Genomic DNA, 41,709 nt, shown 5'->3' with positions numbered 1-41,709 from the left:
CTCGCCCCACCCTCAACCCACCCGCCTGTGCCAACCCCTCTCCAACGCCCCCACCCGCGCCACACCCGGCAACCGAACGCAACCGCGCCGAGCTCTACCCACCCCAGCCCAACCGGGCTGGCCGGGCCTCAGCCGCGCGGTACCCGCCCCGACCGAGCCGAGTCCCGGCTCACCTAGGCGGGTCCTCAGCCCAGCGCACCCAGCCCAGCCGGGCTCACCCCAGCTGGGCTCAGCGCCAGCCGGGCTCAGCCCCAACCGAGCGGTACCCAGTCCAGCGGTACCCAGCCCAGCGGTACCCAGCCCTGCGCAGCCGAGCAGTACCCACCCAGCCGTGCCGAGTCCGACCCAGCGAGCCGTATCCAGCCCAGCCCAACCCAGCCGGACTCAGTCCGGCCGTACCCAGCCGTGCTGTACCTAGCCGAGCCCTGCCCAACCGAGCAGTGCCCAGCCGAGCCAGCCGTGCCGTGCGCGCCGAGCCCGGCCCAGCGAGCGGTACCCAGCCCAACCCAGCCGGGCTTAGCCGTGCCAGCGTGTCGTGCCCGGGTGGGTCGAGTCGGGCCCGACACGACCCACCCGGGCAGCCAGCCCGGCCGTGGTGGCGGTGGCTTGGCGCGATCGGCTCGCTGGGCGGAAGGCGTGGCGGAGGCTGGCCGGGCTCAGAGCCCAACCGTGCCCAGCCGCGCCGAGCCGGCTCAGGCTTGCCGCACCGAGCCGCACCGCACCGAGCCGCACCGCACCGAGCCGCACCGCACCGAGCCGCACCGCACCGAGCCCAGCCGAGCCCAGCCGAGCCCAGCCGAGCCCAGCCCAGCTCAGCCGAGCCCAGCCCAGCCGAGGCTTGCCGAGCCCAGGCTTGCCGAGTCGAGCCCGGCCGGACCGGGTAGGCACCGGGCCGAGTGGTGCGGGGGCGAGTGGTGCGGGGCGACCCCGCCCCCGCTCAGCCCTGCTCAGCCCGCCCAACCCCGCCCCCGCCCGGCCAGCCCACGCCCCGCCCCGCCAGACCCGGCCACGCCCCGCCCGGCCACGCCCCGCCCGGCCCGGCCCGGCCACGCCAGGTGTGCCCGGCGTGCCGTGCTCGGGTGGGGCGGGTCGGGCCCGGCACGGTCCACCCGCCGAGCCGGGGCCTGCCGTGGTGGCGGTGGCTTGGTGCGATTGGTCGGCGGGGTGGGAGGGTGGAGGCGGGCCGGCCGGGGTTGGACCGGGTGGCCTGGCTGGGTTGGTCGGGGTCTGTGCCCGTGGCTGGGGTGGGGTGGTGTCAGTGGTTACTGGGTTGGCGGGACCTCCTGCGGGCCAGGGTGGCTACTCCGGCGCCGGCCAGGCCGACCTGGAGGGCCAGTTCGATCCAGTCGATGCCCGAGGTGTTCGACACGCCGAGGATCGAGGCCGCGAACGTGCCCGCCAGGGCCGCCGCGATGCCAACCAGCAGCGTCATCACCATCGAGATCTGCTGCCTGCCCGGCACGACCAGCCGCCCCAGGCCGCCGATGAGCACGCCGATGATCAGCGCCGAGATGAGCCCGGTGATCTCCACGAGAGGTCCTTTCCTCGCCCTACGCGTCCACCACGAGCATCACGGCCCGCCCTCCCCTCCCGAATCGGGTTTGCCCCTGACCCGCCCCTGATCCCGACCCTGAACGCGCAACACCCGCGCCCCCTCCTCCGACAACGCCCGACCGGGCACGTCGGGATCGCAGCCCACCTTCGCCAGCCGTGACCTGATCGAGGTGGGGGAGCGCTCCAACCGCTTCGCGATCGAACGGATCAGGTCGGCGGTCGGGATGTCCTGGGTCGCGGCCAGCCAGTCGGCGCGCAGGCCGTCGTCCAGGTCCTGGCTCCACGGCTGGTTGGCGTTGGCCGGACGGTCCCTCGCCGAGGCGGTCGACGGCGTGCTGAGCCTGCCCAACGCCTCCAGCACCTGCGCGAGCAGCTTGCCGATCTTCGCGCCGGCGTCCGCGGGCAGGCGGATGGCGCCCTCGGCCACCAACGCCCCCGACGAGTCGACGCCGGCCAGGTCCACCACCAGTCCGGGGTCGGCCGTGGCCACCAGTTGGTAGGTCGTGGAGCCGATGCGGACCGAGTTCTCATACGTGGTTGTCGTCATGGTGATGACGGTAGTGGAGGGGTCTGACAATTCCGGGCCGACGACGGGTCAGTGGCAGAGCGGGCAACTCGGCGCGGTCGGCTCGGTGCCCGTCAGGTAGGGCTTGAGATGCTCGGCGATGGCCCTGGCCAGCGACGGCGGCACGGCGTTGCCGATCTGCCTGGCCACCTCGATCTTCGACCCGCACCACTCGAACGTGTCCGGGAACGACTGCAGCCGCGCCGCCTCCAGGTGCGTGATCGGTCGGTCGACCCGGTGCCCGCCCTCACCCGGCTCCCACTGCGGGTGCAGGTAGCGGCCCTTCTCCGGCTTGTAGAACTCGGTGCGGATGGTCAACGACGGCTCGTCCCACCGCATCCGGCCCATCACGTCGGTCGTGCCGGTCTTCTTCTCCCGCCAGCACCGCGGCAGCAGCTCGGTCGGCAGGTCGAACCGGCCGCCACCCGGCGGGATGTGGCGGTACCGCTCCAACGACATCGGCGTGGGGTTGCGGCCGATGTGCAGTTGCGGGCTCTTGAACGGCCCGGGCAGCTCGCGCCCGAAGAACTCCACCACCGAGTCCGGCAAGGCGGTCGTCGCCGGCCGCTCCGGCAGGCCCCGCAGCACGTCGCCCACCGTGTGCCAGCGCCCACGCGGGTGCGTCGGCGCGGGCAACGGGATCCGCCCGATCCGCGAGCCGATCACGATCGTCCGCCGACGCCGTTGCGGCACACCGAAATCCGCCGCCAGCAGGATGCCGTGGCTGAGCTCGTACCCCTCGGTCTCGGCTTGGAGCAGCGCGAACTCCGTCGACGCCAGGAACCGGTCGACGTTCTCGATCACGAACACCGCCGGCCGGGCCCGCCGCACGAACCGCAGGTACTCCCGCCACAACGAGTTGCGCGGGTCGTCGACGTCCCTCGACCCCAGGTTGGAGAACCCCTGGCACGGCGGGCCGCCCACGATCACGTCGACCTCGGGGATCGCGTCGTCCGGCACGGCCGCGATGTCGGACCAGCGGATGTGGTCCTCGCCGAAGTTCGCCGCGTACGTCGCCGCCGCGTGCAGGTCCCACTCGACCGCCATGACCGGCCGGTAGCCGCCCGCCGCGGCGAAGCCGGCGGTCATGCCGCCGCAGCCGGCGAACAGGTCGATCATGGACAGCACGAGCTCAGGCTAGCCGACCGCGCCGGCCCAACACCGTGGTCCGCACCCGACTCGCCGCGACGACCGGGTCCTCGTGCTCCCACACCCGCACCGCGATCCACCCCGCCTCCGCCAGCACCTGGTCGGTGTTCGCGTCACGCGCCTGGTTCGTCTCGATCTTGGTCCGCCAGAACTCGCCGTTGCGCTTGGGCCACGTGCCGTGCTCCGGGCAGCCGTGCCAGAAGCAGCCGTCCACGAACACCGCCACCTTGGCGGGCCCGAACACCACGTCCGCCTCACGCCGCACCGCGCGCACCGGACGTTGGTGCACCCGGTAGCGCAGCCCGAGCCGGTGCAGTTCGCGCCGCAACGCCACCTCGATGCCCGTGTCACGGGACCGCTGCTTGCTCATCCGGGCGCGGACGTCGTCCGTCGTCTCCAGGTTCGGCACCCGGCCATGATGGCTCATGCCCACGCCTCGCCGGCGCGCGCCGTGGCACGAGTCCGAAGCACTGCGTCGGACAACTCGCTCGCAACCTCCCTCATGTCGGGTGCAGCACGTCCCGCAGCCTCCGCGCCGCCCGGTCGAGCTGCGTGCGCGACGGCAGCAGAGCCGCGCCGACCTGCCTGAACTCGGTGATCCCCAAATCGGAGAAGAAGAACGGCGGCATCGCGTGCACCAACAGGTCGTGCGACCGCTGCGGACCGCCGCGCGGGTTGAGGATCAGCCGCTCCACCCACGCGTCGACCTCGAACACGGTGTCCGCCAACGGGTGCACCCGCACGTCCAGCCCGTGCCCGCGCAGCACGGCGACCACGTACACGTCCCGCAGGAACCCGAGGAAGTCGGACACGACGCGGTTGCGCAGGGCCGAACGACCCTCCGGCCCCACCTCGGCGATCACCTCGCGCGCCGGCGTCCACAACATCGCCCGCGCCCGCTCGTCGGCCTCGCAGAACTCGCGGAACTCCGGCCAGCCGGGTAATCGACCCAGCACCTCGACCACGTGGTGCGCCACGTGGGTGAAGGCGAAGTCGGGCCGCCAGTCCCGGATCTCCGGCACGTCGGTCGGACCGGGCCGCGGCGCGCTCCGGCACGCGGCCTCGACCTCGTCGGCGGTGATCCGGTGGACCGCCGCGGACTCGTGCGCCATCACGTGCGCAACGACGTGCTTCCGCTTGCTGTACCAGTGGTTGAAGCGGAACCGGGTCTCCTGGGTGACGTTGAACAGCCTGCGCACTTCCATCGCGGTGGTCATGACGCAGAGGGTACGGACGGGCACCGACAGTCCCGGGAAACCGCAGGTCAGGTGATCGACAGGTTGGCCCGGTCGGCCGCCGAACGGCCCGCGTCCCAGCCCGCCGCGCTGCGCACCGGCGTCGTCTTGGCGACGGTCCTGGAGAACATCGCGCCGAAGTACTCCTCCACCGCCTTCTTGCGTTCCGCCAGCACGGGCAGCAGCCGGTCGTCGTCGGGCACCTCGTTGGCTGCACGCAGCCGTTCCCCGATCCGGTGCGCATAAGACAGCAGGAACGACTTGCGGAACGCAGCAGAGCGCGCCTCGTCACCCTTGCGCGCCCTCTCACCCGCCGCGACCATCGCCCGCGTCGCCTGGACCAGCAGCGATGCCGACAGCAGCTCCACGATCTCCAGGTCGAGCTCCTCGCCGACCAACGCCACGAACCCCAGGTCGTACACCACGGCCCGGCAGCGGTTCGCCTCCGCGACCACGTGCACCACCTGCGCCTTGCCGTCGAAGTACCGCTTGTCCAGCCACAACCGGCGTGACGTGGTGGTCGGCGCCTCGCGGGGCATCCGCTCCAACGCGTGCCGCGTCACCAACTCCTGCGCCTTGGCCGACAACGCCTCCGCCTCGTCCGGGAACGCCGTCGACTCGGCCTTTGCCAACAGCCCGCGCACCCGGTTGAGGATCTTCGGGTCGACGTGGTGGTGGGCGATCGCGGCCAGCGGGGTGCCCGGCTTCGGCACGATCACCGCCAGGGCGGGCAACGTGATCAGCACCGCCAGCACCGCCACCGCGGCGGCCACGGCGTCGTCGCGCAACTCGATGTGCCTGCGCGCCCACTGGTCGACGTGCGGCTGTGAGGTGTCCCACCAGACCGTCGCTTCGATCTCGGCCAGCTGCTCCTGCCAACGCGGGTGCAACGCCGAGTACCGGGACGCCTCCAGCGCCAACGAGTCGACCAGGAACGACAGCGCGCGCTCGTCCTCACTGCGCCGCACGATCTCGTACACGTCGTAAGGGAGCCAGCCGTGCTCCCACAGGTGCTCGAAGGCGCGCCTCAACACCGCCCGCACCGCATCGTCCACTTCGGCCGGCGGGAGGGAGGAGGTGCGCGGCAGTCCGGCCCGGCGGTTCGCCGCGGCCCGCCACAACACCTCGCGCAGGGAGTCCACAACCGCCGATTGTCCCCTTTCGGGTGTGGTGTCGCCGCAGCCGGTGCGCGTTGCGGCCCGACGGGTGCCCCGACGTGCCAGCCTCTCGCGGTGAGCCGGAAGACGCAGGCCCCGAAGCGGCGGCCGATCGTGGTGGTACACCGTCCACAAGGGATGCCACTGACCGCGGCACAACGACGGGTCATCCGCCGCTGCCGCGCCCTGCCCGAGCTCCTCGACCCGCTGGAGGCGGAGCTGACGGTCAGCAGCGCGGTCGCCGACGTCCGGCCGGACGAGGAGTTCTGGGCCGGGCTGATCGACCACGCCGTGTCGCTGCCCAGCCGCCGCAACCACGCCCTGCTGCGCGTGCTGGCCGCCGTGCTCACCGGCCGCCCGCGCGAGTGGGCGGCCAGCGCCGTGACCCCGGCGGGCCCACCGCTGACCGTGGGCGGAGCCTGGATCTGCGACCGCTCGATCGACGCCGGCTACCTGGCCCTGATCTGCGCGTACACGTTCGCCACCGCCGAGCACGCCATGGTGTTCCTGATCGACGAGCTGTCCGGCGGCGTCGTCCGCACCGCCTTCGTCACCAGGGACGTCACCACGGCCCGCGCCCGCCTGTCCGACCAGGGCCCGCTCACCCCGATAGGAGCCGAGGCCGCCCACTGGCTGCTGGCCAAGTCCTACGACCGCCTGGACCGCAACGGCGACTCCGCCGTTGACCCGGACGTCCAGCGCACCCGACTGCTGGCGAGTCGGCGCATCGCGCTCGCATTCGGATAGGACATTGGATACCGCAGAATTCGTATTCGAGTGATCGGTGTCACCGTCCGCGCTGGTCCGATCGCAGCGGAATTCCCCCAGGCGCGCAAGCTCTTGAGCGCCTTCAGGCACATACGCTTGGTCCGTGGGTCCGAGTGACACGCCATGGGGGCAGTCGATGCCCAATCCGGGCGAAGCGCGAAACAGTGGGAACGGTGTGCACAACACGCTGTCCGGTGCGATGCCGGGCGGTGCCTTGCAGGCAGGGGTGGTGCACGGTGGCGTGACGTTCCACGCGGCACCACCAGGCTCTCCGCTCATACCTCGTCAGTTGCCGGCCGCTCCGGCGCATTTCACCGGCCGCACAGCCGAATTGGCGGAACTGGACGAGGTGCTGACCGCGAGTACGCGAAACGGAACTCGCATGTTCGCGACGTTGAGCGGTCCGGGCGGCGTCGGCAAGACGGCACTCGCGCTGCACTGGGCGCACGGTGCGCGTGACCGGTTCACCGATGGTCAGCTTTACGTGGACCTCGCCGGCTTCAGCGGATCGAGCCCGATATCACCCGAGGACGCGCTCGGGCTGTTCCTGCGCAGCCTGGGCGTGCCTGCTCGGGAGGTCCCGGTCGAGGTCGCCGAACAGGCCGCCCTCTACCGCTCCCTGACCGCGGACAAGAAGCTGCTGGTGCTGCTCGACAACGCGTACTCGGCGGCACAGGTGCGCCCGCTCACGCCGAACTCGCCGTTCAGCTCGGTCCTGGTGACCAGCCGCAACAAGCTGACCGGCCTGCTCTTGGAGAGCGCGTCGTTGGTCGACCTCGGTCCGCTCGGCTCGCGGTCGGCACTGCGGCTGCTGGCGAAGCTGGTGGGCAAGCGCAGGGTCGACGCCGATCCCGAGCGCGCCGAGTCGTTGGTCGGGATGTGCGCCGGCCTGCCGATCGCCGTTCAAGTGGCCGCCGCGCGGTTGGCGAGCCGACCCATGTGGTCGGTGCGCAAGGTGGTCGCCGAACTGAGCGACGAACGAAGCCGTCTGTCGATGCTGTCGGTGTCGCCGGAGTTGTCCGTGAAAGCGACGTTCGACCTGTCCTACCGGGCGCTCCGACCGACCGCTGCCGCGCTCTACCGCCGACTCGCACTGCACCCGGGTCAGGAGTTCGGCGCGATGGTGGCGATGTCGGTGGTCGAGGGAAGCGTCTCGCCGGACGTGTTGGACGAGCTGGTGGACGGCAACCTGGTCGAGTCCGTCGGGGAGAACAGGTACCGCTTCCACGACCTGCTGCGGCTGCACGCCCGCACCAAAGCCGACTCCGAGGACGACGCCGAGCAACGGGCGCGGGCCGAACGGCGGATGGTGGAGTGGTACCTCCGCGGCGCGATGGCCGCCGACCTCGTCGTCACGCCCCACCGGCGCCGGCTGGGCCACGAGTTCCCGGCTCCGGCCGACGAGATCCCGCGGTTCGACGACCACGAGTCGGCGTTGGCCTGGCTGGACGAGGAACGGATGAACCTGATCGCCTGCGGCCGGGTCGCCGAGGAACGAGGGTGGTGGTCACTGGCCTGGCACCTGTCCGATGTGCTGTGGCCGCTGTTCCTCCACCACAAGCACTACCGCGACCGCCTGGAGGTCGACCGGCGTGGCGTGGACGCGGCGCGTCGGTGGGGGGACAGGTTCGCCGAGGCCGACATGCTCAAGCGGCTCGGCATGGCGTACACCACCCTCGGCAGGTTCGCCGAGGCCGAGGAACACCTGCTGGCCTCGTCCGCGGTCGCCGAGAGGATCGGCGACCGGCGTGGCTTCGCCGACGCGGAGGAGGCGGTGGTGCTGCTGGAGGTGGCCTGCGGCAGGCTCGCCGAAGCGGCCGGGTTGTTCGAGCAGCTGACCGCCATCAACCGCGAGCTGAGCGCCTGGCGGAGCCTCGGTCTCACGCTGATCAACCTCGGCCGGGTGCTCACCGGGCTCGGCCGGACCGACGAGGCGCTGCGGGCGCTGGAGGAGGCGACGACGCGGTTCCGCGACCTGGATCCGCCCGATCCGTACAACGAGGCGCGGGTCGTGGTGGCCCGAGCCATGGCGTACCTGCGTGCCGACGACCTGCCGTCGACCGACCGCACCGCGGACCGCGCTCTCAGCGCTCTCCGCGCGCTCGGCTCGAAGGAGGGCATGGCGGAGTGCCATCAGTTGCTCGCCGAATCGGCGGAGCGCCAGGGAGCGGGCGAACGGGCAATCGAGCACTGGAGGCAGGCTCTGCGGCTCTACACGGACATCGGGTCCCGGGCTGTCGACGTCGCCCAGCGGTTCCGCGGGCCGGACGACGACGCCGCACGACGCCGCGACTGACCGGCGTGCCCGGCGGGCGGCTGGTCAGCGCGGCTTCCCCTGAGGTCGCGGAACAGGCGGCACGGCGCGGTAGTGCGCCGGCTCCGGGGTGTCGAGAAGTCCGTACATGATCCGGCGCAGGTCCGCAGCAGCCGAACCCGGCCTCGACGTCAGCCGTTCCCGGACGACCTCGCTCACCCGCCGAGCGCTTTCCGCCGCTCGGTCGAGTTGCGGTCGGATCGGCGATCCCACGTCCAGTCGCGGCGTGGAGCGGCGCAGCAACTCCTGCGCTGATCCGGCGGAGACGACGGCGGGCTCCGGGGCGTCGACCAGCACCACGGGTCGTCCGATGGCCGCCGCGTACACGCCGACCGAACCGTGGTCGGCCACCACGTGGTCAGCCGCGATGACGGCGGCCCGCCAGTCCTCCTGCGGTGGGACCAGGACGAGGCCCGCGTCCCGGCACGCCGCGAGCCACGCCTCGACCTGCCGCCGACCGTGGCCGGACCACACCGCCGGGTGCACGAGCCCGACGACCAGGAAGCCCTGCGGTGTCAGTTCGTGGAGCAACCGCGGCAGCACGTCCTCGAACCGGGAGAACAGCGAACCGGGTCCCCACGTCGAGCTGACCACCACGACGGGTCGGCCGGGGTCGTCGTCCAGCGCGGCCCGGTACGCGTCGCGGTGCGGCAGGCTCGCCACCAACCTGTCGTAGCACGGGTCACCCGCCACGACCGCCACGTCGAGGGCCTCCGGGCACTGCCGGTGCAACACCTTCCGCTCTTCGTCGTGGGAAAGCACGAGAGCGCTCGCCAACACACGGCCGTTGTGCAGGAGTCGTTGCGCGTCCAATCCGTAGACCACCGGCCCGCCGGTCGCGGCGAAGGCTTTGCCGTGACCGGCGCCGTGCGGCATCACCATCAGCGGCGCGTGCAGTTCGTCCAATCCGCCGTGAGCCGCCGCGATCGCCAGGTCGAACTCCTCGCGCGTCGCCATCTCCCACGGCAACACGATTCCACCGGTCGACCGCAGGAAGTCGGCGACACCGTTGCCGAAGACGTCCGGCGCCTGGGTGAGGACGACTTGCAACCGCGTGTCGTCCTCGATGAGCTCGACCGCTTCCAGCAACCGCTGACCACTGGTGACGGTGTGCACGACGGCGAGCACGGATCGACACCGGTGCGGCTGACCCAGCGCGGGGCGTCGAGCCCGATCGGTACCCGCGGCCACTCTGGACGTGCCATGCGATTCCCCCACTCCGGGGTCCGAAGAAAGGGGACGGCCGGTGTGCAGAGGTGTTTAGTGGTACTCGCACCATAAACAGCGAAAGGGCCACCGGAATGGTGGCCCTCTTGCTGTGTTGTGCGCCGCCAGGGACTCGAACCCCGAACCCGCTGATTAAGAGTCAGCTGCTCTGCCAGTTGAGCTAGCGGCGCTCGGACTCTCTTGCGCTGTCCGACGCGGAGAACATTAGCACAGCGTCCGACCGGGCTCCCAATCGCCTGGTCAGGGCAGGTGTGCCGCCCTGGTGCAGGGGGAACTTCGCCTTGGTAACGATCCAGCATCTCGGGCAACATCGTCAACCCTTCAGGCGTCCCCTTGTCAGGGGACGCCAGCGGACTCCTGTTGCAGGCAGTCATGGCGTTCTGGGGATGAACCGGAGGATGGGGATGGACCGCAAGCGGGGGGCGCGTGGAGCGCTGGGGATCGTCGCGATCGGGCTCGTCGCGACGTTGATCACAAGTTGTTCGTCCGGCTCGGCCTCGACCGAGAACGGCGCCGCCGGTGAGACGTCCACCTCGACGTCGTCCACGCCGCCGCCCAAGCCGGTGTCGTTGAGCACGGGCCCCGCGGACGCGGCGGTCGACGTCGCGCCCGGCGTGCCGGTCGTGGCCACGGCCACCGACGGCAAGATCACCTCGGTCTCGCTGACCAACCCCGAGGGCAAGGCGGTCGCCGGCCAGCTGAGCCCCGACGGTCTCCAGTGGACCAACACCGAACCGCTGGGCTACCAGAAGGCCTACACGCTGACCGTGACGGGCGAAGGCGCGGACGGCAAGGCGGTCACCAAGACCTCCACCTTCACCACGGTCAAGCCGCGCACGCTGACCTACCTCTCGGTCAACCCGCAGGACGGCACGACCGTCGGCGTCGGCCAGCCGCTCGCGTTCTACTTCGACGAGCCGATCGCGGACAAGGCCGCCGCCGAGGCGATGATCTCGATCACCACGCAACCGCGCGTCGAGGGCGCCTTCTACTGGTTCGACGAGAAGACCGTGCACTGGCGCCCGCAGGCCTACTGGACGCCGGGCACCAAGATCACGATCAACGCGAAGGTCTACGGCAAGCACGTGGGCAACGGCGTCTACGGCGAAGAGGACCGCGTGATCAACACCACGATCGGCGACGCCGTCGTGCACGAGGCGGACGGCCAGACGCACCAGGTCGTCACCAAGGTCAACGGCCAGGTCGTGCGCACCATGCCGACCTCGATGGGCGACGCGCAGAACCCGACCCCCACGGGCACCTACGTGCTCATGGAGAAGCACGCCCACATGGTGATGGACTCCCGCACCTACGGCCTCTCGCTGGAGGCGGGCGGCTACGTCACGCCGGTCGACTGGGCCTACCGCATGTCCAACTCGGGCATCTTCTTCCACAGCGCGCCGTGGTCGATCGGCGACCAGGGCAGGCGCAACGTCAGCCACGGCTGCCTGAACCTGTCGCCGGAGAACGCCAAGTGGGTGTTCGACAACTCCAAGCAGGGCGACATCGTGGTCGTCACCAACTCCGGCGGCCCGGTGCTGCAGTCCTGGGACGGCTACGGCGACTGGCAGATCCCGTGGGACCAGTGGACCAAGGGCAACCGCTGACGTCCGCGCGCCGAGGCGTTAGAGGCCAGAGGCGCTAGAGCTCCGAGACACGGCCGGCCGCCACCGCCAGGCGGCGGGTCGTGCTCACGGCGTCCAGCATTCGCCGGTCGTGCGTGACCAGCAGCAACGTGCCGGTGTACGAGTCGAGTGCGGACTCCAGCTGTTCGATCGCGGGCAGGTCCAGGTGGTTCGTGGGCTCGTCCAGCACCAGCAGGTTCACCCCGCGCGCCTGGAGCAGGGCCAGCGCGGCACGGGTGCGTTCGCCGGGGGAGAGCGAGGCGGCCGGCCGCAGCACGTGGGCCGCCTTCAGCCCGAACTTCGCCAGCAGCGTGCGCAGGTCGGCGGGCACCCACTCGGGAACGGCCGCGCCGAACGCGTCCAGCAACGGCTCGTCGCCCAGGAACAGACCGCGCGCCTGGTCGATCTCACCGACGACCACGCCGGAACCCAGCGACGACGACCCGGAGGTCAACGCGACCCGACCGAGCAGCGCCGCCAGCAACGTCGACTTGCCCGAGCCGTTGGCCCCGGTGATGGCGATCCGGTCCGCCCAGTCCACCTGCACGTCGACCGGGCCCAGCGTGAACGCGCCCCGCGTCACCACCGCCGCCCGCAGCACCGCCACCACCGCGCCGGACCTGGGCGCGGCGGCGATCTCCATCCGCAGCTCCCACTCCTTGCGCGGCTCCTCGACCGCGTCCAGCCGTTCGATCAGCCGTTCGGTCTGCCGTGCCTTGGCCGCCTGCTTCTCGGTCGCCTCGGTGCGGAACTTGCGCCCCACCTTGTCGTTGTCCGGTGCCTTGCGCCGGGCGTTCTTCACGCCCTTCTCCATCCACGCGCGCTGCGCCCGGGCCCGCTCCTCCAGGGACGACCGCGTCGACGCGTACTCGTCGTACTCCTCACGCGCGTGCCTGCGGGCGATCTCCCGCTCCTCCAAGTACGACTCGTAGCCGCCGCCGTAGGTCCGCACCTGCTGTTGCGCCAGGTCGAGCTCCACCACCCGCGTCACCGTGCGGGCCAGGAACTCGCGGTCGTGCGAGACCACCACGACGCCGGCGCGCAGCCCGGTCACGAACCGCTCCAGCCGGGCCAGGCCGTCCAGGTCGAGGTCGTTGGTCGGTTCGTCGAGCAGGAACACGTCGTACCTGCTCAGCAGCAACGACGCCATGCCCACCCGGGCCGCCTGGCCACCCGACAGGGCGGTCATCGGCAGGTCGAGCGACACGTCCAGGCCCAGGTCGGCCGCCACCTCCAGCGACCGTTCCGGAAGGTCCGCGCCGCCCAGTGCGAGCCAGCGCTCCAACGCGTCGGAGTAGCCGTCGTCGCCCGTGCCCGCGGTCAACGCCTCGGTCGCCCGGTCCAGCTCGGCCTGCGCCGCCGCCACGCCCGTGCGGCGGGCCAGGAACGCCCGCACGGTCTCACCCGGCCGCCGGTCCGGCTCCTGCGGCAGGTGGCCGACGGTCGCGGTCACCGGGGAGAGGCGGACCACGCCCTGCTCGGCGGGCAGCAGCCCCGCCAACGTCCGCAGCAGCGTCGACTTGCCCGCGCCGTTGGCGCCGACCAGGCCGATCACGTCACCGGGCGCGACGACCAGGTCCAGCCCTTCGAACAGCACGCGGTCACCGTGGCCCGCGGCCAGGTCCTTCGCGACGAGTGTGGCGCTCATGACAACTCCACGGCAAAAGAAGACGCCCCTCGACGAGGCGTCGAGGGGCGTTCCGCTTGGGGTGAGTGACGGGACTTGAACCCGCGACACCTGGGATCACAACCCAGTGCTCTGCCAGCTGAGCTACACCCACCAAGACCGGCTGACCCGGCGCGTGAAGCATACAGTGCCCTACCGCCGGGTCTGAAATCGACCCTATTCGAGGCCGTCGGCGGCCAGGAGCTCGGCCGCCACCGCCTGCGCCTGCTCCGAGGTCGGCCCGGGCTGGGGCACGAACGCCGTGCGCCGGTAGTAGGCCAGCTCGCGGATGGACTCCTTGATGTCGGCCAGCGCGCGGTGGGCCAGGCCCTTGCCCGGCTGCGCGTAGTAGATGCGCGGGTACCAGCGCCGGCACAGCTCCTTGATCGAGGACACGTCGACCATGCGGTAGTGCAGGTGCGCGTCGAGCTCAGGCATGTCGCGGGCGATGAAACCGCGGTCGGTGGCGATCGAGTTGCCCGCCAGCGGCGCGGTGCGCGGGTCCGGCACCCACTCCTTGATGTAGGCCAGCACCTGCGCCTCGGCGTCCGCGATCGTCACAGCGGACCGCCGCACCTCTTCGGTGAGCCCGGACTTGGCGTGCATCTGCATGACGACGTCGGGCATCGAGTCGAGCGCGGTGTCGTCGGCGTGGATCACCACGTCGACACCCTCGCCGAGCACGTTCAGCTCCGCGTCGGTCACCAGCGCGGCGATCTCGATCAAGGCGTCCTTGCCGAGGTCGAGGCCGGTCATCTCGCAGTCGATCCACACCAAGCGATCCATCACCCGGGCGAGCCTAGTCGCCCGGCCACGCGCGCCCGTCGGCGCTTCGGGTGGCGGCCCCTTCCAATCTCATTACGCTCAGCACGATGACGGCCCAGAGCGACATCGCTGCCGGCTACGCCACCGAGGGCGCGGCCATCGAGCTCGGCGCGGTGGTGGTGGACGGCACGGTGGAGCCGACCGCGCACGTGCGGCTGCCGTTGGCCACGCTGAACCGGCACGGGCTGGTCGCGGGGGCCACCGGCACCGGCAAGACGAAGACGTTGCAGCTGATCGCCGAGCAGCTGTCGGCGGCGGGCGTGCCGGTGGTGATGGCGGACGTGAAGGGCGACCTGTCCGGTCTGTCCCGGCCGGGTGAGGGCGGTGAGCGGATCACCGCGCGGGCCGCCGAGACCGGTGACGACTGGCGGCCGGCGGCGTGCCCGGTGCAGTTGCTGTCCCTGGGCACGGGTGGCGTGGCGGTGCCGGTGCGGGCGACCGTGACCAGCTTCGGACCGATCCTGCTGTCGAAGGTGCTCGGGCTCAACGACACCCAGGAGTCCACGCTCGGCCTGATCTTCCACTGGGCCGACTCGCGCGGCCTGCCGCTGCTGGACATCAAGGACCTCCGGTCGGTGATCAACCACCTCACGTCCGAGGAGGGCAAGCAGGACCTGAAAGGGCTGGGCGGTGTGTCGTCGGCGACGGCGGGGGTGATCCTGCGGTCGTTGGTGAACCTGGAGGCGCAGGGCGGCGACACGTTCTTCGGCGAGCCGGAGCTGGACCCGCGCGACCTGATGCGCGTGACCGACGGCCGCGGCGTGGTGTCGCTGCTGGAGCTGGCGGAGTTGCAGGCCAAGCCCGCGCTGTTCTCCACGTTCCTGATGTGGCTGCTGGCGGAGCTGTTCGAGGTGCTGCCCGAGGAGGGTGACCTGGACCGGCCGAAGCTGGTGTTCTTCTTCGACGAGGCGCACCTGCTGTTCGCCGACGCGTCGAAGGCGTTCCTGGAGCGGATCACCCAGACGGTGAAGCTGATCCGGTCCAAGGGCGTCGGTGTGTTCTTCTGCACGCAGCTGCCGACCGACGTGCCGAACGCGGTGCTGTCGCAGTTGGGGGCACGGGTGCAGCACGCGTTGCGGGCGTTCACGCCGGAGGACCAGGCGGCGTTGGCGAAGGCGGTGAAGACGTACCCGACGACGCCGCACTACGAGCTGGCCGAGGCGTTGACGTCGTTGGGCATCGGCGAGGCGGTCGTGACGGTGCTGAGCGAGAAGGGCGCGCCGACTCCGGTCGCCTGGACCAGGCTGCGCGCGCCGCGGTCCTTGATGGACACCATCGGGCCGGACGCGATCAGGCAGGCCGCGGCGTCGTCGGAGCTGCACGGCAAGTACGCCGAAACCGTGGACCGCGAGTCGGCTTACGAGAAGCTGGCCGCGAAGGTGGCGCCCCCGGAGCAACGTCCCGACGAGGCGCCACCGGCCGAGCGCGAGCGCGACGAGCCGGGCGTGGTGTCGCAGGTGCTGGGCAACCCGGCCGTGAAGTCGTTCCTCCGCTCAGCCGCGAGCGCTCTCGGGCGTGAGATCACCCGTGGGCTCTTCGGGACCTCCCGCAAGCGCCGGTGATCACGGGGACCACGTGGAAGTCACGTGGTCCACGTGATAAACTGTGGTTGTGTCGAAGCGGAACGTCACACTTCAACTGGATGACGAGGTCATCAAGCGTGCGAAGGTGTTGGCGGCGCGTCAGGGCACCTCGCTCAGTGCCCTGTTGACGCGCCAGATCACCGTGCTCACCGCGGCCGACGAACGCTACGAGGCAGCCAAGCGGCGAGCCTTGGCGGCGCTCGACAGCGCGACCGATCACGGTGGGCTGACCTGGAGCCGTGAGGAACTGTACGACCGGTGAGTGATCAGGTTCGACGTGTCTTCGTGGACACCAATGTCCTTGTCTACGCCCACGATTCCGCCGCAGGCGACCGGCACACCACGGCCCGCGACCTCCTCCGGCGGCTGTGGGCGGACGGCACCGGTGCGTTGAGCACCCAGGTGTTGCAGGAGTTCTACGCGGTCGCCACCCGGAAGTTGAAGCCGCCCATGACCAGGGCCGAGGCCCGCCGGATCGTCGCGGACTACAGCGAGTGGTGCGTCGTCGACACCGACCCGCTGCTGATCGTGTCCGCGAGCGACCTGGAGGAGCGGCACACGCTGTCCTTCTGGGACGCGCTGATCGTCGAGGCGGCCCTGCGTGCCGGCGCCGGGACCCTGGTCTCCGAAGACCTGCAAGAGGGTCGCGTGTTCGTGAACCTGACGGTGCGCAACCCGTTCGCCGGCGCCGGCTGATCAGCCGCGAGCGCTCTCGGGCGTGAGATCACCCGTGGGCTCTTCGGGACCTCCCGCAAGCGCCGGTGAGCGCTTGATCTTCATGGACAGGACCGCGGCGCCGATGCTGAGCAGGCCGGCGACGTACCAGGCCGGGGCGTAGTTGCCGAAGTGGTCCCGGGTGAGGCCGGCGGCGGTGGCGGCGATCGCGGCGCCGATCTGGTGCGAGGCGAAGACCCAGCCGAACACGACCGGCGCGGAGAGGCCGAACACCTGGCGGCACAGGGCGACCGTCGGCGGCACGGTGGCGACCCAGTCCAGGCCGTAGAAGATGATGAACACGAGCATCGACGGGTGCACCGAGGCGTGGAACAACTGCGGCAGGACCAGCAGTGACGCGCCGCGCAGCACGTAGTACACGGCGAGCAGGATCCGTGAGTCGACACGGTCGGTGAGCCAGCCCGACAGCACCGTGCCGACGATGTCGAAGATGCCGACCAGCGCGAGCAGCCCGGCGGCCGTGGTGGTGGGCATGCCGTGGTCGTGCGCGGCGGGGATGAAGTGGGTGCCGACCAGGCCGTTGGTGGTCGCGCCGCAGATCGCGAAGCCGGCCGCGAGGAACCAGAACGGGCCGGTGCGCGCCGCGCTGGTCAGCGCGCCGATGGCCCGGCGGGCCGCACCGCCGGTGCTGGGCGGCACGGGCACGACCTCGTCACCGCCGTAGGGCGCAATGCCCAGGTCGGCGGGGTGGTCGCGGAGGAACAGCAGCACCAGCGGCACCACCGCCAGGGCCGCGATGGACACCGCGATCGACGCGCTGCGCCACCCGGACGACTCCGACAGCATCGCCACCACCGGGAGGAACACCAGCTGACCGGTCGCGCCGCCCGCGGTGAGGATGCCGGTGACCAGGCCCCGGTGCTTGACGAACCAGCGACCGGTGATGGTCGCCACGAACGCCAGCGCCATCGAACCGGTGCCCAGGCCCACCAGCACGCCCCAGAACAGCACCAGCTGCCAAGCGGTGGTCATGAACACGGTCAACCCGCTGCCCACCGCGACCAGCGTCAACGCCGAGGCCACGACCTTGCGCACGCCGAGCCGTTCCATCAGGGCGGCGGCGAACGGCGCGGTGAGCCCGAACAACATCAGGTTCACCGACACGGCGAAGCCGATGGTGGCGGTGGACCAGCCGAACTCGCGTTGCAGCGGTTCGATCAACGCGCCCGGGGTGGCCCGGAACGCCGCGGCGCCGACCAGCGCGATGAAGCCGACGCCGGCGACCACCCATGCCCAGTTCTGCTTGCTGCGGATCACGCGACCAGCCTCGGTGCTTCCCCCGGTTCCGGAAAGTGGCTCGATGGCCATCATGTGCAAAGATCCGGCCATGGACACCCGCCACCTGGTCGCCGTGCTCGCGTTGGACGAGGTGGTGACGTTCGACCTCGGCACGCCGACCCAGGTCTTCAACGCCGCCCGCGACGAGCAGGAGCGGCGGTTCTACCGGGTGCGGGTCTGCACGCCCGACGAACGGCCGGTGCGCAGCGCGGCCGGGTTCGACATCACCTCCGAGCACGGCCTGGAGCTGCTGGCCGAGGCGGGGACGGTCGTCGTGGCCGGCGTGAGCCACGGCGCGCGGGTGCTGGCGGACGGCACGCTCGACCAGCCGGTGCGGGACGCGCTGCGTGCCGCCGCGGCCCGGGGCGCGCGGGTCATGTCGATCTGCACCGGCGCGTTCGTGCTGGCCGCGGCCGGTCTGCTGGACGGCCGCCGGGCCACCACGCACTGGGCGCACGCGGACAACTTCCGCCGGCTGTTCCCGACCGTCGACCTCGACCCGGACGTGCTGTTCGTGGACGAGGGCGACGTGCTCACCTCGGCGGGCGTCGCGGCCGGCGTCGACCTCTGCCTGCACGTCGTGCGGCACGACCACGGCAGCGAGGTGGCGAACATGGCCGCACGCCGGTGCGTCGTGCCGCCGTGGCGGTCGGGCGGCCAGTCGCAGTTCATCGTCCGCCCGGTCCCGGTGATGACCGACACGTCCACCGCCCCGGCCCGCGCGTGGGCCCTGGAGCACCTGCACGAGCCGCTGGACCTGCGCGCGCTGGCCGCGCTCGCCCGGATGAGCGTGCGCACGTTCACCCGCCGGTTCCGCGAGGAGACCGGGATCAGCCCCGGGAAGTGGATCACGCAGCAACGCGTCGAACGGGCCAGGCACCTGCTGGAGACGACCGACCTGGCCGTCGACCAGGTGGCCCGGCACGCGGGCTTCGGCACGGGCGCGGCGCTGCGGCAGCAGATGAGCGCGACGCTCGGCGTGGCGCCCAGCGTCTACCGGACCACGTTCCGGTCAACGGGCTGACCCGAGCGCGCTCACCGCTCCAGGAACGGCCGCAGCAGGTCGGGCACGGCCTGGTCGGCCAACGCCAGGCCGTCCGCCTCGGCCACGTCGACCACGTGGTACGCGCCGTTGCCCGCCGCGGTGGTCGCGCTGATCGTCACCAGGCCCGCGCGGCGCTGGAAGAACGACCGGGAGACGCGCCAGCCGATGATGCCGGTGCGTTGCAGCGCAACGGTTTCCCGGATCGCCGAACCCGCTCGCGCGAGCAGGTAGCGGTCGGTCAACGCGTGGCCGAGCGAGCGGTAGCGGTCCCAGCCCAGGGCGGCGGAGAACGGCACCAGCGCCAGCACGACCTGCCACGTCCAGCTCGGCGCGAGCCACGCCAGGACCGCGGCCGGCACCAGCAACGGCACGGTGGCGCGCACCAACCGGCGGCGCAGCGCGGCGATCGGGTGCCGGCGCAACGGCGTCCGCGTCGGCGACCGCTCCGCCCGATCGTCGACGGCCGCCTGATCGTCGACGGTCGCCCGATCACCGGCGGTCGTCTGAATCCCGGCTCCGCCGGCGGTCGCGGGATTCCCGGCCCCACCGGAGGTCTGCCGCAGCACCTCGGCGGACACGCGGTGCGCCTCGGCGACCGGCGCGGGTGGCAGCAGCAGGTTGCTCTCGCCCTTGCGCCCCAAGCCCGTCGTCACCGTCTTGGCGTGCGCGCCGCGCCCGGCCCGCAGCAGCAGCGGTTCGACCAGTTCGACGCCGCGAAGCCGTTGCTCGGCAACGGAAACCGAACGCGTGGTCAGCAGACCCCGGCGCACCCGGACCGTGTCGTCCGGCTCACGCGTGAGCCGGTAACCCCAGAACTGCACCACGTACACCAGCACCGAGCCGAGCGTGGCCACCAGCAGCACGACACCGCCGAACACCGCGACGGTCAACCCGAGCGGCTGCTCCGCGACCCAGCGGGCGGCCTCGCTCATCGGCTCGAACACCTCGATGTCCAGCTCTCGCGCGAAGTTCATCACGAACCCGAACAACGCGCCGGCGGCCACCAGACCCGACAGCGTCAACGGCGCGTACCGCAGCCACCGGTTGTCCCACTTGGACAGCACGACGCCGGGCCGTTCCTCGGCAACGACGGGGGTCTGCGCCTTGGCGGTGGTGAGCAGCAGCACGCGCAGCCGTTCGGCCTCGACCGACGACACCGCGTCCAACGTCAGGCCGTCCTCGCCGGGCTGGTCGTGCTGCCCGGTGCCGACCCGGATCGCGGACAGCCCGAACAGCCGGTGCCCGAGCTTCGCGGTCAGGTCGACGGTCCGGATCCGGTCGCGCGGCACGGCCAAGCGCTTGCGCACGAACAGGCCGGTGTGCATCTCGACCTGCTCGGTGGTGATCCGGTACCGGGTGGTGAGCCAGCGCAGCAGGCCGAACAGCACGATCGCCGCGATCACGCCCGCGCTGACCAGGATCCGCCACGTCTCGCCCTTGCCCAGCACGAGCAGGCCGATGAACAGCGGCACCAGGCCGATCAGCTCGTTGAGCGGGCGGACGATGAGCATCCGCACGTCCAACCGGTGCCAGTCGACCACCGGCTCGGCGTACTCCGGCGCCGCGGGCAGCTCGGTGGTCACGTGGCATCACCCGGCGTGGCCTGGGTGGTGGTGGTCAGCTCGTCGGCCAACCGCACCGCGTCGTCGTGGTCGAGGCCCTCGATGAGCACGGGGCCGGCGGCGGAGGCGGTCGTCACCGTGACGGTGGACAGGCCGAGCAGCTGTTGCAGCGGGCCGCGCTTGGTGTCCACGGTCTGGATGCGCGAGACGGGCGCGATGCGCCACTCCTGGTTCAGCCAGCCGGCCAGCGTGTACACCGCGTCCGGGGTCGCCTCCCAGCGGTGCACCCGGTACCGCCAGCGCGGCATCACCAACGTGTGCGCGGCGCCGAGCACGAGCGTCGCGATCGCGGCCGTGACCTGCCACGGCGACGCGGTGAAGATCAGCACGACCAGCTGCGGCACCAGCAGCACCGCCCACCCGATCAACGCGTGCAAGGTCCAGAGGGTGATCGACTTGCGGCTCACCTGGTGCCGCGGCGCACGCAGGCGCAACACTTCGCTGCTCACGCCGTCCACTGTGCCTCAAGGCCGAGCCCGCGTGCGCGCGGGCACGGCCTCGAAACCGGTTACGGCTGCGGTGCGTAGGGCGCCTGGAAGACCTTCGCCGAGGCGCTCTCGCCCAGGACGGCCACCGCGGCGGGCACGCCGACGACGACGGCGAGACCGGCGCAGATGGCGAGCGCAGCCATGATTTTGTGCAAGGAGTGCACAACCATCGTCGAACTCCGTTCGATCGTAGCGGCTTTGTCGGCAGGGGGGAGCCGGACCAGATCCGCAGGTGACGCGTGGAAGCGTCCAAGCGGAGCATGGCACAGAGGGGTCATCACGGTCATCACCCACTTCTGACTCTGCCCACTAGGCAATACCCCCGGAGTGGTCGCCCCGATCGTCGGGGACATCCCACCACTGGAGCTAACGAGCCGGAAACACGGAAGTGACTTCAGTCGAGCACGGTCCGTGCCCGCGACTCCTCGTCCTGGTCGACCCACCAGACGGCCGCACCCGCCCGGTCGCGCACCCCGATCGTCCGGTAGATGCGCTGGAGGTGGTTCTGCACGGTCTTCGGCGACAACGCGAGTTCCGCCGCGACGGCCGCGGTGCTCTCGCCGGCCGCGACCCGTCGCAGCACCTCGATGCCGCGCTTGGTCAGCCCGGCCCGCAACGCCCGCGCGATGCGCCGGTTGTCCTGCTCGGCGGTGGCCGAGCTGCGCAGCGGGTCCGGTCGGGGCACCGGGCCCGACCCGGGCTCCCGGCGCGGCCCGAAGGTGCGCTCGGCCAACTGGTCCACCAGCCGCGCGGACAGGTCGTGCTCCCGCATCCGCAGCAGGTCGCGGCCTTCCTGCAACTCCCACAACCGGTACTGCTCCAGTTGGTACCGGGCGTGGTGCAACGCCGAGTCCAACTTCCCGGCACGCTCGTAGGCCACGCTCAACGCGCCGTGCGCCCGCACCGCGACCTCCCGCGCCAGCACGCCCATCGCCAGCTCGGCGGCACGGGTGAGCAGCCGCACCTGGTCGTCGTAGCGCTCACGCGCGCCGCTGATCCGCGCCCGGGCCATCAGCAGCTCGGCCCGCAGCACCGGCCGGTCCCGCCCGGCCAGCAGGCGGTCGGCGCGCTGGCACGAGCGCAGCGCCCGCTCCACCTCGCCCAGGTCCAGCCGTACGTGCGTGAGCAGCAGGTTCAGCCTGGCCATCCGCAGCGGCTGGTCGAGGTGCTTCCACCGGTCACGGACCTGCGCGCACAGCGCCTCCGCGCGCCTCAGCTTGCGCGTGCAGGGCTCGCCGTCCGGGCTGCACCGGCTCGCCGGCGAACGCACCATGCAGTGCTCGTGGTACTGCGTGCGCAGCACCTTGGCCTGCTCGAACAGGATGGAGCCGATCAGCTCGACGTCCTTGGTCAGCTCGGCCAGGCCCAGGGCGCGCGCCAACGAGTGCAGCGACCGTTCCCGCGAGTCCAGCCGCAGCTCCACCACCGCCTGCGAGAAGCTGCACCACGCCTGCAACCCGACGTGCCGGTTGGCCGCCGCGATCGCCTGCACCCGGTCGATGGTGTCCAGTGCGCCGGGCAGCAGCCCCCGCTTGCCCAGCGCCACCGACTGGGCCAGCACGCTGTGCGCCACGCCCTCGGCGTCGTCCAACCACGAGAACGCGGCCACCGCCTTCTCGGCGGCCTCCAGCGCGTCGCCGGGGCGCCCCTCGTCCAGCGCCATCCGCGCCTCGCGCAGGTTGGACACCGCGGCCTCGCGCGGATCGGCCGCTCGCTGGACGGGAATGGTCATCGTCCGCCCCGCCCTCCCGTCGTCGGTCCGGCCACCGTCGTCCGGTTGTCGGCTCCGCCGACGGTACTCACCGCAGCTCCCGCTTCAGCACCTTCCCGGTCTCATTACGCGGCAGGGCGTCGAGGAAGACGACCTCCTTCGGCACGGAGAACTTGGCCAGCGAGCCGCGCACGTGGTCGCGCACGGCCTCCTCGTCCAGCACACCCGGCTCCTGGCACACGACGTACGCGGCGAGCCGTTGGCCGAACTGCTCGTCCGGCACGCCGACCACGGCCACCTCGCGCACCCCGGCCAGACCCGCCAGCAGGTCCTCGACCTCGCGCGGGTACACGTTCTCACCGCCCGAGATGATCATCTCGTCGTCGCGCCCCGAGACGAACAGCAGGCCGGCGTCGTTGCGGTAGCCGACGTCGCCGGTGGACATCAGGCCGTCGCGGACCTCCTTGTTCGCGCCGTTGGTGTAGCCGTCGAACAGCATCTCGTTGGCCACGAAGATGCGGCCGGTGGCGCCGACGGGCACCGGGGCGCCCTCCTCGTCCAGGATCGCCAGCCGGGTGCCGTGCGGCGGCAGGCCCGCGGTGTCCGGGTGCCGGGCCAGCTCGTCCGGCCGGGCGATGCTCACCCACGACACCTCGGTCGAGCCGTAGAGGTTGTAGAGCACCGGGCCGAACTCCTCCAGGCACCGCCGCGCGACCGGCGGCGGCAGCGCCGAGCCGCTGGACGCGATCACGCGCAGCTTCGGCAGGTGCGGGCGCCCGGTCAGTTCGAGGACGCGTTGCAGCATCACGGGCACGACGAACAGCGCGTCGCTGCCGTGCCGGCGGGCGTCGGCGAGCACGAGCGCGGGGTCGAACCGGCGGCGCAGCACGAACGTCGCGCCGAGCACGAGCCCGAGCTGGAACGCGGCCAGGCCCCAGGTGTGGAACAGCGGCGCGGGCACGGAGAACCGGTCGCCTGCCTTGAGCGGGATGCGGGACAGCACCGCGGCGGCGGGGGCGAGGCTCGCGGGCTCGGGCCGCCTGGCGCCCTTCGGCGCACCGGTGGTGCCGGAGGTCAGCACGATCATCCGGCCGCGCGGCGGGCGCTTGGGCAGCGGCGTGGCGGGGGAGCCGGCGATCAACTGCTCCACCGTCTTGCTCTTGGTGGCGCCCTCGACCCACGCCATCACGCGGCGCACCTTGCGCGGCGCGTTGGCCAGCAGCTCGCGGAACTCGGTGTCGGCGACCACGACGGACACGTCCTGCTCGCGCAGCACGACGGCGATCTGGGCCGCGCTCAACCCCGTGTTGAGCAGCACGGTGTGCGCGCCGAGCTTCACGCAGGCGGCCACCGTCTCCACGAAACCGCGGTGGTTGCGGCACAGCACCGCGACCTTCGAGCCCGCGCGCACGCCCAGGTCGTGCAGGCCGTGCGCGAGGCGGGTGGTGCGTTCGTCGACCTCGGCGTAGGTGAGCGTGCCCGCGTCGTCGATGATCGCGGGCCGGTCGGGGTGGCGCGCCGCGCCGGTGGCGAACCCGAACGCCACCGTGATGTCCCACCTCAGGTAGGCGTCCACCACGCCGAGCAACCGGCCGGGGGCCATCGGCCGCACGACACCGGCGAGCACCAGCGCCGCCAACGCGCGCAGCGCTCCCAGGACCCGGTTCACCGGGTCGCCCGCAGGACCAGGCGGGTGGCCCCCGCGGCGACGCCGGCCAGCGGCGACGTGCGCGGCGAGCCCTGCTCCGGCATCGCCCGGTAGACCAGGTGCAGCAGCGATCGCACGTGCTTCGGCGCGGCCTTGCGGGCGAGTTCGGCCAGCACCCCGAACGGGAGGTTGACCTCCTCGGGACGGCGTTCCAGCGCCCGGACAACCCACCGCGCCGCCCGTTCGGGGGTCGCCGCCGGGAACGCGTCGTAGACCTTCGTCGGCCCGATCATGGGCGTTCGCACCAGCGGCATCCGCACGGAGGTGAACGTGACACCGTCGGCCACCGTCTCGCTAGCCGCCACCCGGCTGAACGCGTCCAGCGCGCTCTTCGAGGCCAGGTAGGCGGAGAACCGGGGCGTGTTGATCTGCACTCCCATGCTGGAGATGTTCACGATGTGCCCGGACCGCCGTTCCCGCATGTGCGGCAGCAGGCCCAGGACCAGCCGCAGCGGTGCGAAGTAGTTCAACGCCATGGTGCGCTCGTAGTCGTGCAGCCGGTCCACCGACAGGTGCGCGCTGCGCCGGATCGACCGGCCCGCGTTGTTGACCAGCGCGTCGATGCCGTCGTGCTCGGCCAGCACCTGCTTGAGCAGGGCGCCCACCGCCTCGCCGTCGGTCAGGTCGCACGGGTAGGTGTGCGCGGTGCCGCCCTCGGCGCGGATCAGCCCGGCCACCTTCTCCAACTCGTCGGCGCGGCGTGCGACCAGCAGCGGCACCGCCTTGCGGCGGGCCACGGCGAGCGCGGTCGCCGCGCCGATGCCGGACGACGCACCGGTGATCAGCACCGTGCGCCCGGCCAGGCCGTGCCGGCGGGCGGCGCGCAGCGGGTCGAGGTGGTCGGCCCAGTACCGCCACAGCGTGCCCGCATACGTGGTGATGTCGGGCGGTTCGAGCCCGGTGACCGTGCGGGTGGCGGTCGAGTCGAACTCGGCGCGCACGACCAGGTGGGGCAGCACCTGCGGCGGGATGCCCAACTCGGTCAGCACGCCGGTGAGGATCGCGCCGGTCGGCGCGGCGGGCGGCGGCACCGGCACGCTGAACCGGACCTTCGGCGCGCCGCAGGCGGCGGCCAGCGCGTTGTAGACCTCGCCGAGCGGCAGTGAGCGGCGCGCGGTGAGGTGGAACGTGCTGCCGGGGGGCACGTCGGCGTGGATCAGCCGGTCCAGCGCCTGCACCACGTAGTCGACCGGGACCAGGTTCGCGGCCCCGAAGTGCGGTGCGACCAGCGGCAGCCCGCGCGGCAGCCGGGCGAGCGCGGCCAGCGCGGTGAAGAAGTGATACGGGCCGTCGACCTTGTCGATCTCGCCGGTGCGGGAGTCGCCGACCACCGCGCCCGGCCGGTACACCCGCCACGGCGTGCCCTGCCCGCGGACGAGCGCCTCGGCGGCGTGCTTGGTCGCGTGGTAGGGCGAGGGCAGGTGCTGGCCGAGGTCGAAGTCGTCCTCGGTGAACGTGCCGCGGTGGTCGCCCGCGACCGCGATGGACGACACGTGGTGCAGCAGCCCGCAGCCGGTGCGCTCGGCGTACTCGACCACCCGCCTGGTGCCCTCGACGTTGACGGCGTGGTGCTCGGCCTCGGCCGAGGTGAAGTCGTAGATCGCGGCCAGGTGCACGACGTGGTCGACCCGTCCGGCGTCGACGACGGGGTCGGACGGGTCGGCGAGGTCGCCCAGCACCGGGGTCAGCTTGTCGTGCCGGTCCAGCTTGTCCACCGATCGCGGCCTGACCAGCGCGAACACCCGTTCGCAGTCCGGTCGCCGCAGGAGCCTGGCGACCAGGCGCCTGCCGAGGAAACCCGTCGCGCCGGTGACGAAGTAGGTACTCACGGCCCCGATACTGACACTACCTACCCGCCAGTAGGAAGAGTGCGGGGTGAAATCGGAACGGTGGTGATCAGTTTTCGGGGGTGCCGGACGCGTTCACCACCGCGTCGCGCAGGGCCGCGCGCAGCCGGCCCACCTCGAGCGGCGTCAGCACGGCCGCCTCGCCCGGCGGCACGGTCACCACGACGTGCCCCTGGCTCACGAAGACGGTCATGTCACGGCGGCGTGACGCGATGTCGCGGCAGGAGATCTGCCACTCCTTGCCAGTACTCACGGCCCCCAACCTCCAGCTGTCTCGACACGGGGTGCTCGGACCAATCCGGGCGCTCGCGGGGAGGAGACGCACGCGGGTTGGTGCCATGACGGGAGATTCCGCCGGGCGACCGTGCCGAGCTGTCGCTAGCGTCGCATGCGGTCATCGCTAACGTCACCTGAAGGGGTGAGAAAATGGCTGAACCGCAACGGATCGTGATAATCGGGTCGGGGCTGGCCGGTGCCGCCGCCGCGGGCGCGTTGCGGGATCGGGGTTACACCGGTGACTTGGTCGTCTTCGGCCGTGAGGAGCACCGGCCGTACGAGCTTCCGGCGCTGTCGAAGGAAGTGCTCCTCGGTGACGCCGAAGCGCCGAACCGCGTGCACGAGCCCGATTTCTACGAGAACCGGCGGATCGAGCTGCGGCTGGGGGTCGAGATCGTCCGGTTGGACGTCGGCGAACGGGTGGTCGTGGACTCGGCCGGTGTGTCGCATTCGTACGATCGGTTGATCCTGGCGACCGGCTCGACGCCGCGCCGGTTGTCGGTGCCGGGCGGAGAGCTCCCAGGTCTGCGGACCCTGCGCACGGTCGAGGACTCGGTGGCGTTGCGGGACGAGCTGACCGACGGCGCCGAGGTGGTCGTCGTCGGCGCGGGGTGGATCGGCTGCGAGGTCGCCGCGGCGGCCCGGCGGCACGGCGCGTCGGTGACCGTGGTCGATCCCGTCGACCTGCCGCTGCGCCGCGTGCTCGGGCCGCGCATGGGCGAGGTGTTCCGCGACCTGCACGCCGAGCACGGCGTGACCTGGCGGCTCGGCGTGGGCGTCGACGGCTTCACCGAGCACGGCGTCCGGTTGGCCGACGGTGGCACGGTGACCGGTGACGTGGTGGTGCTCGCGGTGGGGGCGGCGCCGAACGCGGGCCTGGCCCGGGACGCCGGGCTGGCGTCGGCCGAGGGCGGGGTGGCGGTGGACGCGGCGCTGCGCACGTCCGCGCCGGACGTCTTCGCCGTCGGCGACATCGCCGCGCACGACCACCCCCGCTACCGGCGGCGGATCCGGGTCGAGCACTGGGCGAACGCCAGGGGGCAGGGCGAGCACGTGGCGGGCACCGCGCTCGGGCGGTCCGAGCCGTACCGGGCCTCGCCGTACTTCTTCACCGACCAGTACGACCTGGGCATGGAGTACCGGGGGCTCGCCGACGCCGAGCGGGACGAGCTGGTGGTCCGCGGTGACGTGGGCGCGCGCGAGTTCACCGCGTTCTGGCTGCGGGGCGGGCGGGTCCAGGCGGCGATGAACGTGAACCAGTGGGACGACGGCGAGGAGTTGCAGGCGTTGGTCGACGGGCAGGTCGAGGTCACGCCGGAGCGGTTGCGCGGCTAGGCCGTCACAGGCAGGAGCCGCTGTCGGGTCCGTGGTCGGACGAGATCAGGCGCTGCAACAGCAGGTGCAGCGCGCGAGCCTCCTCCGGCGCGAGGTCGGCGGTGAACTCGCGCTCCACCTCGGCGTGCAGCTGCTCCACCTCGCCCTGGACGACCCGGCCCTGCTCGGTGATCACCGGCACGCGCACGCGGCGGTCGTTGGGGTCGGGCTTGCGCACGATCAGGCCCGCGCGCTCCAGCCGGTCCAGTTCCGCGGTCAGGGTGGTCTTGTCCAGGCCGAGCGAGTGGCCCAGCGCGAGCTGCGTGCGCAAGAACTCCTCGCTGACCAGCGCGGACAGCACGATCTGACCACGCGTGGTGATGCCGTGGCGCCCCGCCGCCTCCTGGGCGACCGCGCCCAGCTTCTGCGCCGCGCGGTGCAGCAGCCAGTTCAGGCCCGCGCGGCTGGTGCAGCCGTGGTCGGCGGGGAGGTCCATGGCCCGATCATACGCCGAGCACGAGATATTCTCACTCAAGAACATCTTGACTCGGAACGCATTCGGTCATATGTTCTCAACCAAGAACTTCTTGGGAGGAACTATGGCGCACCTGCTCCACATCGACACCAGCCTGCGGTTCGAGGGCTCGGTGTCCCGCGAGGTCGGGGGGACTTTCGCGGAGGCGTGGCGGGCCGCCCACCCGGACGGCGACTACACCCACCGGGACCTCGCCGCGGACCCGTTGCCGCACGTCGACCCGGCGGCGCTGGCCACGCGCGAGGCCGCGGGGGACCGCCCGCTGGAGCAGCGGTTGGTCGCGGAGGTCAAGGCGGCGGACACCGTGCTGCTCGGCGTGCCGATGTACAACTTCGGCCTGCCGTCGAGCCTCAAGGCGTGGCTGGACTGGATCATGGTGCCGGAGCTGTTCGTCGACCAGGGGACCGGCGAGGGCGTGCTGACCGGCACGCGGGTCGTGGTCGTCACCGCGCGGGGCGGGTCGTACGCGCCCGGCACGCCGCGGCACGGGTTCGACTTCCAGGAGCCCTACCTGCGGGCCGCGTTCAGCATGATCGGCCTGGACCGCGACCTGGAGTTCGTGCACGCCGAGCTGACCAAGGCCCACACCGCGCCGCAGCTGGCGCAGTTCCGGGAACTCGCGGTCGCCTCGTTGGAGGACGCGCACCGAGTGGTGCGCAAACTGGCCACCGCCTGAGGGGGAATGGGGTGGCGGGTCGGGTTCGGGGCCGCCCGCCACCCCGCACCACCCCGCGAGGTCGAGCTCTCGCGGCGACGAGCCGCCGGCCGCGGCGCGGTGGCCGTGGATACTGTCCGCATGGTCGAGCCGATCGCCGCGGTGGTGGTGCGGGCCGCCGAGTTGACCGCCCGCGGCCTGCCGCGCCAGGCGATCGAACTGCTCCAGCCGGCCCTGGTGGCCAACCCGCTGCACGGTGAGGCGTGGTGCCGACTCGCCGCCGCGTACCTCGACGTGGGCGAGCCGGACCCGGCCCTGACGGCGGCGAAGCGGGCACTGGTCCTCGACGGCGACCCGTCGTGGGCGCAGCGGTTGACCGCGCTCGCGTTGAGCGAGCTCGGACGCCACGCCGAGGCGGTGGTCGCGGCCCGCGAGTGCGTGCGCCGCAAGCCCGGCGACTGGCGGTGCCAGGTGGTGCTCGCCGAGGTCCTGGCCGACAACCCGGAAGGCCGGCGCGAGGCCGTCGAGGTCGCGCGGGAAGCCACGCACCTCGCGCCGGCGCAAGCCCGCGCGTTCCAGGTGCTCGGCGACGCGGCGCTGCGCGTGCGCGACTGGGGCACGGCCGAACGCGCCTACCGCACCGCGTTGCGCCTCGACCCCGATGACGACGACGTGCGCGTGAACCTCGCCACCGTGCGGCGCAAGCGCGGTGGCGCACCCGTGCCGCCGCCGTCCGGTGAAGCGCTGCACGCCGCCCACGTCCTGGTCTGGCCCGCGTTGTCACGGCTCGCCGCACTGCTCGTCGCGGGCGGGTTGGTGCTGCTGTTGGCGGGCATGCCGAGGCCGACGCCGCTGCTCGGCTGGTTCTCCGGCCTGCTGGTCGTCGGCTGCCTCGTGGTCGTGGGGCTCGTGCTGCTGCGGGCCGGGCGCGGGGTGCGGCGGGCGTTGGTCCGGCTTCCCCTGCACCGGCCGAAGGTCGCCGTGGTGGCGACGGCGTTCGGGCTTGCCACGGTGATCCTCGCGGTGTGGACGGTCGCGCTGCTCTTCGGCGCGACGACGATGCAGCCGCTCGTGATCGCCTGGCTGTGCGCGCTGATCGGCGGAGCCGTCGTCGTCCTCGTCGGCGGTCGCTAACCTGGACGTCGGGAAGGAGGGCCGATGACCCGACGCGCGCTGCTCGCGATCCTGGCGTTGATCGCGGGTTTCGTCGTGTCCGGTCCCGGTCCCGCCGCGCCCGTCGACGTGGTCGCCGTCTCGTCGACCGTCGACGCGGCCCACCTGTCCGGCACGGCCGCCCGCGGCACGACCGTCGGGCACCCGGTGCAGGTCCACCTGGGCCAGCCGCTGGACGGCGTCCAGCCCGCCGTGCACGTCACGCCCGCGCCGCCGGTGCGGGTGGACGTCGTGGACCCGACCCACCGCACCCCCGAGCGCAACGGCCGCCCGCCGCTCGGCGAACGCGCACCGCCCCTGACCTCCGGTAGCTGAACCCACCCGTTCACCTCACCCGGAGGTCCCTTCACCATGCCGCGCCCCAGCGCGCGGCGAGCGCTACTCGTCCGTGGGCTGCTTGCCCTCGGCGTGCTCGCCGCGTCCGCTTTCACCCTGCTCACCGTCCAACCGCGCCTAGGGCTCGACCTGCGCGGCGGCACCCAGATCGTGCTGGAAACACCGTCCGAAGCCACGTCCGACGCCACCGACCGCGCCATGGAGGTGCTGCGCCGCCGGGTCGACGAGCTCGGCGTGGCCGAGCCCGTGCTGGCCCGCTCCGGCGACCACCGCATCGTGGTGGAGCTGCCCGGCGTGCAAGACCCGACCGAGGCCATCGAAGTGCTCGGCCGCACCGCGCAGCTGAGGGTGCAGCCGGTGACCGGGCCCGGTGACGTGCCGACGCCCGAGGGCGACGCGATCGGCCTCGGGCAGGTCGTGCTGACCGGCGAGGGCATCAAGGACGCGCGCGCCACGCCCAACCCGCAGGGCGTCGGCTACCTGGTCGGCGTCGACTTCCAGGGCGACGCCCCGCAGGCGTGGCAGCGGGTGACCGCCGAGGCCGCGTGCTCACCGCCGGGCGACCCGAAGCGGCGGGTGGCGTTCGTGCTCGACGGCGAGGTCGTGTCCGCGCCCCAGGTCGACCCGTCGGTGGTGTGCCGCACCGGCATGATCGGCGGCAGCACGTCCATCACCGGGCAGTTCGGCCAGGCCGAGGCCGAGGAGCTGGCGCTGGTGATCCGGTCCGGCGCCCTGCCGGTGCCGGTCGAGGTGGTGGAGCAGCGGACCGTCGGGCCGACGCTCGGCGCGGAGGCGATCGAGGCCAGCGCCCGTGCGGCGATCATCGGGGTGGCGCTGACCGGGCTGTTCCTGATCTTCGTGTACCGGCTGGCGGGGCTGGTGGCGGTGCTCGCGCTGGGTGGGTACGCGGCCCTGGCGTACGCGGCGATGCTGGCGATCGGCGCCACGTTGACGTTGCCGGGGTTGGCCGGGTTCGTGCTGGCCATCGGCATGGCGGTGGACGCGAACGTGCTGGTGTTCGAGCGGTCGCGGGAGGAGTTCGCGCGGCGCAAGCGCTTGCCCCGGTCGGTGGACGAGGGGTTCCGCGGTGCGTTGAGCGCGGTCGCGGACTCGAACGTGACCACGCTGCTGGCCGCCGGGCTGCTGTTCTGGCTCGCCACCGGTCCGGTGAAGGGGTTCGGCGTCACGCTGTCGATCGGTGTGCTGGCGTCGTTGTTCAGCGCGCTGGTGCTGAGCCGGGTGCTGTTGCGGCTGGTCATGCCGCTGCTGGAACGGCGGCCCCGGTGGAGCGGGCTGCACTCGTTGGGGCGGGTGCGCACGTGGCTGACCTCGCGCGGGATCACGCTGTTCCGGCGGCCCCGGCGTTGGCTGCTCGCGGCCGGGCTCGTGCTGCTGGCCGCGGTCGGCGGCCTGGTCGTGCGCGGGCTGGAGCTGGGGGTGGAGTTCACCGGGGGTCGGATGCTGGAGTTCACCGCCGCCCCGACGGGTACCGGCTCGGTGGACACCGGGCGGGTGCGCGCGGAGCTGGCGTCCGCCGGGTTCGGTGACGCGGTCGTGGCGACCTCGGGCTCGGACGGCCTCTCGGTGCGCACGGGTCCCATCGACTCGGCCGCGGCCGCGCGGCTCGGCGAGGCCGTCGACCGCGCGACCGGTGGCGCGGAGCAGGTGAGCAACGAGCTGATCGGTCCGAGCCTCGGCTCGGAGCTGCGGCGCAACGCGCTGGTCGCGCTGGCCATCGCGGTGGCCGCGCAGCTGGTCTACCTGGCCGTCCGGTTCGACTGGCGGCTCGGCGTGGCCACGGTGGTCGCGCTGGTCGCGGACGTGGTCGTGCTGGTCGGGGCGTTCGCGTGGCTGGGCAAGACGGCCGACGGCGTGTTCCTGGCCGCGCTGCTCACCGTGATCGGGTACTCGGTCAACGACTCGGTGGTGGTGTTCGACCGGGTGCGCGAGCTGCGGCGGACCCGGGCGCCATTCCCCGATGTGATGAGTTCGGCCGTGCTGCAAACCCTGCCCCGGACGGTCAACACGGGTATCGGTGTGCTGTTCGTGCTGGCCGCGCTGCTGGTGCTCGGTGACGGGTCGTTGGCCGACTTCTCCACCGCGCTGCTGATCGGGCTGGTCGCCGGCACGGTCTCGACCGTGTCGACCGCGGCGCCGGTGGCGATCGCGTTGGAGGACCGATGAGCACAGGCCACGCGCTGCTCGCGGTCGGTGGTGCCTTCCTCGCCGCCGGCGTCATCGCGCGGGCCGGTGTCCGGATAGGACTGCCCACGATCCCGCTGTTCATGGTGGCGGGCATCCTGTTCGGACCGCACACGCCGGGTCTGTCGCTTGTGGACGATCCGGGTGAGATGGCCGTGCTGTCCAGCCTCGGCCTGGTGTTCCTGCTGTTCTACCTCGGCCTCGAGTTCTCGGTGGACGACCTGGTGTCGGGCGGGCGGCGGTTGGCCCTGGCCGGCGTCGGCTACCTGGTGCTCAACATCGGCGGCGGGCTGGCGTTCGGGTTCGCGTTGGGCTGGGGCACGCGCGAGGCGCTGGTGATCGCCGGCGCGATCGGCATCTCGTCGTCCGCGATCGTGACGAAGCTGCTGGTCGAGGCGCGGCGGTTGCGCAACCCCGAGTCGCGGTTGGTGATGGGCATCATCGTGATCGAGGACGTGTTCCTCGCGCTGTACCTGGCCGTGCTGCAACCCGTGCTCAGCGGCACGTCCGGGGTGTCCGGGCTGGTCGACTTCGGCAAGGCGTTCGCGTTCCTGCTGGTCTTGGCCGCGATCGCGCGCTGGGGCGGCCGGGTGGTGACCAGGCTGTTCCAGCCGGCGGACGACGAACTGCTGGTCGTGTGCTTCGTCGGCGTGGCGGTGACGGGCGCGGCGGTCGCGCACGAGCTCGGCGTGTCCGACGCGATCGGCGCGTTCATGGTGGGCGCGGTGCTGGGTGGCTCCGGCGTCGCGCCCCGCGTGCACAAGCTGGTGCTGCCGCTGCGGGACGCGTTCGGGGCGTTGTTCTTCTTCATCTTCGGGCTGAGCATCGACCCCGGCGCCGTGGGCACCGTGGTGCTGCCGATCCTGGCGGCGGTCGCGGTGACGATCGTGCTGAACCTCGGCGCGGGCCTGTTCGCCGCCAAGCTGCACTCGTTCGACCGGCAGCAGGCCGTCGACATCGGCCTCACCGTCCTGACCCGCGGTGAGTTCTCCCTGGTGCTGGCCGCGATGGCGGTGGCCGCCGGCCTGGACTCCCGCGTCGCCCCGTTCGTGGCGGGGTACGTGCTGCTGCTGGCCGTGGTGGGTCCACTGGCGGTGCTCCGTTCGGACCGCCTCACCTGGCTCCTGCCCAAGCGTCTGTTCGTGTAGCAAGGTGGACCCATGACCGGATTCGCCGCGTACCAGAACGAGATCTACCTCCAAGGCCTGGCGGGCAACGTGCCGCCGTTCACCACGGACCCCGAGGGGTTGGAGGCGTCCGCCCGGGAACGGCTCGGGCCCGGTCCGTTCGGGTACGTGGCGGGTGCGGCCGGTGGGGGTCACACGGCGCGGGCGAACCGGGAGGCGTTCGACGACTGGCGGATCGTGCCGCGGATGCTCACCAACGCCACCGAGCGGCACCTCGGTACGTCGTTGCTGGGTACCGACCTGCCCGCGCCGGTGCTGCTCGCGCCGGTCGGGGTCCAGTCGATCCTGCACCCGGACGGCGAGCTGGCGACCGCCCGTGCCGCCGCGGAGCTCGGCGTGCCGTTCGTGCTGTCCACCGCCTCCTCGCACACGATCGAAGAGGTCGCCGAGGCCGCCGGTGACGCCGCCCGCTGGTTCCAGCTCTACTGGCCGAACGACCCGGATGTGGCCGCGAGCATCCTCGACCGGGCGCGCAAGGCCGGGTACCGGGTGCTCGTCGTCACCCTGGACACGTGGACGCTGGCCTGGCGGCCGCGCGACCTCGACCAGTCCTACCTGCCGTTCCTGCGCGGCATCGGCACGGCGATCCCGTTCTCCGACCCGGCGTTCCGGGCAGGGCTCGCGGCGCCGCCCGAGCAGGACGCGCCGATGGCGATCCTGCGGTGGGTGCAGCTGTTCACCGGCACCGACAAGTCGTGGGACCAGCTGTCGTTCCTGCGGGAGCACTGGGACGGGCCGATCGTGCTCAAGGGCATCCAGCACGTCGACGACGCGCGCAAGGCCGTCGACGCGGGCGTGGACGGCATCGTGGTGTCCAACCACGGCGGGCGGCAGGTGGACGGTGCGGTCGGCTCGCTGGAGGTGCTGCCGGAGATCGCCGACGTCGTCGGCGAGCAGGTCGAGGTGCTGTTCGACTCCGGCATCCGCAGCGGCGCGGACATCGTGAAGGCGCTGGCGTTGGGCGCGAAGGCCGTGCTGGTCGGCCGCCCGTTCGCCTACGGCCTGGCGCACGGCGGTCAGGTCGGCGTCCGGCACGTGCTGCGCGGCCTGCTCGCCGACTTCGACCTGACCCTGGGCCTGTCCGGGCACCGCAGCCCGGCCGAGCTCAACCGCGAGGCGCTGCGTCGGCGCTGAGCTGCCGCAACCGGTTCTGCAACGTGGTGAAGTCGGCCGGCTGCACGGTGATCCACGGCGTGCCGTCGCCGCCGGTCGTCTTCGCCGACAGGTAGCGGCCGGTGATCGTGTCGAAGTAGGTCAACGGCGCCGCGCACCGCTGCTTGCGCCCGGACCGGTCCCGTCGTGCGGCGTAGAGCTGGCCGCCGCCGGTGCGTTGTTCGGCCAGCAGCTTGCGCACCTGCTGCACCTCGGTCGAGTGCCCGCCGGTCGGCCTGCTGGCCTGCAGGAACGACCCGCCCTCCTCGTCCGGCCGGGGTTGGCGCGGCTTGTCGTGCAACGCGTCCGCGGGCAGCGAGAGCACGCCGCCGCGCCCCGGCTTGGCCTCCGGCAGCGCCGACACCAGGGACTGCACCACGTCCTCGGCGCGGACCGGTTCCAGCACGAAGTGCTTGTCCGCCCGCAGCACCACGCGCAGCGCGTCGTCACCCGATTGCACCACCAGGGCGGTGCGCGTGTCGTCGTCGCCCTGGTTGAAGAACGCGTAGTACTCGGTGCTCGCGTCGGCGATCAGGCGCAGCGACCGGCCCAGGTCGGCGTGCACCTGCCTGCCGCGGGCCAGGCCGAGCCGTTCCAGCTCGGCCCAACCGCGGCGGGCGAGGTCGGCCAGACCCGTGACGTCACCCTCGGCGAGCCGGTCCTCGTCGAAGTCGACCTGGGTCAGCAGCGCGTTGTGCAGCGTCGGCAGACCTTCGGCCTGCCAGGCGTTGTAGAGCGCGACGACCGGGATGGCGACCCTGGTGCGCAGCACTGTCCCCCCTGTTCAGATGGTCGGCTATTCGCCGATGACCGGCGGTGCCACCATCGTGCCGTCGCCGAAGATGTCCTCGGTCTCCTGCAGGTACGACGCGGCCTTGTGCTCCTTGTCCTCTTCCCCCTGGCCCGCGCCGGCTCCGGCGCCCATGCCCGCGCCCATACCGGCGCCGCCGGGACCACCACGACCACCGGCCGACCCACCTGGCCCGAACCCGCCCGCGCCGCCGGGCCCGAAGCCACCGCGACCCTCGCCGGGCCCCATGGCGCCGGACATGCCGCCGGGCCCGAACCCGCCGGGCCCACCACCCATGCCACCGGGTCCACCCATGCCGGGGATGCGTCCCGCGCCGAGCCCACCGCCGCCTCCGCCACCGGGCATCCCGCCGCCACCGCCGCCTCCGGGCATGCCGGAACGGCCACCGCCGGGCATTCCGGGCACACCGGGCCCGTTGGGCATGCCGGGCGGGCGGTTGCGCGGGTTGTTCGGATTGTTGGGGTGGTTGGGGTTGCGGGGGTCGTTCGGGTTGCGCGGGTCGTACGGCAACCGCGGGTCGTAGGGCAGTCGCGGGTCGTACGGCTGGCGCGGATCCGTCGGCATCGGCGGCGGCCGGTTCCCGATGTCGGGCTGGGGCCCCTTCGGGTCGGGCTGCACCCACGACGGCTTGGTCGTGCTGTCACCGGTCGTGCCGGGGGGCGGGATCGACGGCTCGGCCCACGACGTGTTCGTCGTCCCCGTGCCGTTGCGATCACCGGTGTTCGTGTTGGTGCTGGTGTTCGTGTTGGTGCTGGTCTCGCTCGTGCTGGTGTGCTCTTCCCGCTTGCCCGGCTTGGGCGGCGGGATGAGGATCTCCTCCTTCTCGACGTTCGCCCCGATCTCGTCGGGCGATTGGAACGTCGGCATCCCGGCGCTGGCGGAGTTCACGGTCGTGCCGTACATGCTCAACACCTGCATGTTGTGCGCGTTGACCTGCTGGCTCTTCTCGACCGCGTCGTCGTAGTCGGTGTCCCACGGGATGACCGGCTCGTACCAGGGCTTGTCCGGCACGTCGACGGGCTTCTGGACCTCGCTGTCCGCCAGCCGGAACGCGCGGCTGATGTCGGCGGTGTTCTGGCCTGCGGTGGTGGCGCTCGCACTGGCCGTGTCGGACCAGCTGGCGATCGGCGTCGTCGACGAGCGGGCCTGATCACCTGCCGCACCCTCCCACGCCGCGCCCGATTCCCGCACCGCCCGGTTGATCAGCTCGCTGATCTCGTCCTGACCGGCCGCGATGCCGCTCCACGTTTGATCGCCGACATCGGTCGTCCCCTCCGCACCCTTGCCGTCACGGAACCAGCCGTAGATCTTGTCGGCACCGATGCCGATCTGGAGCAGTGCGAACCCGGACAGGTCCATCTCGACGTCGCCGGCCACGGTCCCTACCCCTTCAAGTTCTCGATCACGGTTTCCGCGATCGCACTGGAGGCCGAGCACGGGTTCTCGTATTCGGGGAGCTTCTTGTCATTGACGTTGACCTGGACGATGAAGCCCTCGCCCTCGGCAACTCCGACCGCGGTCGAGCAAGCACCGCTCTTCGCGTCGATGAGGTCGCCGTTCACCGCCGGGTACCCGGCCACCTCGGCCGGTTCGAACACCTTGAAGTTGGCGCGGTTCTTGTAGAAGCCGTCCAGACCCTTGGACTCGACCAGGAACGAGGCGTTGAAGGTGGTGCCGAAGGCGCGGTCGTCCGGGGTCCACTTGCAGCTGGGACCCACCGGCGCGGTGCGCTCCTCACCCGGCCGTGTGACGCCGCGGGCCGACAACTGCGCGGAGGTCAGCAGGTCGCAAGGTCCGCTGACCTTCGACAGGTCCAGCTCGGGCCCGGTGATCGGAGGTGCCTCGCCCGCGGCCTGCGAAGTTCCCGTGGACCCGCTGGACGTGCTCGTCGTGGTCGTCGTCCCGGCCGGGGTCGGTGAGCCGCCGACCGAGGTGCAGCCCGCCGCCAGGACCAGGGACGCCGCGGAAACCACTGCCAGCACTGCTGCTCGCCTCATCGACTAATTCCCCTCGCCCTTGAAGGCGTCAGCGGTTGCGTCATCTTGGTTCTTGTAGGCCTCCAGCGAGGCCTGGATGTTCTGGATCGTGTTGTTCAAGGCGTCGTACGCCTTCTGATTGGCCCAAGCGTAGCCACCGACATCTGTTCCAGCCGCGGTCTGGATGGCGATGGTCGCCATCCCGCTGTAGAAGTCCTTGCCCGGTGACCCGATGGATTGAAGCTGGTAGGCGTCGTTGTTCAGCTCCTGCAAACGGTCGCGTGCGTCCGCCAGGCCGTCGATCAGCTTCTGGGCCTGGGCCGGGTCGACGCGGAAGTGCGTTTGGCTCGCCACCAGACCGGCGCCGCCAGGGCCGCTGGCCACCGTGTCCGCCACGAAACCGATCTGCTTGGCGCCCCCGCCGCCTCCGGCGTCCAACATCGTCGTGCTCCCCTCACGCTGAACTGCCCGAAAAGATGATGGCACAGGGTCCACGCCCCGTCGGGGCTATTGCGTCGGTTACTCCTGGTGGGGGATGGACGTCCGATCCGTTCAAGACGGCGGGCTCCGGGCGGCCTACCGTCGGACGCATGATCGCAGCAGCTCGTTCCTTCATGTGGCTCAACGCGCGAGTCCTCGAACAACGGCGGTTCCTGCACCTCTTCGACGGTGGGCCGGGGGACGCCGTGGCGGCGGCCGTGCTGGCCTACCGCAACGACGACGGCGGGTTCGGGCACGCCCTGGAGCCCGACGGACGTGGGCCGGACAGCCAGCCGTTGCACACCTTCACGGCGTTGTCGTTGCTCGACGAGGTGGGCGTGACCGACCACGCCGCACCGGCGTGCGACTTCCTCACCACGATCACCAACGCGGACGGCGGGGTGCCGAACTGCCTGGACACCGGGCACGACGGCCTGCGGGCGCCGTGGTGGCAGCCCTCCGGTGACAGCGACCTGCTGGTCACGGCCCTGCTGGCGAGCGTCCTGCACAAGATGGGCGTCGAGCACGCCTGGCTGGACGGTGCCACCGCGTTCTGCTGGCGGCGCATCGGCGACCTGACCAAGTCGCACCCCTACGAGGCCAACGCCTGCGTCCGCTTCCTCGACCACGTGCCGGACCGGCCGAGGGCGGAACGGGAGGCGGAGCGGTTGGGTGCGCTGGTGCGCGAGCAGGGGCTGGTCGACGTGGGCGCCGGCCAGGCGGCCGAGGGGTACGCGGCGGGGGAGACGCACAAGCCGAGCCACTACGCGCCGACCCCGGACAGCCTGGCCCGGCGCTGGTTCGGCGACGACGAGATCGACGCGGACCTCGACGCGTTGGCCGCGGCGCAGCACGACGACGGCGGGTGGACGTTCCCGTGGCCCGCGTGGACTCCCGTGACGACCTTCGAGTGGCGGCCGGTCGTCACCATCGAGGCGTTGCTGACGCTGCGCGCCTACGACCGGATCAGCTGACCCAGCGGCACGCCGGCCAGCTCGCGCACCTCCCGGGACAGGTGTGGCTGGTCGGAGTACCCGGTGCGATGGGCGATGTCGGCGAACGGCACGCCCGCCCAGGCCAGCTTGACCGCCCGGTCGAACCGCAGCACCCGGTGCAGCACCTTGGGCCCGTAGCCGAACGCGGCCAGGCTGCGCCGGTGCAGCTGCCGCGCGCTCAGGCCGAGCGACCAGGCCAGGTCGCCGACGCTCTCCGAAGACGACGCGATGACGCCCACCACGGGATCCGGCGGCGTCTCCCGCAGCCGTGCCAGAGCGGCCGACGCGAGCACCTCGCACGGGTCCTCCGCCGCACCCAGCGCGTCCTCCAACCGGGACAGCGGCCCCCACAGCACCGCCAGCGCGACGCGCTGGTCACGCAGCTCCACCGCAGGCACGCCGAGCGCCGAAGGTCCCACGCCCGGCCCGAAGCGCACGCCGAACAACGTCCCGGGCTCCGCGGACGTCACGTGCCCGACCGTGTCCGGCCCGGCCACGAACACCCGACCGGACGCGGCCGAGTACATGATGTCGGTGCAGCCGTCCGGCACGACCAGCGCGGGCGCGGTCGACGTCGAGGTCCGGCGCCACACGCAGGCCAGACCGGGGAACGGGCGTTCCGCGTACACCCCGTCGATGGTAGTGGCGGGCCGCGCGGGAGGAGGTGCGCGCGACCCGCCACGGGCGCTCACGTGCCGAAACGGATCCAGTTCACGCTCACGTACGGCGCGGGCTGACCGCTGGTGAAGGTGACGTAGACGTCGTGCGTGCCGGTGACCCCGGAGATGTTCGCGGGCACCGTCCGCCAGCTCTGCCAGCCGCCGGTGTTGGCGATGGCGAAGCTGCCGATGGGCGCCGCGGTGGGGCTGTCCAGCCGCACCTCGACCAGGCCGCTCACCCCGCCGGACGCGCCGGACGCGGCCCGCGCGACGAACTGGGTGGCGGTGCGCGAGCCGAACCGGACGCCGGAGAACCGCAGCGAGTTGCCGTTGCGCAGCTGCGCCACCGCCTGACCGCCGTCGGCCGACTCGATCGTGCCGCCGGACCGCGACGTGGCCTGCTCCGCCTGGATGTCGCCGAACGCGTCCCACCCGCTGCCGCCGGGCTGGGTGGTGGTCGTGGTGGTCGGCTGGGTGCCGCCGCCCGCCGTCCACACCGCCACGTAGTCCACCAGCAGCGAGTGACCGGGCACGGTGGCCGCCGTCGGCGTGCCGTGGCCCGCGACCCCGTTGGGGAACGCCCCGCCGATGGCCAGGTTCAGCAGCAGGAAGTAGCCCGCGTGGCTGGTCATGTTGTTCCACGTGGTCGCGTCGAACTGGTTCTGGTTGACGCTGTGGAACTGCTGCCCGTCCACGTACCAGCGGAAGGCCTTGGGTGACGAGCTCTCGTCCCACTCGAACCGGTAGGTGTGGAACGCCGACTGGCACGACGCGCCGGGGCACGTGCGGCTCGCGCCGAGGCCGTTGGTCTCGTTGCACGGCCCGCCGGGGTTCACGCCGCAGTGCAGCACGCCCCACACCGAGTTGATGCCGTTGACGTTCTCCATGATGTCGAACTCGCCGATGGCGGGCCAGTTCCAGTAGTTGCCGCGGTAGGGCGAGCCGAGCGCCCAGAACGCCGGCCAGTAGCCGAGCGCCGCCTGCCCGGTGACGTTGGGCATCTGGATGCGGCCCTCGATGGCGAGCTTGCCGCCCGCCGGGGGTTTGAAGTTCGCCCGCTGGGTCTCGATGCGGGCCGACGTCCAGTTGCCCGCGCCGTCGCGCAGGGCGGTGATGCGCAGGTTGCCCGCGCCGTCGAGCTTGATGTTGTTGGTGCTGTTGGTGTAGTTCTGGATCTCGCCGGTGCCCCAGTTGCCCGGTCCGCCCGGGTAGCCGTGGCCGAGGTCGAAGATCCAGTTCGAGGACGACGGCAGCGTGTTCGCGGCGCCGTTGAAGTCATCGCTCCACTGCAGCGCCCAGCCCGGTGGGGTGGGCGGCACCGAGGCGTTGGCCGACATCGTGGCGACGACCGCCAGCGGCACGGCGGTGATCAGGGCGGCAGCGGTCGCGAGGACGCGTCGTCTGCGGCTGAACTCCATGAGCGGTGACCTCCTTGTCACTGTCCTGAGCGTTCGGCACGACAACAAATTGCCTTGGGAATCATGAGAGCGCTCTCATGATGATCGTTCAAGCGACCGAACGGCCCAAAGCCGCTACTTCGCGTCGGCGTAGCTGTCCACCGGCACGGCTTTGAGCGGGAACCGGACCGGCGTCGCGCCGAACACCAGTCGTGACGCCTCGGCACCCGCCGCCGTCACCTCCGCGCACACCGCCCCGGCCAGCTCTTGGGGGCAGTGCACCAGCACCTCGTCGTGCTGGAAGAACACCAGGTGCGCGCCGGGCGCCGCCTGGTGCAACCGCCGCCGCAGCACGCCCAGCAACGCCGCCGTCCAGTCCGCCGCGCTGGCCTGCACCACGAAGTTGCGGGTGAACCGACCCCAGTCCCGCGCCGCCCGCCGCGACTGGCGCACCGCGTC

General features: G+C 72.0%; 40 protein-coding genes and 2 tRNA genes (1 of these 42 cut by a window edge). 15 read left to right on the top strand and 27 right to left on the bottom strand.

The genetic code is table 11. From position 1 onward, the window contains the following. Positions 1-1,255: 1,255 nt before the first annotated feature. The 6 genes from ACYVLT_RS11775 to ACYVLT_RS11750 all read right to left on the bottom strand — a co-directional run bounded on the left by ACYVLT_RS11775 (position 1,256) and on the right by ACYVLT_RS11750 (position 5,645). A complete protein-coding gene (locus ACYVLT_RS11775; RefSeq protein WP_461120149.1) occupies positions 1,256-1,531 on the bottom strand; it encodes a GlsB/YeaQ/YmgE family stress response membrane protein in 276 nt (91 codons plus the stop codon). A gap of 39 nt (positions 1,532-1,570) precedes the next feature. Further along, on the bottom strand, positions 1,571-2,101 hold the full coding sequence (locus tag ACYVLT_RS11770) for a hypothetical protein (RefSeq protein ID WP_461120148.1): 531 nt from the start codon (positions 2,099-2,101) through the stop codon (positions 1,571-1,573). Positions 2,102-2,149: 48 nt separating this feature from the next. Next, entirely contained in the window at positions 2,150-3,238 is a 1,089-nt protein-coding gene (locus ACYVLT_RS11765) for a DNA cytosine methyltransferase (protein ID WP_461120174.1), read from the bottom strand. 13 nt (positions 3,239-3,251) lie between these two features. Beyond that, positions 3,252-3,638, bottom strand: coding sequence for a very short patch repair endonuclease (locus tag ACYVLT_RS11760; RefSeq protein ID WP_461120173.1), 387 nt, complete (start codon positions 3,636-3,638; stop codon positions 3,252-3,254). Positions 3,639-3,768: 130 nt separating this feature from the next. Next, entirely contained in the window at positions 3,769-4,485 is a 717-nt protein-coding gene (locus ACYVLT_RS11755) for a hypothetical protein (RefSeq protein WP_461120147.1), read from the bottom strand. 47 nt (positions 4,486-4,532) lie between these two features. Then, on the bottom strand, positions 4,533-5,645 hold the full coding sequence (locus ACYVLT_RS11750; RefSeq protein ID WP_461120146.1) for a DUF2786 domain-containing protein: 1,113 nt from the start codon (positions 5,643-5,645) through the stop codon (positions 4,533-4,535). A gap of 153 nt (positions 5,646-5,798) precedes the next feature. Between ACYVLT_RS11750 and ACYVLT_RS11745 the strand changes: the two genes are divergently transcribed. Both ACYVLT_RS11745 and ACYVLT_RS11740 read left to right on the top strand, forming a co-directional pair. Beyond that, complete coding sequence (locus ACYVLT_RS11745; protein WP_461120145.1) at positions 5,799-6,407, top strand: hypothetical protein; 609 nt, start codon at positions 5,799-5,801, stop codon at positions 6,405-6,407. 157 nt (positions 6,408-6,564) lie between these two features. Then, the gene (locus ACYVLT_RS11740; protein WP_461120144.1) at positions 6,565-8,724 is read left to right on the top strand and encodes an ATP-binding protein; all 2,160 of its coding nucleotides are present in this window, start codon (positions 6,565-6,567) and stop codon (positions 8,722-8,724) included. A gap of 24 nt (positions 8,725-8,748) precedes the next feature. Here ACYVLT_RS11740 and ACYVLT_RS11735 read toward each other — a convergent pair whose 3' ends face one another. Both ACYVLT_RS11735 and ACYVLT_RS11730 read right to left on the bottom strand, forming a co-directional pair. Beyond that, entirely contained in the window at positions 8,749-9,870 is a 1,122-nt protein-coding gene (locus tag ACYVLT_RS11735) for a hypothetical protein (RefSeq protein WP_461120143.1), read from the bottom strand. A gap of 196 nt (positions 9,871-10,066) precedes the next feature. Then, positions 10,067-10,139 (bottom strand) — tRNA-Lys (locus ACYVLT_RS11730). 234 nt (positions 10,140-10,373) lie between these two features. Between ACYVLT_RS11730 and ACYVLT_RS11725 the strand changes: the two genes are divergently transcribed. Next, the gene (locus tag ACYVLT_RS11725) at positions 10,374-11,576 is read left to right on the top strand and encodes a L,D-transpeptidase (protein ID WP_461120142.1); all 1,203 of its coding nucleotides are present in this window, start codon (positions 10,374-10,376) and stop codon (positions 11,574-11,576) included. 34 nt (positions 11,577-11,610) lie between these two features. Here the strand turns inward: ACYVLT_RS11725 and ACYVLT_RS11720 are convergent, their stop codons facing one another. From ACYVLT_RS11720 to orn, 3 genes are all read right to left on the bottom strand, one after another. Then, complete coding sequence (locus ACYVLT_RS11720) at positions 11,611-13,242, bottom strand: ABC-F family ATP-binding cassette domain-containing protein (protein WP_461120141.1); 1,632 nt, start codon at positions 13,240-13,242, stop codon at positions 11,611-11,613. A gap of 57 nt (positions 13,243-13,299) precedes the next feature. Beyond that, positions 13,300-13,375, bottom strand: a tRNA-His gene (locus tag ACYVLT_RS11715). Between the two features lie 62 nt (positions 13,376-13,437). After that, the gene (gene orn / locus ACYVLT_RS11710; protein ID WP_461120140.1) at positions 13,438-14,049 is read right to left on the bottom strand and encodes an oligoribonuclease; all 612 of its coding nucleotides are present in this window, start codon (positions 14,047-14,049) and stop codon (positions 13,438-13,440) included. An 83-nt stretch (positions 14,050-14,132) separates the two neighbouring features. Here orn and ACYVLT_RS11705 point away from each other — a divergent pair, with 83 nt between their 5' ends. The 3 genes from ACYVLT_RS11705 to ACYVLT_RS11695 are packed head-to-tail and all read left to right on the top strand — an operon-like array spanning position 14,133 to position 16,364. Beyond that, a complete protein-coding gene (locus tag ACYVLT_RS11705) occupies positions 14,133-15,647 on the top strand; it encodes a helicase HerA-like domain-containing protein (RefSeq protein ID WP_461120139.1) in 1,515 nt (504 codons plus the stop codon). Positions 15,648-15,696: 49 nt separating this feature from the next. Continuing rightward, on the top strand, positions 15,697-15,930 hold the full coding sequence (locus ACYVLT_RS11700; RefSeq protein ID WP_461120138.1) for a DUF6364 family protein: 234 nt from the start codon (positions 15,697-15,699) through the stop codon (positions 15,928-15,930). A gap of 23 nt (positions 15,931-15,953) precedes the next feature. Continuing rightward, positions 15,954-16,364, top strand: a complete 411-nt coding sequence (locus tag ACYVLT_RS11695) for a PIN domain-containing protein (RefSeq protein WP_461120137.1) — start codon at positions 15,954-15,956, stop codon at positions 16,362-16,364. Here ACYVLT_RS11695 and ACYVLT_RS11690 read toward each other — a convergent pair whose 3' ends face one another. Further along, positions 16,365-17,711, bottom strand: a complete 1,347-nt coding sequence (locus ACYVLT_RS11690) for an MFS transporter (protein ID WP_461120172.1) — start codon at positions 17,709-17,711, stop codon at positions 16,365-16,367. Positions 17,712-17,730: 19 nt separating this feature from the next. Here ACYVLT_RS11690 and ACYVLT_RS11685 point away from each other — a divergent pair, with 19 nt between their 5' ends. Then, the gene (locus ACYVLT_RS11685; RefSeq protein ID WP_461120136.1) at positions 17,731-18,705 is read left to right on the top strand and encodes a GlxA family transcriptional regulator; all 975 of its coding nucleotides are present in this window, start codon (positions 17,731-17,733) and stop codon (positions 18,703-18,705) included. A gap of 11 nt (positions 18,706-18,716) precedes the next feature. On the opposite strand, the gene ACYVLT_RS11680 is transcribed toward ACYVLT_RS11685, so the two are convergent. The 7 genes from ACYVLT_RS11680 to ACYVLT_RS11650 all read right to left on the bottom strand — a co-directional run bounded on the left by ACYVLT_RS11680 (position 18,717) and on the right by ACYVLT_RS11650 (position 26,355). After that, complete coding sequence (locus ACYVLT_RS11680) at positions 18,717-20,309, bottom strand: PH domain-containing protein (RefSeq protein WP_461120135.1); 1,593 nt, start codon at positions 20,307-20,309, stop codon at positions 18,717-18,719. Beyond that, positions 20,306-20,797, bottom strand: a complete 492-nt coding sequence (locus ACYVLT_RS11675; protein ID WP_461120134.1) for a PH domain-containing protein — start codon at positions 20,795-20,797, stop codon at positions 20,306-20,308. The genes ACYVLT_RS11680 and ACYVLT_RS11675 overlap by 4 nt, the downstream gene beginning before the upstream one ends. A 59-nt stretch (positions 20,798-20,856) precedes the next feature. After that, positions 20,857-20,979 carry a hypothetical protein gene (locus tag ACYVLT_RS11670; protein ID WP_461120133.1) on the bottom strand — a complete coding sequence of 41 codons (123 nt, stop codon included), beginning with the start codon at positions 20,977-20,979 and terminating at the stop codon, positions 20,857-20,859. 251 nt (positions 20,980-21,230) lie between these two features. Further along, positions 21,231-22,568 carry a LuxR C-terminal-related transcriptional regulator gene (locus ACYVLT_RS11665; protein WP_461120132.1) on the bottom strand — a complete coding sequence of 446 codons (1,338 nt, stop codon included), beginning with the start codon at positions 22,566-22,568 and terminating at the stop codon, positions 21,231-21,233. A 67-nt stretch (positions 22,569-22,635) separates the two neighbouring features. Next, positions 22,636-24,216 carry an AMP-binding protein gene (locus ACYVLT_RS11660; RefSeq protein WP_461120131.1) on the bottom strand — a complete coding sequence of 527 codons (1,581 nt, stop codon included), beginning with the start codon at positions 24,214-24,216 and terminating at the stop codon, positions 22,636-22,638. After that, entirely contained in the window at positions 24,213-26,084 is a 1,872-nt protein-coding gene (locus tag ACYVLT_RS11655) for an SDR family oxidoreductase (protein WP_461120130.1), read from the bottom strand. The genes ACYVLT_RS11660 and ACYVLT_RS11655 overlap by 4 nt, the downstream gene beginning before the upstream one ends. A 67-nt stretch (positions 26,085-26,151) precedes the next feature. Next, the gene (locus ACYVLT_RS11650) at positions 26,152-26,355 is read right to left on the bottom strand and encodes a hypothetical protein (RefSeq protein WP_053722955.1); all 204 of its coding nucleotides are present in this window, start codon (positions 26,353-26,355) and stop codon (positions 26,152-26,154) included. 173 nt (positions 26,356-26,528) lie between these two features. On the opposite strand from ACYVLT_RS11650, the gene ACYVLT_RS11645 reads away from it, so the two are divergent. Further along, entirely contained in the window at positions 26,529-27,713 is a 1,185-nt protein-coding gene (locus ACYVLT_RS11645) for an NAD(P)/FAD-dependent oxidoreductase (protein WP_461120129.1), read from the top strand. 4 nt (positions 27,714-27,717) lie between these two features. Here the strand turns inward: ACYVLT_RS11645 and ACYVLT_RS11640 are convergent, their stop codons facing one another. Then, on the bottom strand, positions 27,718-28,188 hold the full coding sequence (locus ACYVLT_RS11640) for a MarR family winged helix-turn-helix transcriptional regulator (protein ID WP_461120128.1): 471 nt from the start codon (positions 28,186-28,188) through the stop codon (positions 27,718-27,720). Between the two features lie 103 nt (positions 28,189-28,291). Here ACYVLT_RS11640 and ACYVLT_RS11635 point away from each other — a divergent pair, with 103 nt between their 5' ends. From ACYVLT_RS11635 to ACYVLT_RS11610, 6 genes are all read left to right on the top strand, one after another. Next, positions 28,292-28,903: an FMN-dependent NADH-azoreductase gene (locus ACYVLT_RS11635; protein ID WP_461120127.1), complete on the top strand. Its 612-nt coding sequence runs from the start codon at positions 28,292-28,294 to the stop codon at positions 28,901-28,903. Between the two features lie 120 nt (positions 28,904-29,023). Then, positions 29,024-30,016, top strand: a complete 993-nt coding sequence (locus ACYVLT_RS11630; protein WP_461120126.1) for a tetratricopeptide repeat protein — start codon at positions 29,024-29,026, stop codon at positions 30,014-30,016. Between the two features lie 24 nt (positions 30,017-30,040). After that, a complete protein-coding gene (locus ACYVLT_RS11625) occupies positions 30,041-30,370 on the top strand; it encodes a hypothetical protein (protein WP_461120125.1) in 330 nt (109 codons plus the stop codon). Positions 30,371-30,406: 36 nt separating this feature from the next. Further along, on the top strand, positions 30,407-32,575 hold the full coding sequence (secD, locus tag ACYVLT_RS11620) for a protein translocase subunit SecD (RefSeq protein WP_461120124.1): 2,169 nt from the start codon (positions 30,407-30,409) through the stop codon (positions 32,573-32,575). Beyond that, a complete protein-coding gene (locus tag ACYVLT_RS11615) occupies positions 32,572-33,741 on the top strand; it encodes a cation:proton antiporter (protein WP_461120123.1) in 1,170 nt (389 codons plus the stop codon). Before secD ends, ACYVLT_RS11615 begins: the two co-directional genes overlap by 4 nt. Positions 33,742-33,753: 12 nt before the next feature. Next, positions 33,754-34,914 carry a lactate 2-monooxygenase gene (locus tag ACYVLT_RS11610; RefSeq protein WP_461120122.1) on the top strand — a complete coding sequence of 387 codons (1,161 nt, stop codon included), beginning with the start codon at positions 33,754-33,756 and terminating at the stop codon, positions 34,912-34,914. Here ACYVLT_RS11610 and ACYVLT_RS11605 read toward each other — a convergent pair. From ACYVLT_RS11605 to ACYVLT_RS11590, 4 genes are read right to left on the bottom strand one after another with little or no spacing between them, the layout of a single operon-like run. Continuing rightward, a complete protein-coding gene (locus tag ACYVLT_RS11605) occupies positions 34,886-35,704 on the bottom strand; it encodes an ESX secretion-associated protein EspG (RefSeq protein WP_461120121.1) in 819 nt (272 codons plus the stop codon). The genes ACYVLT_RS11610 and ACYVLT_RS11605 overlap by 29 nt on opposite strands. Positions 35,705-35,728: 24 nt before the next feature. Continuing rightward, positions 35,729-37,120, bottom strand: a complete 1,392-nt coding sequence (locus ACYVLT_RS11600; protein ID WP_461120120.1) for a hypothetical protein — start codon at positions 37,118-37,120, stop codon at positions 35,729-35,731. A 5-nt stretch (positions 37,121-37,125) separates the two neighbouring features. Next, positions 37,126-37,740 carry a DUF3558 domain-containing protein gene (locus tag ACYVLT_RS11595; RefSeq protein ID WP_461120119.1) on the bottom strand — a complete coding sequence of 205 codons (615 nt, stop codon included), beginning with the start codon at positions 37,738-37,740 and terminating at the stop codon, positions 37,126-37,128. 3 nt (positions 37,741-37,743) lie between these two features. Beyond that, on the bottom strand, positions 37,744-38,160 hold the full coding sequence (locus ACYVLT_RS11590) for a hypothetical protein (RefSeq protein WP_461120118.1): 417 nt from the start codon (positions 38,158-38,160) through the stop codon (positions 37,744-37,746). Positions 38,161-38,309: 149 nt separating this feature from the next. On the opposite strand from ACYVLT_RS11590, the gene ACYVLT_RS11585 reads away from it, so the two are divergent. Further along, positions 38,310-39,173: a hypothetical protein gene (locus tag ACYVLT_RS11585; protein ID WP_461120117.1), complete on the top strand. Its 864-nt coding sequence runs from the start codon at positions 38,310-38,312 to the stop codon at positions 39,171-39,173. Here the strand turns inward: ACYVLT_RS11585 and ACYVLT_RS11580 are convergent. The 3 genes from ACYVLT_RS11580 to ACYVLT_RS11570 form a co-directional block, all read right to left on the bottom strand. Then, a complete protein-coding gene (locus tag ACYVLT_RS11580; RefSeq protein ID WP_461120116.1) occupies positions 39,155-39,823 on the bottom strand; it encodes a helix-turn-helix domain-containing protein in 669 nt (222 codons plus the stop codon). The genes ACYVLT_RS11585 and ACYVLT_RS11580 overlap by 19 nt on opposite strands. A gap of 59 nt (positions 39,824-39,882) precedes the next feature. Then, positions 39,883-41,271, bottom strand: coding sequence for a carbohydrate-binding protein (locus ACYVLT_RS11575; protein ID WP_461120115.1), 1,389 nt, complete (start codon positions 41,269-41,271; stop codon positions 39,883-39,885). A 114-nt stretch (positions 41,272-41,385) separates the two neighbouring features. Further along, positions 41,386-41,709, bottom strand: the end of a protein-coding gene (locus ACYVLT_RS11570; protein WP_461120114.1) for a bifunctional 3'-5' exonuclease/DNA polymerase. The gene runs 1,350 nt beyond the window's last position; 324 of the gene's 1,674 nt are visible here — the last part of the coding sequence; its start codon lies off the right edge, out of view; it ends in the stop codon at positions 41,386-41,388.

It is taken from the genome of Saccharothrix stipae, from assembly GCF_054781895.1.
The sequence above is the reverse complement of the archived record's forward strand: the minus strand, read 5'-3'. Positions and strand labels throughout refer to the sequence as shown.

Bases quoted from the DNA above. Each gene is read 5' to 3' on its own strand.
- ACYVLT_RS11770 (WP_461120148.1), bottom strand. From the start codon at position 2,101: ATGACGACAACCACGTATGAGAACTCGGTCCGCATCGGCTCCACGACC.
- ACYVLT_RS11765 (WP_461120174.1), bottom strand. From the start codon at position 3,238: ATGATCGACCTGTTCGCCGGCTGCGGCGGCATGACCGCCGGCTTCGCC.
- ACYVLT_RS11760 (WP_461120173.1), bottom strand. From the start codon at position 3,638: ATGAGCAAGCAGCGGTCCCGTGACACGGGCATCGAGGTGGCGTTGCGG.
- ACYVLT_RS11755 (WP_461120147.1), bottom strand. From the start codon at position 4,485: ATGACCACCGCGATGGAAGTGCGCAGGCTGTTCAACGTCACCCAGGAG.
- ACYVLT_RS11745 (WP_461120145.1), top strand. From the start codon at position 5,799: ATGCCACTGACCGCGGCACAACGACGGGTCATCCGCCGCTGCCGCGCC.
- ACYVLT_RS11740 (WP_461120144.1), top strand. From the start codon at position 6,565: ATGCCCAATCCGGGCGAAGCGCGAAACAGTGGGAACGGTGTGCACAAC.
- ACYVLT_RS11725 (WP_461120142.1), top strand. From the start codon at position 10,374: ATGGACCGCAAGCGGGGGGCGCGTGGAGCGCTGGGGATCGTCGCGATC.
- ACYVLT_RS11720 (WP_461120141.1), bottom strand. From the start codon at position 13,242: ATGAGCGCCACACTCGTCGCGAAGGACCTGGCCGCGGGCCACGGTGAC.
- ACYVLT_RS11705 (WP_461120139.1), top strand. From the start codon at position 14,133: ATGACGGCCCAGAGCGACATCGCTGCCGGCTACGCCACCGAGGGCGCG.
- ACYVLT_RS11690 (WP_461120172.1), bottom strand. From the start codon at position 17,711: ATGGCCATCGAGCCACTTTCCGGAACCGGGGGAAGCACCGAGGCTGGT.
- ACYVLT_RS11685 (WP_461120136.1), top strand. From the start codon at position 17,731: ATGGACACCCGCCACCTGGTCGCCGTGCTCGCGTTGGACGAGGTGGTG.
- ACYVLT_RS11670 (WP_461120133.1), bottom strand. From the start codon at position 20,979: ATGGCTGCGCTCGCCATCTGCGCCGGTCTCGCCGTCGTCGTCGGCGTG.
- ACYVLT_RS11665 (WP_461120132.1), bottom strand. From the start codon at position 22,568: ATGACCATTCCCGTCCAGCGAGCGGCCGATCCGCGCGAGGCCGCGGTG.
- ACYVLT_RS11645 (WP_461120129.1), top strand. From the start codon at position 26,529: ATGGCTGAACCGCAACGGATCGTGATAATCGGGTCGGGGCTGGCCGGT.
- ACYVLT_RS11640 (WP_461120128.1), bottom strand. From the start codon at position 28,188: ATGGACCTCCCCGCCGACCACGGCTGCACCAGCCGCGCGGGCCTGAAC.
- ACYVLT_RS11635 (WP_461120127.1), top strand. From the start codon at position 28,292: ATGGCGCACCTGCTCCACATCGACACCAGCCTGCGGTTCGAGGGCTCG.
- ACYVLT_RS11630 (WP_461120126.1), top strand. From the start codon at position 29,024: ATGGTCGAGCCGATCGCCGCGGTGGTGGTGCGGGCCGCCGAGTTGACC.
- ACYVLT_RS11625 (WP_461120125.1), top strand. From the start codon at position 30,041: ATGACCCGACGCGCGCTGCTCGCGATCCTGGCGTTGATCGCGGGTTTC.
- secD (WP_461120124.1), top strand. From the start codon at position 30,407: ATGCCGCGCCCCAGCGCGCGGCGAGCGCTACTCGTCCGTGGGCTGCTT.
- ACYVLT_RS11615 (WP_461120123.1), top strand. From the start codon at position 32,572: ATGAGCACAGGCCACGCGCTGCTCGCGGTCGGTGGTGCCTTCCTCGCC.
- ACYVLT_RS11610 (WP_461120122.1), top strand. From the start codon at position 33,754: ATGACCGGATTCGCCGCGTACCAGAACGAGATCTACCTCCAAGGCCTG.
- ACYVLT_RS11595 (WP_461120119.1), bottom strand. From the start codon at position 37,740: ATGAGGCGAGCAGCAGTGCTGGCAGTGGTTTCCGCGGCGTCCCTGGTC.
- ACYVLT_RS11590 (WP_461120118.1), bottom strand. From the start codon at position 38,160: ATGTTGGACGCCGGAGGCGGCGGGGGCGCCAAGCAGATCGGTTTCGTG.
- ACYVLT_RS11585 (WP_461120117.1), top strand. From the start codon at position 38,310: ATGATCGCAGCAGCTCGTTCCTTCATGTGGCTCAACGCGCGAGTCCTC.
- ACYVLT_RS11575 (WP_461120115.1), bottom strand. From the start codon at position 41,271: ATGGAGTTCAGCCGCAGACGACGCGTCCTCGCGACCGCTGCCGCCCTG.